This window comes from Sphingorhabdus sp. (assembly GCF_035329025.1).
In the GTDB taxonomy this organism is placed as follows: Bacteria; Pseudomonadota; Alphaproteobacteria; order Sphingomonadales; family Sphingomonadaceae; genus Sphingorhabdus_B.
The window spans coordinates 1-55,079 of record NZ_DAOLHN010000010.1 but is presented as its reverse complement, the minus strand read 5'-3'; the positions used below and the strand labels follow the sequence as shown (position 1 = coordinate 55,079).

The following is a 55,079-nucleotide window of genomic DNA, read 5'->3' as shown; positions in this document are numbered from 1 at the left end:
GGTACCTCGGGCGCGGTCTATCCTGCGGCGGGTTTTGTGCGTGACGCGAAGCAACAGGGGGCGAAGACCCTCGAACTCAATCTGGAGCCGTCACAGGGTAGCCATTTCTTCGATGATGCGCGTTATGGCCCGGCGACAGAAATTGTGCCCGACTGGGTTGAGGAACTTCTTGATTTATAACCTTAGTGCTGAGCCTGTCGAAGCAAGCCTTGAGGATAAGCGCCCTTCGACAGGCTCAGGGCCACGGTTAGACTTCACCACAACTCCGGCAGTCGGGATCCTTGGGGAGGTTCAAGGTGCGCATCGCCGGTTTCAACCCATCGAATATGTGCAGCTTGCTCCGCGTTTCGTCGCCGAAACCGGTGAGCGCGCGAATGGCTTCCATCGCGGCAAAGCTGCCCATCAGGCCACACATCGCGCCGAGCACGCCTTGTGTGGCGCAATCGTCGCAATCGTCGGGGTCATGTGCGTCACCGACGAAACAGCGATAGCAGGGGGCGTCCGCTTCCCAGCCGCGAAAGGTACCGATCTGGCCATGAAACTGCCCGATGGCGGCGCTTACCAGCGGAACGCGTGCGGCAAGGCAGAGGTCGTTGACGATCAGGCGGGTGGCGAAATTGTCGCTGCCGTCGATGACGACATCAACATTTTCCAATATCTGTGCAGAAGTTTGCGCTGTAATTCGTTCTTTTATAGCATGAAAATTCACATAAGGATTCAAACGGCGGACGGCTTCAGCAGCTGCATGAACCTTGTGCTGACCGACCTGAGCTTCGCTGTAGAGTACCTGCCTTTGCAGGTTCGACGTCGAAATTTCATCATCGTCGACTGCGCTGATTGTGCCAACGCCGGCGGCCGCCAGATACTGGATGGCCGGGCAACCGATGCCACCCGCTCCGATCAACAGGACATGACTATCGAGTAGTTTGCTCTGGCCGGGGCCGCCAATATCGCGAAGAACGATATGGCGGGCGTAGCGGTCGAGCTGGGCGTCGCTGAGCGTCATACCCCCGTGGAACCGAATCCACCTGCACCACGCACGGTATCGTCCAGCGCGTCGACCTCGCTCACTTTAGCCTGCGGAGCGGCAGCGACCACCAACTGGGCGATCCTGTCACCGCGTTCGAAGCTGACGTCTTCTTCACCCAGATTCGCAAGGATAACCTTCACCTCACCGCGATAGTCACAATCGATCGTGCCAGGCGTGTTGAGGCAGGTGATGCCGTGCTTGAGCGCGAGGCCCGAACGCGGCCGGACCTGAATTTCATAGCCGTGCGGAATGGCAAAAGCGAAACCTGTGGGCACGGCAGAGCGCTTGCCCGGTTTCAGGGTGATTGCCTCAGCCGCACAGATATCCATGCCAGCAGCACCTGCGCTGGCATAAGTCGGCAGGGGCAGGCCTGCGCCATTGTTGAGCCGCTTGACCCTGATTTCAACCTTGTCCGACGGCATTGGCGACCTTCTCCATCAATTTGCGGGCAATCACATCCTTGGGCGCATCGGCCAGGCTTTCAACGCCATCCTTGGTGACGATATGCACGGCATTGTTCGCGCCACCCATGACATCGCCCGAAACGTCATTGGCCACAATCCAGTCGCAACCCTTTTTGGCGAGTTTGGCTTGGGCGTGCTCGATGACCTTCTCGGTCTCGGCCGCAAAGCCGATCAACAGGGCAGGGCGCTGTGCATGCTTGCCAAGCGTCGCAAGAATATCCGGATTCTCGGCGAGTTCGAGCGGGGGGACGGCCTTGCCATCCTTCTTGATTTTCTGTCCGGCCTCGTCGGCGGCGCGCCAATCGGCAACGGCTGCCACCATGATCGCGACATCGGCGGGCAGGGCATTTTCGACCTCAGCGAGCATTTCGCGCGCGCTTTCCACATCGATGCGAATGACGCCCGGAGGTGTCGTCAGATGGACAGGGCCTGCGATCAGCGTGACGTCCGCACCCATTTCTGCCGCGGCCTGTGCAATTGCAAAACCCTGCCGACCCGAGGAACGGTTGGCGATATAGCGCACCGGATCTATCGGCTCATGCGTGGGGCCAGCGGTCACCAGAACATGCTTACCGAAAAGCGGGCGGTGCGCAGGCTCGGCAAAATCGGGCTGGGCGGCCATCACGGGCGTCGCGGTCGCCAAATGATGACTGATTTCGGCAAAGATACGCTCGATTTCGGGCAAGCGGCCCGGGCCGAATTCGCCGCAGGCCATTTCGCCCGCATCCGGATCCATCACATGCACGCCATCAGCGCGCAGGCCCGCAACGTTGCGCCGCGTCGCCGGATGTTGCCACATACGGACGTTCATTGCCGGAACAGCTAGCACCGGCTTGTCAGTCGCCAGCAGCAGGGTGGTAGCCAGATCGTCGGCAATGCCGGCATGCATCTTGGCGAGCAGGTCTGCGGTTGCGGGGCAGACAACAACAAGATCAGCCTGACGCGACAACTGGATATGCCCCATCTCGGCCTCATCCTTGAGGTCGAACAGGTCGGTATAAACCTTGTCCTCGGATAACGCCCCTAATGTCAGCGGTGTAACGAACTGCGAACCGCCCTTGGTCAGCACGCAGCGCACGGCATGCCCGGCCTTGCGGATCGTGCGCACTAGCTCGCACGCCTTATAGGCCGCGATGCCGCCGCCGACGATCAACAGGATGCGTTTTGCTGTCAAAGATCAAACACCTGTCAAAAGCACGTCGAGTGCATTCATTATCGAACCTTGCTCATCGGCAAGAAACGCGACCGGATTGGTGAGTCGCTCTTTTGGTATGGCGAAAATCTGTTGCGTCATCATCACAAAATTCTCGCCATTGATATCGAAAACCGGATTCAGTCGAGGCGTTACGGGCATGCCCGACACCGGGAAAAGCGGTACTACAACTCGTGTAGTTAACACTGCCAAAACATCGGCCTGACAATCAAGCAAATAGCCTTTGCCGCGCGCACCTGGGTAAACGTCAAAGCGGGCCATCAGAGTTGGCGATACTCGTCATAAGGCATGCCATTTTCTTCTACCCATTTGTTCCAAGCGTGCAGAGATTCCCGATTCTCTTCCAGCCACTTGGCTTCGCGGGCTTTTTTCACCTGATCCGAAAGACCGCCTTCACAAGCTTGTGAAAGATTGATGCCGAGCGCTTTGGCTTCCTCAACCAGATCTGTCGGCAAACTGACATTGGTCGGTTTTTTTTTGGGAGCCGAGAATCGCGATAGCTTATTCATGCGCAAAGCGTATGCGCATTGTTGGTGGTGGTCAATGTGGCAAGAGCTGAACACTAACTCTCAGGAACAAGATTTTGGGCTTGTTGCGGAGGCCCGAAGTAGTGACTCAATTTTCGATAAAATAGTGCGGCAAATATCCCGCAAACACTGCCAAAAAGCATTAGACTCTCGTCGCGGGACGGATCGTCTACGGCAAACGCGTAGAACAATCCGATGCCAGCCACTCCGCCAATCAGTGCATATGCCACCCAGTTACCAAAGATCGGAAATCGGATTGTCAGTTTTTGTACAACCCAGCCAACCAGCGAAATCGGTAACCAAGCGAAAACAATCGCTGTTCCGATTGAGAATATAAACGAAAACACAAGTACATATGCAGCCTGACCGAGCAATCCGCCGATGGAGTCACGACTGCCGTCACCCAGATCACCGGCAATCATGATGGCTACTGCCAAGAGGCTGCCAAACATGCCTGAAGCTATCGCCGTGAGGAACCCTCTCCCCAATGCGCCCAGGATTGTAACCTTGGGCGGTTTTTCTGCTATTTCATCCATGCCATTGCCATCGCTCCCAGCCCGAATGCTGCTGCGGCAATGACTATATAACGCCAATGTAAACCTGATCGACGCTTTTCCCATACCAGTGCAATTTCAGGCAATGGCGGTGGAGGCGGGGCGCCGCCCTTTTTGGGCAATTGATCATCGAGCCGCTTGATAAGGTCGGGGATCAGCGCGAGCGTTTTCATGCGGTCGCGCAGACCATCGGCCAGTGCAGCTTCAGGGCCGAGTTCGCCCCGAATCCATTCGCCCACATAAGGGGCGGCGACATCCCACATGTTGATGGCAGGGTTCAGGCTGGTGGCTACGCCTTCCACCATCACCATCGTTTTTTGCAGCAACAGCAAATGCGGCTGGGTCTGCATGTCGAAATCGCGGGTGATCGCGAACAGGCTGTCGAGCATCTGCCCAACCGACAATTCGCTCACCGGCTTGCCGCGCGTTGGCTCGCCCACGGCACGCAGCGCGGTCGCGAATTCGTCGACATTGTGATAGCTCGGCACATATTGCGCCTCGAAATGGATTTCGGCGACGCGTCGGTAATTGCCGGTGGTCAGACCGTAAAGGATTTCGGCAAGCCACAGCCGCGCCTGCCGGTTGATCCGGCCCATGATGCCAAAATCGATCGCGACGATGCTGCCATCGGGGCGCACGAAGAGATTTCCCTGATGCATATCTGCGTGGAAAAAGCCCTCGGAAATCGCTTGCCGCAGGAAGGTCAGCACCAGTTTTTCAGCCAGTTTGCCGGTATCGTGGCCGGCAGCCTTCAAAGCCTCAACATCCGAAATCTTGATGCCATCTACCCATTCGAGCGTCAGGACCCGGCCCGAGGTGCGATCCCAATCAATTGCCGGGATATGGTATCCCTCAACCGCCGCCATCGCTTCCTTGAGTTCGCTTGCCGAGGCAGCCTCTCGCCTCAGGTCCAACTCGCGCAAGGTCCAGCGTTTGAGATTGGCGATGACGAGTTGCGGTCGCAGGCGCGCTGCTTCGCCGCCCAGCGCCTCCAGATGCGCTGCCGCCCATTCATAGGTTTCGATGTCGCGCGCAAATTGTTCACGGATACCGGGGCGAAGCACCTTGACCGCGACGTCGCGTCCGTCGGTCGTGCGTGCACGGTGCACCTGTGCGATCGAGGCAGCACCTACCGGTTCTGGATCGACATATTCGAACAACTCGGCAGCGGGTTTGTTGAGGCTGTGATCGATCTCGTCGTAAATCCGTTCGAACTTTTCGGGCGGCAGCGAATCCTGCAACGTCAGCAAATTGTGCGCCGCTTCCTCTCCGACCAAATCGGGGCGGGTGGCGAGCGTTTGACCCAGCTTGATCGCGGCAGAGCCGATTTCACGGAAAGCCCCCGCATAGTCTGGAACCTTCGGCTGGATCGTCCCTAATCGCGCGATCCGGCACAGCCGCTTCACCTGCGGCGGGGTATTCCGGTCCTTCTCGATCCCGCGCAGCGCCCCATGGCGCGCCAATATGCGGCCCCATTTGAGCAGGCGGAGGATATGCGTGGTCGGGCGCGTCATGCTGCTTGCTCCCCCTCCCGCCTGCGGGAGGGGTTAGGGGAGGGAGCGAGCGCAGCGAGCCTTGAGCCGTTGCAGGCCCTCCCCCGGCCCCTCCCGCAGGCGGGAGGGGAGCAAGTCGTGCGCATATTCAAACCTTCCAGCCGCTGTGGATCGCCACCAGCCCGCCCAGGATCGGCTCGACCTTGGTCTGTACGAAGCCTGCGTCGCGGATCATAAGCTCAAACTGCGGCATCGGGGGGAATTTGCGGATCGATTCAGCGAGGTAGCGATAGCTGTCTTCATCACCCGCAATCATTTTGCCCATTTTGGGCAGCAGGTGATGCGAATAGACATCATAGACTTTCGACAGGCCCGGCCATTCGACCGTCGAGAATTCGAGGCAGAAAAAGCGCCCGCCATAGCGCAACACGCGATGCGCCTCGCGCAGGGCGGCGGGAATATCGGTGACGTTGCGGATGCCAAAGGCGATGGTGTAGGCGTCGAAATGCCTGTCGGGAAAGGTCAGTTTCTCGGCATTCTGCTCGCTCCACACCAGCGTGTCGATGCCGCGGTCTACTGCGCGCTCCATGCCGACGGCGAGCATATCCGGATTGATGTCGCTGACGGTAATATTGGCCCCGGCCTTTTCCATGCGAAAGGCAATGTCGCCGGTGCCGCCCGCCATATCGAGAATATCTTCGCCCGCGCGCGGCTTCACGCGGCGGACGAACTGGTCCTTCCAAAGCCGGTGCATCCCGCCCGACATGGCATCGTTCATGATGTCATATTTGCTGGCAACGCTCGAAAAGACGCCGCGCACGCGCTGGGTCTTTTCTTCGGGGCTAACCTGTTCATAGCCAAAGGAGACGGTTTTAGTCATGAAAGGCGCCCTAGCCGATAGTTGCGCCGCCCGCAAAGGGTGATAGGTGCAAAATACGATGCCTGAATTGCCCGAAGTTGAAACCACCGTTGCCGGCCTACGCGCTGTGCTTGATGGCGAAGTGATCGTCAGGGCCGAACCGCGCCGTGCCGATCTGCGTTGGCCGATTCCGGTCGACATTCGACAGAGGTTAACAGGCGCGCGGGTAACCGGACTTGGTCGGCGGGCCAAATATGGGCTTATCCACACCGATCGCGACGACACGCTGATTTTCCATCTGGGCATGTCGGGGCGTTGGCGGGTGGATCCAGACGAGATCGAGAAGCACGACCATTTCATTCTCGAGACCGGCGCGGGCAGGGTGGTCGCCTTGAATGACCACCGGCGCTTTGGCTCGCTCGATATTGTGCGGCGCGATGAACTGGACGGATTTCGCCATTTTGTCGCAATGGGGCCAGAGCCGCTGGACGATGCGTTTGATGCCAAGGTGCTTCTGGCCGCCCTGAAGGGGCGCAAGGCACCGATCAAGGCAATGCTGCTCAACCAGTCGATCGTGGCAGGGCTTGGCAATATCTATGTGTGCGAGGCGCTGCACATGGCCGGGATTTCGCCGATCACTGCCGCGACCGCAATCAGCAAGCAACGCGTGGAAAAGCTGGTGATTGCCATAAAGGACGTGCTGGCCGCCGCGATCAAGGCCGGAGGCTCAACCTTGCGCGACTTTGCAGCGCCTGATGGAGAGTTGGGTTATTTTGCGAAAGACTGGCTTGTCTACGGTCGCGAAGGCGAACCCTGTCATTGCGGAACGACCGTCCAGCGCCGCGTTGATTCGGGCAGATCGACCTTCTACTGCCCGAAATGCCAGCGTTAGTGCGGTAATTCGCGGTTGACGAATCTGTATAGCATGGCTAAGGGCGGCGCTTCATCGGGTCCGGTCGAGGAATTTCTCCGGTACTGGATGCCCGTAACTATCTGATTTTTTGAGGACTGAAATGGCCAATACGCCGCAAGCAAAAAAGCGTATCCGTCGCAACGCGCGTCGCAACGAAATTAACGGCAACCGCGTCAGCCGTATCCGCACCTTCGTGAAGAAGGTTGAAGCCGCTCTTGAAGCTGGCGACAAGACTGCTGCTGCTGCCGCACTTTCGGCTGCCCAGCCTGAACTGGCGCGCGGCGTTTCGAAAGGTGTGCTGCACAAGAATATGGCATCGCGCAAGTTCAGCCGCCTCACGAAGCGCGTTGCCGCGCTCGCCTGATTCGGCATTCTCGCGAGGGTGAAAGCCACCCTCGGGATTATAAATAAAGTTAACGGCCCGCCCTTCAAAGGCGGGCCTTCTTTTTGTCTGGCTGCTGCGTTGCAGCAAAGGGCGCATTTCCGGCGATTCGGCATATGTTGACAATGGGTTAAGTAGAAAAATGATTTAAAATCAGAGTGATAAAAAAAATTCTACGCAATTTCAGCGCTTGAATAGAGTCAATGCGAATTATTTCACTTTTTTTGCAGAGCGCCCCTTGATCGACTCAAAGCCGCATGGCTAAGAAGGACTTTCCAGCAGCGTGCGATTAACCTCGCGCCTGTCTCAATCGAGAATGACGCAATAGAGGCTTCTGTGCAACGACACAGGGGAACGGTGGGCCTGTGTCAGCCGATTGGGCGGGTGTGCGCAAACAAACAATGCCGTTGCTGGTGGGGTGAAAGGGGTGGCTAAGTGACGCTTAAGGTCGTGCGGTCGGAGCAAGATGCAATGGGGGGCTCCGTGTTTGAATCCGATTGGCAAAATGTAGCGTCGCGTTTGCGCCGCGATCTCGGGGCGCAGATTTACGGGCAATGGATCCGTTCAATCGTGCTTGGCGATTTCTGCGAACTTACCGGCACATTGGAACTGCTGACGCCCTCCGACTTTTCGGCGAGCTGGGTTTCGGATCATTATGCTGACCGCATCCGTCTGGCCTGGTCGAGCGTCAACCCCGCCGTGCGGCAATTGAAAATCCGCGCGAAGCCGGGCGCTGCCCGCGTTGAGATGCTGCAAGGCAACGGCTTGGCAGAGCGTCCGGCGGCGGTTCATGCGACTGAAGCCATGCCGGTTCGCAGCCAGCTCGACCCGCGTATGACCTTTGCGAATTTTGTCAAAGGGCAGACCAACGCGCTGGCGCTGAGCGCTGCCGAACGTGTCGCGGCATCCGAGCGTCCGCTGTTCAACCCGCTTTATTTGCAGGCTGCAACCGGTCAGGGCAAGACGCACCTGATGCATGCCATCGGCCATGCCTATGCAGAAGTGAACCCGAACGCGCAGATTCTCTATATGTCGGCGGAAAAATTCATGATGGAGTTCGTCTCCGCCATGCGCCGCAAGGAAGTGATGGAATTCAAGGCCCGCTTGCGTGCCGTCGACGTCCTTCTGATTGACGACATCCAGTTCATCATCGGCAAGGTATCGACACAGGAAGAGTTCCTGCACACGGTCGATGCCATCATCGGTGCCGGCAAGCGCCTTGTCGTTGCCGCCGATCGCGCCCCGCAGGCATTGGACGGCGTAGACCAGCGCATCCTTTCGCGCCTGTCGATGGGGCTTGTAGCCGACATCCAGCCCGCTGATCTTGAACTGCGTCGCTCAATCCTCAACCAGCGTCTAGCCAACATGCCTGAAACGCAGGTCGGCGAAGATGTCATCGAGTTTCTCGCGCGCACGATCAGCCGCAATGTCCGCGAACTCGAAGGCGGGTTGAACAAGCTGATCGCCTATTCGCAGCTCACCGGAAAGCCGATTACGCGCACATTGGCAGAAGAGCAGCTGAAAGACATTCTCAGCGCCTGCCGCCGCCGTATCACCATCGATGAGATCCAGCGCGCGGTTTGCGAATATTACCGCATCGACCGCAGCGAAATGTCGTCGAAGCGCCGCGCACGCGCTGTGGTTCGCCCGCGCCAGGTCGCGATGTATCTCGCCAAGGTGATGACACCGCGAAGCTATCCGGAAATCGGCCGCAAATTCGGTGGGCGCGACCATTCGACCGTGATCCATGCTGTCCGCCTGGTCGAAGACCTGCGCCGGATGGACAATGACATGGACAATGATGTCCGCGCGCTGCTTCGTCAGTTAGAGGCTTGAACTGGGTCGATAAGGCGCTTTCCTAAAGGAATGCAGCAGACTATCCCGATGCCAATATGGACTCGGGAGGTTCTTGATGGCGAAATACTGCATCCAGTGCGGCACAGCCCTGAATGAAAGCGCGCGCTTCTGCGGCCAATGTGGTGCGGTTGTGCCTGTCGCCGGAGTTGATTCGCCAGCGCCCGCCAGCGAGCCGCCAGTCGCAACACGGGCCTATACGGCAGTTGAGCAGTATGAACCCGCCACCGAGGGCGGTGCTGACGACAAAAAGGGACCTAACTGGTTGCTGATCGGCGGCGGTGCGGGGTTGATAGTGCTGCTCGCGCTCTATTATTTCCTTTTCCTGCACGATGACATGGCAGGCGACAACCTCGAAGATCGGATCCAACCTGCGGAGGTGTCTGAAGAGGTAGCGATCAGCAAAGAATTTTATGCCGTCACAGATGCGAATATTCGCGACAAGGCATCGACCGAAGGTAGCACCGTCCTTGGCAAGCTGCTGCGCGGAACGGCCGCCACCGGCAAGTTGATCGTTGGCGAGGATGGAACAAGTAACTGGCTGGAACTGGCCGATGGCAAGGGCTTTATAGCCGCCATCAACCTTTCCGAAATCCAGCCGCCCGAAATCGTCAAGCCACTGGGCGACAAAAGCTGGACGACGGACCAGGCAATCGAAATCTGGGCCCAGCCCGATACCGCCTCGACGCTGGTCGATCGCGTTGCCGCCGGAACGCCGCTGACGCTATTCGGGATCACCGCCAATGATTTCATCGAAGTGAAGCTGAAAAAAGGTGGTGTTGGCTATATTGCAGACGGTGCCCGCATCGCGGAACTGGCCAATGGAAAGCCGATCGCGCTTGCCTTCAATCCGAACAGTTGCAGCTTTGGGCCAGAAATTGATGCGCTGTTCAGCAAGATGGGTGATCGCATCAGGGCGAACTACAAGGCTTTGGAAAACAAGGAGTATCCAAGTGAAGAGGCGCGCGCCAAGGCTTTAGTGGCGGTGGAGGGAAGAAGCACGTTCGAAAAACTGCAGCGCAGTTTCGAAGGGCTAACGGTCACCGCGATTGCCCAGCATTATGAATCGCAGTCGGTCTACTTTGCAGACCCCGCATCACGGGTAATCGAGGTGTTGCGTTCAAAGGGGTACAAGGTCGGAAAAGATGGCAGCATCCCGAGCACGGATCTTTACGCCGGGGTTGGTGGCACGTCGGGCGAAGGGGCTCGCTATGGCAAGACAGATCTCAGCTGCGGTGTCTGACAGAGAAAACCCCGCCTGGTCAGAGGCGGGGTCCTGGGTGGCTGACCGTTAAGCCAGTCTATTTCTTTTTGCCGCCGTCTTCGGGCGCCACCGAGATGCGCACCGTTTCGCCGCTATTGCCAGGGAAGCCAGTGAACATGGCAGTAACGAGGTTGGGCACCAGATAGGGCAGGCGGTTGGAACGCGACTTTGCCTCGGCCTTGCCTTCGAACAGGCGCTCACCTGTGTCCGTGCGTTCGATCTTCATGTCGATGCCGCTCGTGTAGACAGTGTAGCTGCGCACATCATATCCGCGACCGAAGCCCGGTCCGTACAGGAACGGATCGTGCCAGCCATAAACATAGCGGGCGCCACGTGGAGTGCGGACCACATAGGGTCGGTAATAGCCCCGGCCGAAACCATAGCGGCCATAGCCCCAGAAGGGGTCGTAAAAGGGATCGTCATAGACGACCGTGCGCTCTTTGCCTTCGTCGACGCCATAGCCCAGCTTCACGGTAAAGTCGGCGGTCGAACCGGCAGCCGCCGGAATATAGCCGGCCTTGGTCATCTCCGCGGAAACCATCGCCGCATATTGGCCAAATTCGATCCCGCCTTCATTGACCGGGTCGGCAGCTTTGACCGTAAAGGTTTGTCCCTGCGGCGCGGGCATTTGCTGGAACCGCGAAACATCGGCCTTGAATGGCGTTGCACATGCCGCCAGCGTCAACAACAGTGCCGGGGCAAGAATGGAAACAGCTTTACGCATCGAACTTCACCTCCGTTGCCGCCAATATAGGCTGGCTTGCGGTGATATCTATCCGAAATGCGCTGAACTGTTGTTGAACGGCAGGGTGTTCACACCGCTGTCATGTAACAAATTGTCAGCGCAGCAAACCCAGCGCCTGATAGGTCCGGTCGAGCGTAGGCTGAGCAAGCGCTCGGGCTTTCTCGGCACCTTTTTGCAAAGCTGCGTCGATTGCCGCGCTGTCGCTGCGCAAAGCATTGAACCGTTCGGCAATAGGGGCGAGCTTGCTGACCAGCAATTCCCCCAGCGCCGGTTTGAAGGCGCCAAAGCCTTGGCCGCCAAATTGCTGCAGCACTGAATCGACATTGCTGCCTTCCAACGCAGCATAAATGCCGACCAGATTTTCGGCTTCAGCGCGACCGGCGAGGCCTTCCTTCGCGCTTGGAAGCGGTTCGGGGTCGGTTTTGGCCTTGCGCACCTTTTGCATGATCGTGTCTGCATCGTCGGTCAGGTTGATGCGGCTCATATCCGACGGATCGGACTTGCTCATCTTGGCGGTGCCATCGCGCAGCGACATGATTCGCGCTGCTTCGGGCGGGATGATCGGCTCGGGCAGGGTGAAGATGTCGTCCCCATCGCCAAAGTCATTGTTGAACTTCTGCGCAATGTCGCGGGCCAGCTCGAGATGCTGTTTCTGATCTTCGCCAACGGGCACATGGGTGGCCTGATACAGCAGGACGTCGGCGGCTTGCAGCACCGGATAGGTGAACAACGCAACCGACGCACCTTCACGGTTTTTGCCGGCCTTGTCCTTCCACTGGGTCATACGGTTCAGCCATCCCATCCGCGCAGTCCCGTTGAGCAACCATTGGAGTTGGCTGTGCGCCGGGACTTGCGTCTGGTTGAACAGGATAGACTTGTCGGTATCGATGCCGCAGGCAATGAGGGCAGCTGCCATCTCGCGGGTATTGGCCGTGAGTTCGGCCGGTACATGCGGCTGCGAAATGGCATGCAGGTCCGCAAGGAAGAACAGACATTCGCCCTCATCCTGCATCTTCACCCAGTTCCGAATTGCGCCCAGATAGTTTCCGAGGTGCAGGTTTCCGGTGGGCTGGATGCCCGATACTACGCGCATGATGACTTCCTTAATTTGCTGCTTGCTTGCGGGTGAGCATCGTGATCTTGCTGCGATCAATCGCGCCGGTCACCCAAGCGAGGCCGAAATAGACGATCGCACCTGCGCCGACCAGCGCCAAAATGCTTGATATGCGTGCTATTACGCCTGCTCCATAATAGGTGTCGCCATAAGGTGCCAGGAACCAGATTACTCCGCCCATTGCCGTAGCAGACAGCAATATCCGGCCAATGCGTACCAACAAATCGGGTTCAATCGTAAACTGCCCGCGCCGGTGCAGGATCGTGTAAAGCATCGCACAATTCGCCCAAGCGGCGAGGGCACCTGCCAACGCCAGGCCAGCGACACCCATTACAGGGATAAGCGCCAGGTTCAGCGCGATGTTGATCGTCAATGAAACCGCTGCCGTATATACCGGGGTCTTGGTATCCTTGCGGGCGAAAAAACCCGGCGTCAGTACTTTGACAAGCACATATGCGGGAAGGCCGACAACCAGCATCGCTACGACAGACGCTGTGCTGATGACGTCGTCCATCCCGAACTTGCCACCGAAGTAAAAGGCGCTGACCAGTGGCTGTGCCGCGCAGAACAATCCGACGGCGGCGGGGACCGTGAGAAGCAAACCAAGCTCAATCGCATTGCTTTGCACGCGCTGTGCTCCGCCCGCGTCATCCTTTGCGATGAAACGCGACAAGGCAGGAAGTATCGCTGTGCCGAGGGCAATGCCGATGATGCCCAGCGGCAACTGATTCAGTCGATCCGCCAGAGCAAGGAATACAAACGACCCTTCCTCAAGGCGCCCGAGAAAAAACAGGTCTATGAAGCGGCTAATCTGGTAGATTCCGGCCCCAAATACGGCAGGCAGGATAAGGACACCCAGTTCGCGTACATCGGGGGTGAAGCGGGGTCGTTGCAGCCTGAACCGGAAGCCGGCTTTGCGCGCCCAGTGCCAGAGCCACAGCATCTGTAAGACGCCAGCCAGTGAAACCGACCATGCCAGCAACAATGCCGTGTTTTCCGGATTTGCGCCGCCGTCGATAAAGATGGCAATCAGCATCGCCGCAATCATGCAGATGTTCAGCAAAACCGGCGCAAAAGCGGCCGCTGCAAATTTGCTGATCGAATTCAATATAGCCGCGAACAGCGTCATGATGCTAATCAGCCCCAGATAAGGGAAGGTGATCCGCGCCAACGTAATGGACGTGGCGTTAGTGCGTCCACCGTTTCCAAAATCGTCAATCAGCCAGATGACCCACGGCATTAGGGCAATCATCAATGCGGAAAAAACCAGCAGGATTGGAATGAAAACCGACAGCACCTCATTCGAAAAACGCTGCGCAGCCTGATTGCTGTCGTCGCCATCTTCCGCCGCCTTGCGGTTGAACAGCGGGACAAATGCTGCCGAAAAGGCCCCTTCAGCAAATAGTCGGCGGAAGATGTTTGGTAACTGAAATGCCAACTGCCAAGCATCGCCAACCGCACTTGCACCCAGCAAGCGCGACAGCATCATGTCTCGGGCAAAGCCGAATATGCGGCTTATCAGCGTCATTCCGCCGATAATGCCGGTCGATTTAAGCAGGTTCATCCGGCCCGCCCCGACGCTTCAGATTACTATAATCAGGCTTCGCCAGCGGGTTGGCCTTCGGCAGTTGCCTGAGCCTGCGCGAGTTGCTGGATATAGAGGCCGTTGAAATCGATTGGATCGAGAACCAGCGGCGGATAGCCGGCATCGCGGATTGCGTCGGCCACCACACGGCGGGCAAAGGGGAACATCAGGCGGGGTGCTTCGCCGAACAGGAATTGATGGGCATAACCTTCCTCGACATTGCGCAGACCGAAAAGTGTCGCATATTCCAGCTCGACATTGAAATGCACACCCTGATCGGCTTCGGCTTTCACGCCCAGCTTCAGGATCACCTCGTTCACTTCCTCGTTCACCGGATTGACTTCGATGTTCACCTGAACGTCGATCTGCGGCTGGCCGTCCCATCCGTAGCTGTGCGGTGCGTTGGGATTCTCGACAGACAGGTCCTTGATATACTGGCTGAGCATGCCGACCGCAGGTGACGTATCTTCGCCATTGGGCTTGAGGGTATCTGAAACGATGTTGCCTTCTTCGGCCATTTTTATGTGCTTTCCTTAGTGTATTTCGCGCCATCCCCATGGCCGCGCTTCGGCAGCGCGCCTAGCAGGGGGATGGGCAAAGGGCAATGGTTTAGCAGGGCAACAAGCTGGGCTTTGCCTCTCCCTGCAAAAGAATTGCGCCAAGCCATTTGAAACTGGTGGGGGAAATGCCTATGTTGACGACAAGGAAGCTGGGTTTCATGCCGTTCAACAAGGGTTAACCCGGATTTTGGATTTTCGGGCTAATGCATTGATGCCCGATATGGTAAGGCGTGTATTATGGTGACTGTCGAAATCGTTTTGCTGGCAATGGTTGCAGCCTTTTTGGGCCTGCGCCTCTATTCGGTGCTCGGCAAGCGCACCGGGCATGAGCAGGAGCCTGTCGCACGCCCCGCTATGGAGGAACGTCAACCCGCCGTTGTGCGCCAGCCTGTCGGCCAGCGCGAAACACTGGCCCCCGTTCCGACAATGGATAGCCCGCTGGCGGATAGTGCAGCGCAAAGTGGCCTGCGTTCGATCGCCAACGCCGACCGCACATTCGATCCCGCACTGTTTCTGGAAGGCGCAAAATCGGCCTATGGCATGATCCTCGAAGCCTATTGGAAAGGCGATAAGGATCAGCTCCGTTTTCTGTGCGATGACGATGTTTATGAAAGCTTCGCTGAAGAAATAGACGCCCGTCTGGCACGCAGCGAGACTTTGGAGAATCGATTGGTCCGCATTGATGAGGCTCGCATCGTCAATGCCAGCTATGATCACCCGATGGCGCGGATTTCGGTGCAGTTCGATGCCGACATTGCCGCATTGGTGAAGGATGCCAATGGTACTATCATTGGCGGTTCACTGACCGATGCCATTGAAACACATGATATCTGGACTTTCTTCCGTGACGTGAAATCGGGCGACCGCAACTGGAAGCTTGACGAAACCGACACGGTCTGATTCACCCCGGGGCATGAAAAGCCCCGTCTTTGCGCTCGCCCTGTCGACCCTTTTGCTTTCTGCCTGCTCGGGCGGGATCATCCCAAAGGGTGGCGCTTCTGCTCCGTCGACAACGCCCGCACCCGATGTGGCTGCAAAGCCGGTTCCCGCAACGCCCGTGCCGCCCGTAGCTGCGGCTGCAGCAACAGGCGAAATCCTGAACGCGGCCAGTGCGGGCCTCGTTCGCGGGCCAGCCATTGGCAGCCTCTCTGTCGATCCGCGCAAGACCAATCTGGCGCTTGCTTCTTTCCGCGCCTCCTGCCCGGGCCTGCTCAAGCGCACGGACAATTCGGGTCTGACGCAAGGCAGCGACTGGCAGGACGCTTGTGATGCCGTCAAAACATGGACTGGCGATGCGATCTCTTTCTTCGCGACCTACATGGATGCCGTGCAGGTGGGCGAGGGCAAGGCCTTTGTCACTGGCTATTTCGAGCCTGAAATTGCGGGTTCGCGCACCAAGCAGCCAGGCTATGACGTCGCTATCTACAAGCGCCCGCCCGACCTGATCGATGTCGATCTTGGCCAGTTTTCCGACGACCTCAAAGGCAAGTCGATCCGAGGCAAGGTGCAGGGGACGAAGTTCATCCCCTATGACGAACGCGCCGCTATTGTGAACGGTTCGCTGGCTGGACGCGGGCTCGAAATTGCATGGGCGGCGGATCCGATCGAATTCTTCTTCCTGCAGATTCAGGGCTCGGGCCGCTTGCGGCTTCCCGATGGCGGGGTGATGCGCATTGGGTATGAAAGCCAGAACGGGCGCGGTTATACCGGCATCGGTCGGCTGATGAAGGACCGCGGCCTGATCACCGACGGTTCGATGCAGGGCATCGTTAAATATCTGCGCGAAAACCCTGAAGAGGGGAAGAAGATCATGAACGAAAACAAAAGCTTCGTCTTCTTCCGCGAATTGACCGGCGCAGGCCCGCTGGGCGCGATGGGCTATCCGGTTGTGGGAGAGGCGAGCGTTGCGGTCGATCCCAAATATGTGCCGCTGGGGGCGCCAGTCTGGCTGTCACTCGACCGGGCCGAACCTAATGGCATTTGGGTGGCGCAGGATACCGGAGGCGCGATCAAGGGTGCCAACCGTTTCGACAGCTTCTGGGGTGCGGGCGATCGCGCCCGTGCGATTGCCGGTGGCATGTCGGCACGCGGCAGCGCCTTACTGTTCCTGCCCAAGGCAGCCGTCGCGCGCCTGATCCCGACCGTGGAATGACCCGCCGCCTCCATCCGGAGGAGCGGTCGCTTTGGAACCGTGTCGTGCAGACGGTGAAGCCGTTGCATCCGGTAAAGGTTGCATTGCATCCGCATCCGGTTGACGAACCACCAAAGGCAAAGCCAGCGGAACCTAAAGCGGCCAAGCCAAAGCCCAAAATGGGTGCCGTTCGCTCCGTAGCCACGCCGGCCAAACCGATAGACAGCAATCTTGATTCGCACTGGGATCGTCGCTTTCATAAAGGGGCTGTCATCCCCGACATCAGCATCGATCTGCACGGGCAGGGTCTGGCCGGTGCACATGCAAGGCTAGATCACACGCTCGAGCAAGCCATTCATCAGCGGTTGCGCGTGGTGCTGCTTGTCACCGGAAAAGCGCGCGCGCACGACCGTGCGAGCGGCGCGGGCCGGGGCGCGATTGCCGCTGTGGTGCGTGATTGGCTGGCGGCTTCGCGCCATTCGTCTCACATCGCCGCTGTCCGGCAGGCGCACCCACGCCATGGTGGCGATGGGGCGCTGTACATTGTGTTGAAGCGTTGATTGGTTGAGGCGTGACCGTAGCCCTGAGCCTGTCGAAGGGCGGCCATCGACTCAGCGCTACATCTGAAAAACGCCCTTCGACAAGCTCAGGGCTGCGGTGAATTCAACTCAACGCGCCAACAACCGCAGCGTTACCCGCCGATAAATCTCTGTCAGCGCATCAAGGTCTGCAATCGCAACCGCCTCGTCCAGCTTGTGCATGGTTGCATTACAGAGGCCGAATTCGACGACTGGGCATAGTTTAGACAAGAACCTTGCATCGGATGTGCCGCCGGTGGTCGAGGCTTCGGGCGCGATGCCGGCCACTTCCTCCACTATGGCGGCCAATGTTTCGCTGAGCTCGCCCGGCGGGGTCAGAAAGGCCTCGCCAGAGATCATCGCTTTCAGCGTGCCGCCGCCCGGTTCAACAATGCCGCGGATCAGTTCGACAAGGCTTTCGCCGCTGTGCAGGTCGTTGAAACGGATCGAAAGCCGCGCCAGTGCTTTGGCGGGGATGACATTGGTTGCCGGATTGCCGGTGTGCAGTTCGGTAATCTCGATATTGCTCGGCTGGAAAAATTCGGTGCCTTCGTCGAGCACCACTGCCTTGATCTGCGCGAGGATGGCCACAAGCCGCGGGATCGGATTGTCTGCCAGATGCGGATAGGCGACATGCCCCTGCGTGCCCTCGACGGTGATCCATATATTCACCGAGCCGCGCCGCCCGACCTTCATCATATCGCCCAGCTGGTTGACGCTGGTGGGTTCGCCGACAAGGCACAGGTCTGGCAGGGTACCACGCGCCTTCATATGATCGATCAGCGCGCGGGTACCGTGGATGGCGGGGCCTTCCTCATCGCCGGTTATGATCAGGCTGACCGTGCCGGCATCCTCGGGAATATCGTGCAAGGCCGCAACGAAGGCCGCGATGCTGCCCTTCATGTCGACCGCGCCGCGCCCGTAAAGCAGGTCGCCACGGATTTCCGGTTCAAACGGCTCGCTGGCCCAGCCATCACCCGGCGGAACGACATCCAGATGCCCGGCAAAGGCGAAATGCCGACCGCCTTTTCCACGAATAGCAAACAGGTTTTCCACAGGCCCGCCATGCGCCGGATTGGGGTCGTCAGCGCCTGCAATGAAGCGCTCGACGGTGAAACCCAGGGGCGCCAGCATCGCCTCCATCGTATCGAATACGCTGCCGCGCGCAGGCGAGATACTCTCGCAAGCCATTAAGCGTTGGGCATAAGTGAGAGCCAAACTCTCTGTCATAGTCTGTGTCATCCCCGGCTTGATCGGGGATCCATGGTCTGACAGCGAGGTTTGAACCGACGGTTCAGGCCATGGATTCCCGCTTTCGCGGGAATGACAAGCTGGGTAGGATTTGTCCAACATTAAGGAAGCCAACCTATGCCCAAGATCGATATCGAAGCCATCCCGCAATCGAACGCTACCGGTTACCCAGAACCATTTGACAAGGCGGTGGAGGGCCGTTGGTGGCGCAGGTTGGCACCGGCTGCGGGCCTGACTCAAATGGGGGCGAGCCATGTTGTGCTCAAACCCGGCGGCTGGTCATCGCAGCGCCATTGGCACGAGGCAGAGGATGAGATCGTCATCATGCTGTCGGGTGAGGCGGTGTTGATCGAGGATGAAGGTGAAACCATGATGCGCCCGGGCGATGTCGCCGCTTGGGCGGCGGGTGTGCGCAATGGACACCATATGATCAACCGCAGTGACAGCGATTGTGTATTCATCGCTATCGGGGTCGGCGACCGCTCAAAAGGCGGCGGCTATTCGGATATCGACATGATGTTCAGCGAAGAGCATTATTACCATAAGGATGGTAGTCTCTATCCAGCCAAAAGGCTTCCCTGAATACCGTAGCCCTGATCCTGTCGAAGGGCGTCCCAAGGTTTGCGTAGCGGCTAAAAAGCGCCCTTCGACAGGCTCAGGGCTAAGGCAATTTGGACTTGAACTGCTATTTTTTAGCCGGCTCGTTCTCGAACTTTTCGATCACCCATTCTTCATTCTGGGCCGACTGATACCATTCCTCCATCCAGGGATGGGCAAGCACCGCCTCGATATAGCTTTGCGCAAAGCCGGGCAGGGTGAAGCCGTAAGTAACAAAGCGCGTCACGATCGGCGCGTACATGATGTCGGCTGCGCTGTAGGTGCCGAACAAATAGGGCCCTTCCTTGCCAAAGCGTGCCCGTGCCTCGGCCCACAGACCCAATATGCGGAGCGCATCGTTGCGCGTCTCTTCGCTGATCGTCACGCCCTCATAGATTTTGCGCAGGTTCATCGGGCATTCGCGGCGCAGCGGCAGGAAGCCTGAATGCATTTCAGCGGCCATTGCCCGCGCCATGCCGCGTGCAACCTCATCCTTGGGCCAGAAACGTTCGCGCCCGACCTTGTCCGCGAGATATTCGATGATCGCGAGACTATCCCAGATGACCGCATCGCCGTCCCACAATATCGGAACCTTGCCAGACGATGGGGCAAGGTCTTCCTCACGCTTCCGCTCATCCCAGCCTGCATCGTAGAGCGGGACCGTCATCTCCTCAAAATGCAGCCCCGATTGCTTGCAAGCCAGCCAGCCACGCATCGACCAGCTTGAATAGGCCTTGTTCCCGATGATGAGTTTGAGCGTCATTTGGCCGTAATGGCGCGATAAATCATTGGTGTCGAGAGCTGTCACTCGACACATAACCTTGTCATTCCCGCGAAAGCGGGAATCCATGGTCTGACACCAAGGTTTAAACCGACGCCCCGGACAATGGATCCCCGATCAAGTCGGGGGTGACACGAACTCTATTAAACTAACTGGCAATCGCTTCCAGCACCGCCTCGCGCAAAGCATCAATCCCGCCCTTTTTTTCCGCAGAAGTCGCCGAAATGACAGGGAAGGCGGCGCTGTGCTTGCGCAGTTCCTCCAGCGTTGCGGCCTCGACTGCGGCGAGTTCGCTAGCCTTGATCTTGTCGGTCTTGGTCAACACGATTCGATAGCTGACCGCGGCGCCATCGAGCATCTTCATGATTTCGCGGTCGACTTCCTTGATACCGTGGCGACTGTCGATGAGGAGGAAGGCGCGTTTCAGCACCTGCCGCCCGCGCAGATAATCATTCACCAGATAGCGCCATTTTTGCACCGTCTTCAGCGGTGCCTTGGCGTAGCCATAGCCCGGCATGTCGCAGATGCGGAATATCGGCGGCTCGCCGACATCGAAAAAGTTGAGTTCCTGCGTGCGCCCGGGTGTGTTCGAAGCGCGCGCCAGCCCGTTGCGATTGACCAGCGCGTTGATCAGGCTCGACTTGCCGACATTGGAACGACCGGCAAAGGCGATTTCGGGTACCGTTGCATCGGGAAGGAATTCCAGGCTGGGGGCCGACTTCAGGAAGTTGACCGGGCCTGAGAAGATTTTCGTATCCATGCTTCTAATCCCGTCACCCCTGCGCAGGCAGGGGCCGCTGCAGGTTTCAATACCGTCAAATGCTTAGACCGCCAACGGCCCCGGCCTGCGCCGGGGCGACGCCGCGGTTAAGCCTTCGCCTTTTTCTTTTCGGCCTCTTCCTTCGCCATCTGCTCCTTCAGGATCGGATGCTTGGAATAAAGCCATTTTTGCTGGCCAATAGAGATGATGTTCGAAACCACCCAGTACAGCTGCAGACCCGCCGCGAAAGGCGCCATGATGAACATCAGGAACCAGGGCATGATCGCAAAGACCTGCTTCTGTACTTCGTCCATCGGCTGCGGATTCAGCTTCTGCATCAGCCACATGGTGATGCCGAGCAGGATAGGCAGGATGCCGATGGCTAGGAAGGTCGGCGGATCGAACGGTAGCAGGCCGAACAGGTTGACCGGGGTCAACGGATCGGGTGCCGACAAGTCCTTCAGCCACAGTGCAAAGGGCTGATGCCGCATCTCGACCGACAGCATCAAAATCTTGTAGAGCGCGAAGAAGATGGGAATTTGCAGCAGGATGGGAAGGCAACCCGCCAGCGGGTTGATCTTCTCTTCCTGATACAGCTTCATCATTTCCTGCTGCAGCTTGGGCTTGTCGTCCTTGTAGCGTTCCTGCAGCGCCTTCATCTTCGGCTGCACCGCCCGCATGCCCGCCATCGAAGCGAACTGCTTCTGCGCGACGGGATACATGAACAGGCGGACGATAATCGTCAGCGCGATGATCGCGACGCCGAAATTCTTGAACAGGTCAAAAAGCCACAACAGCAGCTTTTGGAACGGAATGGCGATGAACCAGAACCAGCCCCAGTCGATCGAATAATCGAGATAAGGGATGCCGAGCTTTTCGGTGTAGTTGGTCAGCTCTTCATATTCCTTGGCACCTGCGAAGAGCCGCGATGTCTGGGCTTTGGATTGGCCTGCTTCGACTGCCGTCAACTGCGCATTGCGAACATTGGCCCAATTATAGCCGCCTTCGGAGAGGAATTCGGCCTTTACGGGCACTTTCTGGTCGGGGATCAGGGCAGCCAGCCAATATTTGTCGGTCAGGCCATTCCAGCCGCCGGTGGTGGCAAAGCTCACCTTGCCATTCGGAGCCTCGGCGACCTGATCATAACCCCATTCATAATTGGGCTCGCCATTGAAAACGCCCATCGGGCCGATATGGATTTGCGTAAAGATCGAGCCACCCTTGGTCGCGTCCTTGGGTGCGCCCTTGCGGCTGATGATGCCAAAAGGCGCGATATTCGCGGTCGGCAGGCCGGCGGCGTTGGTGAAGCGCTGCTCGGCGGTTATCATATAATGCTCGTCAATCGACAGCTTGATGTCGAACCGCTGGCCTTCGGGGTTAGTCCAGCTGAGCGTTACCGGGGTTGATGGAGCGAGCTTCTTGCCATCAGCCGTCCACACGGTTTTGTCGGTCGGAAGTGTTGCGCCATTACCCGTCCAGCCGAAACGCGCAAAATAGGCGTTGGCTGTGCCTGAAGGCGCAAACAAGCGGACCGGCGGTGATTTCTTCGATAACTCCTGCCGGTGCGCGGTCAGTACCAGATCATCGATCCGCGCGCCTTCAAGGTTGATCGAGCCCTTCAGCTTGGGCGTTTCGACCAGCACGCGGGGGTTGGCCGCAAGGGCTGATGGCAGCGCCACAACCTTTTCGGGCAACGAAGTGACAGCAATATCGCCGCTACCGCTGTTCGCGCTCTCCACCTTTGCTGAAGTGCTTAAGCTCTTCTCTGCTGGCGGCGGTGTCGGGAAAAACATGTTCGCGACATAGGGCCAGCCAAAAAGGATTAGGCCAGTCAACAGCACAGCCAATATGATATTACGCCGGTCTTCCACTCAAATATTCCCTGTTATTTCAATGTCTGGATCATGTGTTGAACACATTAGGGCACCGGATCATATCCGTGCCCGCCCCAAGGATGGCAGCGCAATAGCCGTTTCAGCGCCAGCCAGCCACCCTTAATCGCGCCATGTTTCTGCAAAGCCTCTATCGCATAGGACGAACAGCTTGGTGCGTAACGGCAGGTCGGTGGCAGGATGCGCGAAGGGCCCAATTGCCAGCCGCGCGCGATGAGGATGAGGAGCTTGGCGATCATGAAGCGAGCTTTCTCAACGCCTTGGTCATTTCTTCACGCAGCATACCAAAATCGCGCTCTATGCCGCCTTCGCGCCCGATCAGGATATGATCGGCACCGGCCTTGCCCAAATCAGGAAGCAATTCTGCCGCCAACTCACGGAAACGGCGGCGCATGCGATTACGCACCACCGCGTTGCCGACTTTCTTGGTTATGGTGATCCCGAGCCGCTTGGCAGGGTCTTCGTCGCGCCGGTCATGCACCAGCAAAACGAAACCGGGAGTTGCATAGCGCTTCCCCCGGTTGGCAGCCAGAAACTCCGGCCTTTTCTTTATGACGGTGTAACCGCGCATCTCGCGGCTACCGCAAAGCGCCCGGCTTAGGCCGAGAGCTTCTTGCGACCGCGGGCGCGGCGTGCGTTCAGTATCGCACGGCCCTTGGCGGTCGACATGCGGAGACGGAATCCGTGACGGCGAGCGCGCACAAGATTGCTCGGCTGGAAGGTGCGCTTCATGGCTCAAATCCTCAATAAAATCAGCAATTGGAATAAAAACAGCCGCCGAATCTCTACGGCGACCGCCTTTGTTGAGCGGGCCTTTATGGTTTGGGCGGGTAAAAGTCAACATGACTCAAGGCTGTTTTTGGCCAAAATCATCGCGCCGGAAGATGCGCATCAGGTCGCGCTTTATTGGCGGGAAGGGCGGGCGTGTCTTGAACCGCTTCCGCCGCATCGCCCAATTGGCCCATTCGCCATATTCGGGATGGCGCTTGCTCACTCTTGCATATTGCCGTTTGGCCCAAAGCGAATTCTTGATCACAAGCGCGAGCCCGATTGGAAACAGAATCAATCCGCCCGGCCCCGGCAACCAACCTATCAGTGGCGCGAGGATCATCAGGAACCAGCCCAGAATGATCATCGCCCATTGGTAGGATCGGCTGTCAGAGAGCTTGCGCGTGGCCATAGGGCGGATGTGGGGCTGCACCGCCCTTAATGCAAGAATGCGTCGCCCCTGCGCAGGCGGGGGGCGCAAGAAGTTTACAGAACCAGTTGGGTAAAACTACATCGGCCCCTGCCTGCGCAGGGGCGACGTTTACTCTTTAACCCTCGCACATTTCCACCAGCTGATCTGCACAGGCACCCCAACCTTCTTCAAAACCCATTTCGACGTGGCGCCTGCAGTCGTCTTCGGTCCAGTGGCGGCAAAGCGCGATATAGCGCGTGCCATCGCCTACGGCCTCGACCGACCAGATCCCGATCATGAACGGGCCCGCCGGCATCAGATCGCCCACCACCGCATCGGTGAAAGCGAAACGGCGGCCTTCATCCCATGCAAGCACGGTGCCGGGATGCGGGTGTACTTCGCCATCGGGGCCATACATGGTGCACATCGACGCACCCCCCGCCCGCCGTTCGAGCTTGTCAAACTCCGCGCGCCAGGGTTTGGGGCACCACCAATCGTTGATGCGGTTGGTCATGATGTCCCACACCCTTGCCGGCGGTGCATCGATGAAACGCGTGACCGACAGTTCCCACCCATTTTCTGCTGTTGCTGTCATTATCCGTCTCTCCGCACCGCTGCTTCGATGGAGGCATGGTCGATCTTGTGCATCGTCATCATCGCTTCGAAAGCACGTTTCGCGACATCACCTCCTGCCGCCATCGCCTCGGTCAGCACGCGCGGCGTGATTTGCCAGTTCAGACCCCATTTATCCTTGCACCAACCACAGGCGCTCTCCGCGCCGCCATTGCCGACAATCGCATTCCAATAGCTGTCGGTTTCGTCCTGGCTGTCCGTCGCGATCTGGAAGGAGAAGGCTTCGCTGTGCGGGAAAATCGGGCCGCCATTGAGGCCGATGCAAGGGATGCCGCAAACGATGAACTCAACGGTCAAAACATCGCCAGCCTTGCCTCCCGGGAAGTCACCAGGCGCGCGATGGACTGCTGTGACTATACTGTCCGGAAAGGTAGCGGCATAGAAGTTGGCGGCCTCTTCGGCATCCTTGTCATACCAGAGGCATATCGTGTTTTTGGCCGTCATCACTTTCCTCCCACAAGTGAGAACATCGCACCTTGCGGGTCGATGCCCTGCACGATCCAATCCTCGCCGGGGACTTCCATCGGACCATTGATAACCTGTCCGCCACTGGCGGTGATTGCGGCGTGCGCGGTGGTGATCGAGGGAACACGGAAATAATGCGCCCAACCGGTGGGGGCGCCTGCAGGCACCTGCATAATCGCGCCAACCCCGCCGCGATCATGGTCGATGAACTGATATGTGCCCATCGGGCCCATGTCCATCGGTTCGGGCAGCGTCCAGCCGAAAAATTTGGTGTAAAAGGCCAGCGCATGCGCCTGATTACCTGCATATAACTCATTCCACGAACAGCGACCCTGCAGGCTGGTCGAGAAGGCGGTGCTCTCGCTGCCACCGGGTGGAGGCGTGGGCGTCATCACATAAAATGGCGCGCCGCAGCAGTCCGCCACCATGGCAATCCGCCCGGCCATCGGCACGTCGCGCGCGGGCATCAGGCATTTGCCACCCGCGGCTTCGATTGCCGCGACGCTGGCATCGGTATCGTCCACACCGATATAACCCAGCCAACTGGGGCGAGCGCCATGCTGAACCATTTCGGGTGATAATGTCAGGACGCCGCCAGTCATCCCACCATCGGCATTGGCGATGAAGCCATAGCCGTCGGCCTCTGGCGGACCTGCGCTCAGGCTCCAGCCTGGAACGACCGCCTCGTAAAAAGCTCTCGCTCCCGCAAAATCGTTGGTCATCAGCTCGTACCAGATCCAGCTGCCTTGCAATCTAGCCATGGTCTGTCCTTTCAGGCTTTGAGGTCGACGACAGGCACAAAGCCGCCGAAAATCATCCGTTTGCCGTCAAAGGGCATCGGGTTCTTTTCGGGGTCCATGCGCGGATCGGCCTTAGACGGGTCTTCCATCCATTCCGTCATTTTTGCGAATGCGGCATCGCGGGTGGCCTTGTCGGGCCATTCGATCCAGCTGAACAGCACCTCTTCGTCCGCATCGGCTTTCACTGCCATGCGGAAATCTGTGGTGTGGCCTTCCTGAACATCGTCGCCCCAACATTCGACCACGCGCAATGCGCCGAGATCCATGAAAACGCTGTCGCCCATTTTGGCATGTGCGATGAACTTGTCCTTGTTTGCCTTGGGGCAGGCGATCACGAAACCGTCGATGTAACTCATACTCTCTCTCCTCCATCTGCCCCCTTTTCGGGGTGCTTATTCGCTCGGCGGAACAGCTGCCGGATCCATCCAGAAGGGTTCCCAGATATGGCCGTCCGGGTCGGCGAGCGTGCGCTGGAACATGAAGCCATGGTCCTGCGGCGGATTGAGGTCTGCGGTTCCACCGGCGGCGGCTCCGGCATCGACCAACGCGTTCACGGCGTCCTTGCTGTCCAGCGTGATGGCGATCATCACTTCGCTCGAAGTAGCGGGCGGAATGGGCCGGTCGGTGAAGCTCTTCCATTTGTCGTGGGTTAGCAACATCACCATGATCGCCTCGCTCCAGACCATGCAGGCCGCGGTCTCGTCGGTGAAATGCGGATTGTTGGTGAAGCCCAGCGCGCTGTAAAACGCCATTGCCTTGGGCAAGTCTGCCACCGGCAGGTTGACGAAAATCATCTTGTTCATTCTAGGTCTCCTCTGTCGAACAGCATTTTTATGTAGCGTTTGAGGTGGAGCACGCTGTCGCGCGCTTCCTTGGGGCTGTTCTTGGCCTTGGCGATGATGAAGGCGCCCTGCAGCACCGCCTGGATATGATAGGACAGGCTTATAGCCGACACGCCGTCGCGGATGCCGTAGCGTGCGATGGCCGCTTCGATATCCACGGCCAGCCGTTCGCAATAGGCGCTGATGCTGGCATCGCTGGCGCGGCGCAGCGTGTCGCTGCTGGCAAAGCTTTCCTGCACCATCGTCCCGACAAAGCAGGTGAAGCCTTCCGGCGGGCCTTCGAGCATGAACATTCGGAAGTCGATATGGGCGAGCAGGCGTTCAAGCGGGTCTTCGATGCGTACCCAGGGGGGCAGAGTGAAAATCAGTTCATCGGCGCGCGCGGTCCATTGCTCGGCGGCGGCAACGCCCAGTTCCTCTTTGGACGCGAAATGGTGAAAGAATGCGCCTTTCGACACGCCCGCCGCCGCACAAATCTCGTCCACCGAAGTCGCGGCATAGCCCTGTTTGCGCACCAGCATATGCGCCGCGTCGATCAGTTTCGACCGGGCAGACGGGCGCGGGGCATTGGCATTGCGACTCGACATCTTCAAAACATACCAACCAGTCGGTATGTCGTCAAACTGCTGCGCGATGCCGCTGTGAATGGTCTGATTTTGAATGGTTTAAAGCTTGAGCGTCATGGTGACGTGCACGCCATCCCCATGCCATAGCCGCTCAACATGCGCGTCGGTCGTCTCGAAACCGACCTTCTCGTAAATCGCCATCGATGACGCGAGGCCATCGGTAGTCTCCAAAAAAACTTCGCGGTGGCCGCATGAACGCGCGTGATCTAGTGCGAGGTCGACTAGCTTGCGTCCTACACCTGTCCCGCGTGCTTTGGGCAGCAGCACGACCCAGCGCAACTGTCCAACCTCTCCGCGATCGACCAATGCCGAGCAGCCGACAGCCTTGCCGTCCATTTCTGCGAACCAGACGCGGCTTCGGCTGGGTTGGTCTAGTTGCGCCTCGGCCACGGTTTCGGCGACAAAGTCCCAGAATGGCGGGCCGAACCGATCGCCTTCGACAGCATAACCGAGACGATGCAGGTCGACGATTAACTGGTCGTCGCCCGGTCGCCGGTCATGCCGGAAAGTGATTGGTGAAGCCCCCATGCCTTGCGGCTTAAGGGGAAAATCTTCGGCTAATCAAGCGGCAGAAGTTCAGTCCAGCCTGACGTAACGCGCCAGATCGCGGCTGTTCAGGTACAGCGCATCGTCGTGCGGGGCGCTGTTGGTCATTGCATAGAATCGGCGCGCCTCGGTCTCGCTCAGCCCCATTTCACGATAGAAAGCGATATAATCCTGGTGCACCGGATCGTCGGCGGCGAAATCGTCTGCCTCATAGCCATCCTCATCGCGCCAGCTATGGACGGCGAATTCGGCGGTCGGCGCGGCGCGGCGCTGGGCACCGGCGAGGAACAGTTCGACCCCGCCCGAGCGGACTGAACCACCCTCAGGCACATAAGTCATGACGCCATGACGTCGTACCATCCGGGCGAGCGCGAGATTGGCTTCATCGTCGCCAGTGCCGGGACAGTCGACCATGTCGATCTGCCTGAGCGATGGGAATGCGCGGAGGAGTGCCGCGAACTGCTCCGGCGTTTCGCTTTCGATGCTGCCGATCAGCTCGGCGCGATCGGGTGCGACCATGTGGAAGGGGCCGAAACTGGCAAGCGGTGTTCGGCTGGGTGAGATGTCACCAAAGGGCTGGGCAACGAAACGCTCGGCGGTCGCGCCACCGTCATCGAGATCGACGACTTCCTCGATTTCGTAGATTTCGCTCGCGGTTTCCAGCGTCGCAGCATGGCTCGGCACCGCGATCAGGATGAGCGCGAGCAGGCCTGCAATGCCGATTGGATAGGGAGGACGTGTTGCCATGATGGCTGCGGCTTTGCACGTGCGTCGCTTGCGAATTTCTCATCGCTAAGGGTTAAAAGGAATTTAGGCATGATTTGCCTTCGCCCGATTTCATGCTAACCGGTGGTAGCGCGCGGTGGCCAAAATGGCGCAACTTTTGGACCTGTTTCTAAGGAGTTGCCGCGCCATGGTCGCGATTGTTTCTACTGTTGCCTATCTGGGTCTTGAGGCCCGCGCCGTTGAGGTGCAATGCCAGATTGCGCCCGGAATGGTGGGCTTTGCCGTAGTCGGATTGCCCGACAAGGCGGTCGCCGAAAGCCGTGAGCGCGTGCGGGCCGCGATCGCCGCCTTGGGTCTTTCGCTCCCCCCAAAGCGGATCACGATCAACCTCTCGCCAGCCGACCTGCCAAAGGAAGGGTCGCATTACGACCTGCCGATCGCGCTCGCGCTGCTCTCTGCCATGGGCCTCGTCGATACCGAGACGCTGGCGCAATATGTCGTTGTGGGGGAATTAGGACTCGATGGCCGTGTGGCGGCGTCTCCAGGTGTGCTGCTGGCTGCACTGCACGCTTCGGGAAGGCAGATGGGGCTGATCTGCCCGGTAATGCAGGGTGCGGAGGCTGCATGGGCGGGGCAGGTTGAGGTCATTGCTGCGCCTGACCTGTTGTCGCTGCTGAACCACCTCAAAGGGCAAGGCATTTTACGCCCACCCGAGCCGGGTATTGCCGAGGCGCCGGTGCGCGGGCCGGACCTGAAACAGGTGAAAGGGCAGGAGACGGCGAAACGCGCGCTGGAGATTGCGGCGGCTGGCGGCCATAATCTGCTGATGGTCGGGCCGCCGGGCGCAGGCAAGTCGTTGCTCGCGTCGTGCTTGCCCGGAATATTGCCCGAACTTACACCAGCCGAGGCGCTCGAGGTATCGATGATTGCCTCGGTTGCAGGTGCGCTAGAAGGCGGGCGCATTTCGCGCAAACGGCCTTTTCGCGCACCTCACCACAGTGCCTCGATGCCTGCGCTGGTTGGCGGCGGTTTGCGGGTGCGACCGGGGGAGGTCAGCCTTGCCCATTTGGGCATATTGTTCCTCGATGAACTACCAGAATTCCAGAGGGTTGTACTCGATAGTTTACGCCAACCCTTGGAAACAGGCGAGGTCAGCGTCGCGCGCGCAAACAGCCATGTGACTTTCCCGGCGCGGGTGCAATTGGTGGCGGCCATGAACCCCTGTCGGTGCGGGCATCTGGGCGATGCTGCGCTGGCCTGCAGCCGCGCCCCGCGCTGTGCAGCAGACTATCAGTCGAAGGTTTCGGGCCCGCTGCTCGACCGTATCGACCTGCATGTCGAGGTGGAAGCCGTCAGCGCCGCCGACCTTGTCCTTCCGCCCCCAGCCGAAGGCTCGGAGCAGGTCGCCGCACGCGTTTTGGCGGCACGGCAGGTGCAGACGGAACGGTTGGCGGATGTTCCCGCCCGCACCAACGCCGAACTGGATGGCGACCTCCTCGAAGCTCATGCAACACCCGACGATCCCGGCCAGCGTCTGCTTGCGCAAGCCAGCGAAGCGATGCGCCTATCGGCGCGCGGCTATACGCGGATATTGCGGGTCGCGCGGACGATAGCGGATCTGGCCGGATGCGAGACCGTGGGCCGCATTCATGTCGCCGAAGCGCTATCCTATCGCCGCCAACCTCCAAGGAATTGAACGCGCAATATCCCCCTCCCGCTTGCGGGAGGGGCTAAAGGAGGGCCTGACAAATGAGACGCCCTGAATATCGCACAAGAGACATCAACCGTTCGCGCGAATTGCGCCGAGAGGCATCACTGGCAGAACGGCTGCTTTGGTCGGCACTTTCGAGTGGCAAGTTATCGGGGCACCGATTTACCCGCCAATATCAGATTGGCCCCTATTTCTGCGACCTGGTGTGCCGTTCCGCAAAGTTGGTGATCGAAATAGACGGATATTCGCACGACATCCGGCAAAGTTATGATGCACGACGGGACAGTTTTTTACGCAATCAGGGTTACCGCGTTTTGCGGTTTTCGAATGACGATGTGATGCAAAATCTGGAAGGTGTGGTGGCAACGATCGCGCTTGCTCTCGGGCCCTCCCCCAGCCCCTCCCGCAAGCGGGAGGGGAGTTATTAGCGCATCCAGCAAGTCCCCCTCCCGCTTGCGGGAGGGGCTAGGGGAGGGCCTGTGATGGCCTAAGGCACAACCATCCGCCGCGCCGTGATCACCTTCACCGGTTTGGCAATCATCTGCCCCTTCATCGCACCTTCGCCTAATGTGGTCGATATCGGCGCGTCGAATATATGGCGGACAACCTCCATCCCCGCCGAAACGTGACCAAAGGCGGTGTAGCCGGCGCGCGCCTCGGGATCGGTCGACTTTGGATCGGCATCGAGGCTAGGCATATCCGAAAGCAGGATTGAAAAATCGCCCTTCGCGGTGCCCGGGGCCCAGCGCGCCATAGAGATCGAGCCTGCCTTGTGTAGAATTCCCGTCTGGTCGGTGGTTTCATGTGCGATAGGAGGAAGGTCGCGCTTCGGATCGCCACGCGTGCCGGCCTGAATGAGGCCGTTAGGTTGTTCACCCCAGGGCAGCTTCATCGCGCGGTAAAAGGTTATGCCGTCAAAGCGCCGTTGATCGACATAACGCACGAAATTGCGCGTCGCGACGGGTGCGCGCTTCGCGTCCAGTTCCAATTCGATCGGCCCCAATTCTGTGGTCAGCACGACTTTGACCAGATCAGGAATCGGGGCAGGGGGCGGCGGAGCCTTTTTCTGCTGTGTGGCTGCGGTCAGGGCGATGAGCAGCGGCAGGGCGGCGAGGAAGAATCGGCGGTTCATGCTACTACTCTGCCTCCACTTCCTCTCCGGGTGAAGCATTGACGAACTTTCGTGCGGTATCAAAATCATGCCCGGCCCGCAGGAATGCCGCAAATTGCTTTCGCTTCTGATCGTCCGACGCGGGTTTGCTGGCATAGGGACCGATCCGTTTGCGTTGGGCAAAGCGCTCGGCAGACTGCCATTTTTGTGCAGCACTTTCGGCATGCGCATCGCCTGCATCGGCTTCCGATATGCCCTTGGCGCGCAAATCTTCGTTCACCCGGCGTTGTCCCAGACCGCGCGCCGTCATCGTTCGCGCGCGGGCGGCGGCAAAGGCGGCATCGTCAATATAACCGAGACGCACGAAATCGGCGATCAACCCTTCAATGTCCGCTGCATTTTCGTTCTCCCAGCCACGCTCGCGCAGTTTGCGTTGCAAATAGTCGGACAGCTTCTTCCGGCTGGTGGCGTAGCGCCCGACATAGTGTAGCGCCAAGTCACGTAATTTCACTGGATTCAGTGGCTTAGGCGGTCTGTTTCGTTTTGGTTCATCTGCCACGCCGCATTGTTGCCACAGTCGGGTCGAAATTTGAACTCCAAAGGTCGTGTAAACGCGCTCGATTAGGGATCGCAAGATTAAGGGAAAGCACATGACAGGTCTAACACCCACGCCCTCCAGCGACACGCTGGAGCGCCGGTTTTCAGACTTTGCAACTTTGGGTGAGGCGCTGGATTATGCGGCGCTTGGGGCCCGCGGCCTTAATTTCCACGACATGCGTGGCGAATTGGCGCGCCCCTATCCGTTCAGCGAGATGCGCAAGGATGCGCTGGATGTCGCCTATCGCCTGATCAGCCATGGCGTGAAAAAGGAAGACCGGATCGCGCTGATTGCCGAAACCGGGCCCGAATTTGCAGCGCTGTTTTTCGGCTGTGTCTATGCTGGCGCATGGCCGGTGCCGTTGCCACTGCCGACCAGCTTCGGTGGCAAGGAAAGCTATATCGACCAGATCATGGTGCAGCTCAACAGTTGCGATCCTTCGTCCCTGTTCTTCCCGCCCGAACTCGTCGAAATGGCTGGTGAGGCTGCAAGGCGCTGCAATGTGGAGGGTATCGACTGGGCCGAGTTCAATGATCGCATCGCGCTCAAGACCGAGCTGCCGCATGCGACCACTGACGAGATCTGCTATCTGCAATATTCGAGCGGATCGACCCGGTTCCCGCATGGCGTAGCGGTGACGCACAAGGCGTTGCTCAACAACCTGTCAGCGCATAGCCATGGGATGGAGTTGAAGCCGCAGGATCGCTGCGTATCCTGGCTGCCCTGGTATCATGACATGGGGCTTGTCGGCTGCTTCCTCTCCGTCGTCGCCAACCAGGTGTCGACCGATTATATGAAGACCGAGGATTTTGCGCGCCGTCCGCTCGCATGGCTCGATATGATCAGCCGCGCAGATGGCACGGTGATCAGCTACTCGCCGACTTTTGGTTATGATATCTGTGCACGCCGTATTTCAAGCCAGAGCCAGGTTTCGGAGCGTTTCAAGCTCAGCCACTGGCGACTCGCGGGCAATGGTGCGGACATGATCCGTCCCGATGTGATGCAGGCCTTTGTCGATGCCTATGGCGACGCCGGCTTCAAGGCGAGCTCCTTCCTGCCCAGCTATGGTCTGGCTGAAGCAACGCTGGCCGTGTCGATCATGCCGCCCGGCGAAGGTATCGAGGTTGAGCTGGTTGAGGAAAGCGAACTGACCGGCGTGCCCGGATCGCCCGATCGCCCGACCCGCTATCGCGCCATCGTCAACTGCGGCAAGGCGGTGAAGGACATGACGATTGAGGTACGTGACGGTGATGGCAACGTCTTGCCCGATCGCGTGATTGGCAAGGTCTGGTGCACTGGCCCGTCGCTGATGGTTGGCTATTTCCGCGATCCGGAATCGACCGAGGCTTGCATGGCGGATGGCTGGCTCGACACGGGTGACATGGGTTATATGTCCAATGGATACATATATATAGTCGGCCGCGCCAAGGATATGATCATCATCAACGGCAAGAATTACTGGCCGCAGGATATCGAATGGGCGGTCGAACAATTGCCCGGGTTCAAGGCGGGTGACATCGCCGCCTTCTCGGTCAGCAATGGTGGCGAGGAACCCCCCGCCGTGCTCGTCCAGTGCCGCACTTCGGACGAAGCCGAGCGCGCCAAGCTCCGCGAGCAGATCAAGGACAAGGTGCGATCGGTCACGGGCATGAACTGCGTTGTAGAGTTGGTCCCGCCACGCACGCTGCCGCGCACCAGTTCGGGCAAGCTCAGTCGTGCCAAAGCTCGCAATCTCTATCTGTCGGGTGAAATTCAGCCATACGCAATTGCCGCCTGAGTGGGCGGTCGACTGCTATGAATTTGAACGGGACGCTTACGAATAAGTAAGTTTCTGCTGTTACGCCGCAGGTGTGAACAAACCAGATTCAAGAACTGACCTGCCCAGCGATATTTCCGCAAAGGCGCTTTTGGGTTTTGCCTCGCCCGGCGGGATGGAGGCTGTGCAGCTGGAGGAAATCCAGGCGCGCTCGATCCGTGATCGCAGCACGATGCATATGGCCACGAACATTTTCTGTACAATGTTGGTCGTCGCGATCAGCTTTGGCTCGGCACCCATATGGGCAATCGCGACATGGGTCGGTGCGCTGCTCGGATATAATATCCTGTGGTTCACCACCCTGCGCAACAAGGGACTTGCAGAGGGGCGTCGCGCCACACGCAGCGACTTTCTGGAAATGGGCCGCAACGCCGGGATAAGCGGCGTCATATGGGGATCGGCATTGCCTTTCCTGGGCAGCTTTGGCGCGATGCCGCAATGGCTGGGCATCTGGTCGGTGACTTTGGCCATGATGGTATATGCCTCAATGGTGATACCGAGCCTGCCGATTGCAGCGACCGCCTTCATCTCGATCGCAACTTTCGGCGGATTTGTCGGCTGGACCCTGCATGGTGAATATTATCTCGCACTAGCCAATGCCGCACTTGGCACGTTGATGATATTTGGTGTTTTGCGGAGCGCAAAAGCGCAGGTCCTGTTCGAACTGGCCAATAATGTGCTGCAAGAAAAATCGGAAACGGTCAGCCTGCTGCTCCGTGAATTTGAGGATAGCGGCGCCGATTGGCTGTGGCAGACCGATACAGGTCGCTGCGTGACGCACACCAGCCCGCGCTTTGCCTATGCTCTGGAAGCAGACCCCAAAGCGATTGAAGGCCAGCCGCTGCTCAAACTCATTGCAGGGGATTCGTGGGAAACCGGCCAATATCCAGAGGCGCTGCACGAACTTGCCGAGCGACTGAAGCGCCGCGAACCATTTTCCAACCTGATTGTCCCGGTGACAATCAACGGCGTCCGTCGCTGGTGGGAATTATCGGCATCGCCGCGCCAGTCGGAAAGCGGCGCTTTTTTGGGTTTCCGCGGGGTCGGCTCCGATGTGACCGAACAGCGCGAATCTGCGGAAAAAATCTCGCACCTTGCGCGATTTGATACGCTCACCGGGCTTCCCAACCGCCTGCAATTGACCGAAGCGCTTGGGCAGGCGCTGGCGGATGCGGATCAATGGCGCCGCCGCTGCGGCTTCATGATGATCGACCTTGATCGGTTCAAGGCGGTCAACGATACGCTCGGGCATCCCGTGGGAGACCGCCTGCTGGCTCAGGTCGCAAAGCGTCTGAAAATGATCATGTCGGCCAACGAGCTTTGCGGCCGTCTGGGCGGAGACGAATTTGCAGTCGTTCTGAAAGACGCCTCTGACGCCGGCTATGTGGCCACCGTTGCGAAGAACATCATCGATACCTTGTCCAAGCCCTATGAGGTTGACCAGAACACCTTGTTCATCGGCGCAAGCGTCGGCAGCGCGGTAGGCCCTATGGACGGGCGTACTGTAGAATTGCTGATGCGCAGTGCAGATCTCGCGCTCTATCGATCCAAAGAGGATGGTGGCAGCACCCATCACAGCTATCAGCACAAATTGCACGCCAATGCCGAAGAAAAACGCGTTCTCGAGTTCGAGTTGCGCAACGCCCTCAACGCCGACCAGTTCCACTTGGAATATCAACCGGTGGTCGAAGCCAATGGCGATCACGGCATCACCGGCTTCGAGGCTTTGCTGCGCTGGAACAACCCGAAATTCGGTCTTGTGTCGCCCGCCAAATTCATTCCGGTTGCCGAAGACGCCCGCTTGATAGTGCCGATCGGCAATTGGGTGCTGCGCCAGGCCTGTGCCGACGCGATGAAATGGCCCGACACTGTGAAGGTGGCGGTGAATGTTTCAGTTGATCAGTTGACCAGTCAGGGTTTTGTGGAATCGGTTGTGCAGGCATTGCACGACACCGGGCTCCCCGCATGGCGGCTTGAGCTTGAAGTGACAGAGAGCATTTTTGTACGCGACGGAGGACTTGCCGTGCAGGTGCTTGATCGCCTGCGCAAGCTGGGCCTCAAATTGTCACTCGACGACTTCGGCACCGGCTATTCCTCGCTCGGCTATCTCAGCAATATCCGTTTCGATACCATCAAGGTTGATCGCAGCTTTGTGACCGGCGCGGCCAAGGGCAAGGCAGAGTGCATTGCGATTATCCGCGCTGTCGTGGCGATGGCAGATGCGCTCGACATTGCGACCACGGCGGAAGGTGTCGAAAATGAAACCGAACTGGCGATGATCCAGCAATTCGGTTGCGACAAAATCCAGGGCTATTATTTCGGGCGGCCGATGGCATTCCTTGATGCCTGTGCCTTGTTCCGCACTGCGCGGGCTGCGCGAAGCGTCGCCTGATCAGCCAGCCGGTTTGGCCGCCTGCGCCTGCAACCAGTTGCGGACATCCTCAGCACTTTTGTCGGCGATTTCCTCCATCGGCAAATGGCCGATGCCCTTATAGATCTGCGTGCTGCTGTTCTTGTAGGTTGAAGCGAACCATAGGGCGCTGCTGACCGGAATCAGTTTGTCCTCATCGCCCCAAAGGATCAGCGCGGGTACCTCGCGTGTAGCTTCGCCAGCCGGTTTGCTGGAAGAGCGGTTGGAAATCTGCGCAAAACGCTTGGCAGTGGCTTCGCGATTTCCTGGATAACGCAGCAATTCCCAATATTCATCGATCTCGGCTGGTGTCGCAACCGACTGGTTGCTGACACTCTGCTTTAGCGAGCGTTCGATGACGCTGCGCGGCGTGATGACACTCATGATGGGCCGAAGGGCTGACATGCGCGCGATACGGAAACCGATGGGCAACGACTTGGGCTGGGAATTGGGCGCGCCGCTGGCATCGACCAATATGATGCCCTGCAGCTTATCGGGATGCGCCTTGGCATATTCATGCGTCACCCAGCCGCCCATGCTGTTTCCGCCCAAATAGAATTTGGAGAGGCCACGGTTTTTGGCCACCCGGTCGACAACGTCGACAAAGCCTGCTGCGCTATAATCGTCCTTTGGGTGCGGGCCGGTCAGGCCGTGGCCGGGCTGATCATAGCGAATGATGCGATATTCCTTACCCAGCCGGTCAACCCATTGCTGCCATGTGTGAAGCGAGGCGTTGGAGCCGTGGAGCAGGATCAGGGCAGGGGCGTCTTTCGGCCCCTCGTCACGCAGATGGACGGTCAGGCCGTCACCCAGATCGACAAATTCGGACTCGGCGTTGGCATATTTGGTGCGCAGCTCATCAGCCGGGATGTCGGGGGCATAGCCCCATGCAAAAAGAGCCGCGACCGCGACGAGCAGAGCTATGGCGGCCCATTTGAAGAATTTACGCATCCCTGTCCTCCCTGCGCTGTCACTATGTTCTACAGTATTTCGTGCACTTTTTCCTGCGGCCGGCACAAGCGTACACCCTTGGCGGTTTCGACAAAGGGCCGTTCGACCAATATTCCTTCTTTCACCATTTCATCAAGGATACGATCGCCATCTGCGCCGTCGATCAGCCCCAATTCCTCGGCGGGCGATCCGCGGGTGCGCAACGCTTCGCGTGGGGTGAGGCCGGCATCGCGGAACAGCTGCACCAGCTTGGCTCGCTCAAAGGGTGTCTTGCGATATTCGATGACTGTCAGGTCTACACCCGGAGTTTCCTGAAGGATTGCCAGTGTCTTGCGGGAGGTTCCGCAGTCCGGATTGTGCCAAATGGTTGCTTTCATAAAGGCTCCTTTGCAGCTCTTCTATGACCTTTCGAAAAAAGTTCAACGTTGTGTCGCTTTTGTAATTGCACATGATAACAATTCGCAATAAGGCAGTGATTGGGGGTTGAGATTCATTCTCAACAAAGGGACATGTTGAATGAAAATTGGTGTTACGGGAATTTCGGCTCTGGCCATTTCGATGGCATTGGCGGTTCCGGCTGTTGCAGGTGAATATATAGAAGGTGGCGATCAGTGCGAGGATTGCCGGACGATCATCGTCACCGGCGCCAGCACCGGCTATGTCGCGCAGAATATCGTCACCGCGACCAAGACCGACACGCCAATTCTCGACGTTCCTCAGACCATCCATGTCGTCACCCGCGAACAGCTCGATGATCAGGCGCAATATAGCCTGAGTGAAGTGCTGCGCTATGTTCCCGGCACCACAGTGGGGCAGGGCGAAGGCAATCGCGACCAGATCACTTTGCGTGGGCAGAATACTTCAGCCGACTTCTTCCTCGATGGCGTGCGCGACGACGTGCAATATTATCGCGGGCTTTATAATGTCGAGCGGGTCGAGGTTCTCAAGGGGCCCTATGCGTTGATCTTCGGGCGCGGTGGTGGTGGTGGCATCATCAATCGTGTGCAGAAGACTCCGATTGCCGACGAAACTTTCGGTGCTGCCCGCGCGAGCCTCAACAGTTTCGGTGGTTGGGACCTGTCAGCAGACCTCAACGCTCCGTTGGGCGACAAGGCAGCGGTTCGCCTCAACGCCACCTATGAGAAAATGGAAAGTGACCGGCGATTCGTCGATGGCGAACGCTATGCCTGGAACCCCTATCTGGCGGTCGACCTCAGCGAGGACTGGAAACTCGGCCTGTCCTATGAATATGTGAATGATGACCGCGTTCCCGATCGCGGTGTGCCTTCGATTGCCACAGCTGCCGGTCAGCCCAACACCCCGGTTCGCGGTTATGACCGGCTTTTCTTCGGCGTACCCGGTGTAAACCGCACCACATTGGAAGCGCATATCGCAAAGCTGCGGCTTGACGGCCAGTTGGCGGACAATCTGAAATTCACCAGCACCTTGCTCTATGGCGATTATGACAAACTCTATGTCAATGTGTACGCCAACAGTGCCGTGACGGCGGCGAATACGGTTGCACTTGATGCCTATTCGGATCCGACAAAACGCGAAAACCTGATCGGGCAGGCCAACCTCATCTGGGATATCGAAACTGGTGCACTGGAGCATAAGCTGCTGTTCGGTGTCGAATATGGCGACCAGAAAACGCGCAATAGGCGTTTCAACCGCACCTTCAGCCCCGGCACGACCTTTAACCTGAATATTCCGGCCTATCCGACCGTCGCCTTCACCACGCCGTCGCGCGATACGGTGTCCGACGTCGAGTTCTTCTCCGCCTATGTGCAGGATCAGATCGGCATCGGCGAGCATTTCGATATCGTCGTCGGCCTTCGCTACGATCATTTCGAGATTGACGGCATCGATTTCATCCCCGCCATTGATCGGCCCTTTGCGCGGAGCGATGACAAAATCAGCCCGCGCTTTGGCCTGATCTGGAAACCGCAGGAAAATGTCTCGATCTACTCGAGCTTCAGCCGCTCCTTCCTGCCGCGCTCGGGCGATCAGTTCATCTCGCTGACGACGACGCAGGAAAATCTCGCGCCGGAAAAATTCACCAATTACGAACTCGGTGCAAAATGGGATATCCTGCCCAACCTGAATGTGACCGCGGCCTTGTTCCAGCTTGATCGCAGCAATGCGACCACGCCCGATCCCGCCAATCCGCTGACCAGCATCAATGTGGGCAAGACGCGCACCAAGGGACTCGAACTGGCCTTGACTGGCCGGGTACGGTCCGACTGGCAGGTGAGTGCGGGCTACACATATCAGGACGGTACCTTGCGGGGCAATGAAAGCGTCCGGCTCGCGCAGCTACCCAAGCACCAGTTCAGCCTGTGGAACCGCTATGATGTCAGCGATGCCTTGGGGATTGGCTTGGGTGTGATCCACCAATCCAGCCAGTTCGCTGCAATCCGCACCAGCGCCACGACGACCAAGCTCCCCAGCTTCACCCGCGTCGATGCCGCATTGTTCTATGATGTCAGCGAAAAGGTGCAGCTGCAGGCGAATGTCGAAAACCTGTTCGACACCAACTATTTTGCCGACGCGCACAATAACAATAACATCACCCCCGGCGCGCCGATCAATGGGCGGGTGACGGTGCGGGTGAAGTTTTGAACAAATGCAGCGATTGTAAATCCGTCATGCTGAACTTGTTTCAGCATCCATTTATCAGCTTCTACCGAAAGTCTGAGAGGCGAAATGGACTCTGAAACAAGTTCAGGGTGACGGTGAGTCGACTTGTTCCTTGTTCAATCCAGTTCCGCCACAGCCTTGGCGTGTGCCTTACCATTCTCGACATAATACGCGACGCCCATGCGCATGCCGATAAGGGCGGGTTCAGGCAGCTCGCGCACCAGCTTGGCAGGGCGGCCGACCCACAACTCCTTGGGACCGATGGTCTTGCCTTCGGGTAGCAGCGCGCCGGCACCGAGCATGCCGTCTTCCTCAACCGCACAACCATTCATGATAATCGCGCCAAGGCCGATAAAGCCGCGGTTCTTGATCGTGCAGCCATGCACCATCGCCATATGGCCGATCAGCACATCGTCGCCGATGATAGTCGGGCATTCGGGCTCGTTCGGCTTTGGGCCGTCGCAATGCACGACGCTGCCATCCTGAATGTTGGTGCGCGCGCCGATCACGATACGGCTGACATCGGCGCGCAGCACGCAATTGTACCAGATGCTCGCCTCCGGCCCGATGGTGACATCGCCGATGATCCGGCACCCGGGTGCGATGAAGGCGCTTTCGTGGATCTGCGGCGTTTTGCCGTGGATTGAAATGATCGAAACATCAGGGCGGTGGGTCATTACAGGATCTTCCAAAACGATAGATAGGGTAGAACCGAGGCATAATCGTCGGTCCAGCGATCATCGGCGCGCGGCGGTTTTAGCTTGATCCAGCGGTCCGGATAGAAATAGGCTGGTCGTTTATCATACACCATGCCGGTCAATCGGGCGAGTTTGCCTGCATCGGCGCTCATCGCAATCCATTGAGAGGGGCGCATGCCTTGATTGATGATGGCCTCCGGTGGGCTGTCATGGCGCAATGCGGCAAACCATTTTCCCGATGCAGCCTCAGCCGCAATCACAGGGTTGAGGTCAAAATGCCGGTTGGAGATATGCACCAGCAACAGCCCGTCGGGTTTGAGCGCACGGCGATAGACCTCGAACGCCTCTTTGGTCAGCAGGTGGAGCGGAATTGAGTCTGACGAGAAGGCATCGATTGCCAGCATGTCAAACGTGCCTGCCGGTTGCTCTGCCAGCGTCAGCCGCGCATCACCCAGATGCATTTTGGTATCGGGCGCGCATTTTTCCAGAAAACTGAAAATCTTCCGATCGCGTGCAATCTCGATCATCAGCGGGTCGATTTCAAAATAATGCAGCGTCTGCCCGGGCTTCTTATAGCAGGCGAGGGTGCCGGTACCGAGGCCGACAACACCCAGCCTAGCCCCCGCACCATATATTTCTTCAGCGCGTTGCCACGCCAGCCCGACACCCGAAGTTGCGCCATAATAGCTGACGGGAAGTGTCGGCTTATCCCGCAACTGCATGCCGTGCATCGTGGTGCCATGGCTCAGCCAGCGCACACTGGCATCCTTGCTCTGGTTGATTGTATAGGTTCCAAAATAGCTGCGCATCCGGGCACCACTATTGCTCAGTTCGACATTATCCCAACCGCCATTGGCGAGCATGGCTGCTGTCACTACCAGTGCAAACGCAATCCTGCGACCGGTCACGACCAGACCTGCGATCAGAATGATGGCGATCAGCGCGGTCTTCAACTGCCCTGTTTCGGTCGACAGGTTCATGCCGATATACAAGCCGATCCCGAGTGCCACGAGCGCGATTGCCATCGTCGCGATTGTCCAGCCACTTTTCCCGAACGTCTCCTCCTCGCCCAGCGAGAACAGGCGCAATTGCGGCAACAGCAATGCGGCGGCGATCAGCAGGATGGGATGTTCCCACGTCCAGTTGAACAGCAAGGGTGCCACAATCGCGCAGAAAAAGCCGCCAATCACCCCGCCAATCGACATCATCAGATAGAATTCGGTAAGCCGCGACGCGTCGGGCCGGGTACGGTACATTTCGGCATGTAGTGCAACGGCAAGCACGAACAACAGGCTGACGCTGACGATCAGCCCGTTATAGGCGGCCTTGCCCCAGATCATGAACACCGATGCGCCGCCCACCACCAATATGGCTGGCGCTATGCGGCTGAATATGTCGGCGGGCAGGCGATAATCGGCAAAGGCGACCGAGAAGCTCAGCAGATACAGCCCCAGCGGGATCACCCAGATCAGCGGCATCGCCATCAGATCGGTGGTCAGGTGCGAAGTGGTCGACAGCATCAATCCAGACGGCACCGCCGCCAGTGCGATCCAGTAAAGTCGTTGCCGCCAGCTGATCGGCGGAGCGCTGACGGGTGCGGCTGCCTCGCTCGTGATGTTTCTGCCCGACCAGATCGCCCGCGCGCAAACGGCCACCAGCAGGAACAGAACGGCATAAAGCCCGCTCCACATCCATGTTTGTGCCCTGATCGGCAGGGTGGGCTCGACCAGCAACGGATAGGCGATAAGCCCGCCAAAACTGCCCAGATTGGAGGCTGCGTAGAGCGCATAGGGTTCGCCGCTATTCCCGGCCAGGCCGAACCAGCGCTGCATCAGCGGCGCCTGCGCCGCAACCGCAAAGAACAATGGCCCGATTGATGCGAGCAGCAGCCAAGGCACCCAGAATATCGGTGAACCGTCGACGGGGATGGCAAACCTTGCCAGGCTGATGGGAAGCCACAAGGCTGCCGCAATCAGTACCGCCAGATGCACCCCGGCTTGCCGCTTCGGTGCTTCGCGCGATAACCGGTGGGCGTAGGCATAGCCGGCAAGCAGCAGCGCCTGGTAAACCAGCATCGCACTGTTCCAAACCGCCGGCGCGCCGCCCAGCCGGGGCAGAGCCATGCGGGCGACCATCGGTTGGACAAGGAAGAGCAGGAAGCTGCCGGTGAAAATGGTGAGGACGAACAAGGCCCGTCCGCGCATCCCGCTTGCTTCGCTCATTCTACCCTATCCCCTTTGGTCCCAATCCTTGCGACCAATGCGATAAGTTACATGCCTTAGCAATGGGCTATCGGCGGGCACCTGCGGATGGTCGAAATCGAGAGCGGGATCATAGGTCATCCCGATCCGCTCCATCACCGCGCGGCTGCGCTGGTTGTCGGTGTTGGTGATCGCCCAGACGGCATCGTCGGGCAGATTGTCAAACGCCCATTGCACCGATGCGAGTGCCGCTTCGGTGACAAAGCCCTTGCCCCAGGCAAAAGGCGTCATCCGCCAGCCAGCTTCGGGCTTGCCGTCGATAGAGGTGCCCGGCCGCCCGCGGATGATCCCGCACCAGCCAATCAAGCGGCGGTCTTCCTTGCGCTCCATCGCCCAGAAACAATGGCCCTCATCCTCCTGCATCCGGTACATCCGCGCCACCAGCGCCGCGACCTCATCTCGGCTCATCAGCGGGCCAAGCGTTTCCATGACGACGGGGTCGGAACAGATGGTATGGAACGGATCAATATCTTCTTCACGCCACTGGCGCAGGATCAGGCGAGGGGTTTCGAGGCGGAATGCGGGCATAGCGTTCGAGTAGTAGGTTTTTGGTCAAAGGGCTATGTACTTGTCGCAAGTCACATATCAAATCAGCCGCTGCCGTTCCTCGTTACTCAACAGGGCGCAAAATTCGGTTTTGCCGAACCAGCGATAGCGATTGCGGGCTATATGGCCGTACATCCAATCGCGGAAGCCGGAAGGGATGAGGCTGGCAAGACGCAGCAGATGCCAAGGTCCGCCCAATATCTGGCACAATTTGAGGTAACCCGTCGACGCGGTATAGACGCGACCGTCCGCTATCAGCAGGTAGGACTCGTCCAGCTCCATCCCGAAATGGCGGTATAAGCCTTGTCCCAATTCCCCCTGCGCTGATGTCAGATTGACGCGTCGCTTGCGATCAAATCGCATCAGCCAGGCGGCGCCAGTCGAGCATAGAACGCATACGCCATCGAATACGAACAGTGCCTTGTTGTCATCGAAGGCCGGAATCTCGGGATCGTCCCGATAGGCGTAAGGAGTTTTAGGTTCAGCCATGTACAGGGTCCGCGATAACCGAGATATCAAGGCCTTTCAGCGCGGCGAGATATTCCTCTAGGCCAATCAGATCGAGGCACGGTGTCGCTCCGAAGCGATCTACTTCCCCCCTCGCCAGTTTTCGGGCCAGCAATATGGCGGGTGTGCAGGGAATGAAGGGTCCATGCCCCGACCGGGCGATCAGGAAAAAGCGCACCGTCTTTTGCCCGCCTGATTTGCTCTGGCCCGACAGATACATGTGAAAGCCGCTCCGGCTCGTGCCCATCCAGTCGAAGAGGAAGGCGACGTGCAACAGCCGCTCAGCATGCGGTGCGAGTGATCGGACCAGACCTAGCCGTACCGCCCAGCCGAGCAGCCATGTGCCGAAATGGAGGATCGCCAGTTCGTGCCCGGCTGCGAAACGCAGGTTTTGCAGTTGTGGATAGCGCGAAGGGAAGAGAGCAAGGTCGGGAATGTCGCAATTGCCAAACCAGCGACGGCCAAGCTCTGGATAGCGTTCGCCATGTGTATCCTGCCAGCCGAAAACACTGATTGGCTCTCCATCGCGTGTCGTTTCGAACGGCTTTCCAACATAGCTCAAAATGGCTGAAGTAGTGGCGAGACCGCGATTGGTCTGTTGCGCGGCGCTGATCCCGTAATCAATGCTGTCGAGGCGTTCGAAACCGGGCAGATGATGATCGATAACCGCCGCAGTCAGGCATGGGACCGAGCTTGCGCCGCTTACAACCAGCACGCTTTTCGCTTTTGCTGCGGCATCGAGTGAGCCGATTTGTGCGACAAAATCGCGTGCGTCTGCAAGGTCGAGATAATGGCAACCCTGCGCGATGCAGGCGCGGGCTACGCGATAGTCCTGTGTCTGGAACGGGCCGGTTGTGTGGACCACAATATCTGGCGCAATGGCTTCGAGTGCGGCGCCAACATCGGCATCAATATCGATGCGATGCGCCTCTGCCGGGTTGGCTGTTTCCAGACTGGCAATGAACCTTTCGGCCTTTTCGACCGAGCGCCCGCCAATCAATAGGCGGATGGCCGGATCGCTGGCCAGCGAACGCGCAATATAGCTGCCGAAATTGCCATAGCCGCCAATGATGAGAAGGCGTTTCATCATGTCGGCTTCATCACCATCAGGCCGAATATGACCACCAGCCCGCCAAAGGCCGGCCAGCCGAGCAAGAACCACCAGCGGAATAGTCGGTTAAAGGCGCGCTCATCAAAGGCGCGATCGATTGCTTGCCGGTCAAGCATGCGTTTCATAGCGATCTGTAGGTAAACGACAGGAAGCCAGCACAAACCGGCGAGGATGTAGAGTGCATAGGTCCCTACCAGCCAGTAATCGGTCCAAGTGAAGCCACCCTGCCAGATCAGCCATGCGCCTGTCAGCGGCTGTAGGATCACGGCGGGCAAGGTGAAGGTAAAATCTGCGATTACGGTGAAGCGCGCGGCATAGCGACGTTCGTCGATGTTCTTGGAACGCAGACCCATCAGCATGAAGAAAGCGATGCCAATCCCAGTACCAAACAGGATTGTGGCACTGATGATGTGGATCACTTTGACGATCGAATATAGGTCCACGCTACCCTCTGTTTACAGCTTTAGAACAGGAAGTTGTCGCAATTCCAATCGCAAATCGGGCCGTTGCAATAGTGCGATTTGCAACGGGGCTTATGGTCGCCAATCTTCGCGCTTCAGGCGATAGATGATGGTGGGGTTTTCTTCGGGCGGATATTCGGGATCGACATAGTCAAGTTCGCGCATCCGCTCCATGCCGAGCCTTTCCATCATCTGCCAGGATGCAACATTGGCGTCGCTTGTCTGGGCATAAAGCAGGTCGATATTGTGACGGGTGAAGGCGAGTTCGATTACTGCGCGCGTGGCCTCCAGTGCATAGCCTTTGCGCCAATAGCCCTCGGCGATGCTCCAGCCGACTTGCAGCGCGCCATTCAAAACCGGACCCGCCGCCGCGACTTCAATCGGCCCGATGCCGCACTGGCCGATCAGCAGGCCCTCGTCCTTGGTCTGCACATGCCAGAAACCATAGCCATCCTTGGCTATGCCCGCCGCCTTGCGCGCAAAGCCGGCCTCGACCTGATGCCGTTCCTGCACACCGCCCAGATGTTTGCGCACGGCGGCTGTATTCATCACCTCCATCCAGCGGTCGAGATCGCCAGGGGCTTCGGTGCGGAGGATGAGGCGGGTGGTTTCGGCAACTATCTCGGTCATGGTGTTTGTCAGGCGCTGGGGTCAAAATTATGGCACGCGGGGACGCGAGGCCGAAGAACGCGAACAGATCGCGTTGCGGCACCCATTTGTCCAGCCTAAACTGGTCGAGAGCACAAACGCCTTAGGGTTTTCGCGACAGCTCTGCGGCCAGAAAATCGAAAACGGTTCGCACACGCTTGCTCTTGTTCAATTCACGGTGCGTTACCAGCCACATCGGAACGATAATCGGTTCCATATCCGGAAGGATGCGGCGAACCAGTGGCTCAGCGTCTCCGATATCCTTTGTTATGCCCCCAATACCAACGCCTTGTTTTACCAACTGCCACTGCGCGATATGGCTGTTGCAAACGACCGGGAAATTTTTCTCGGTCAGAGTAAGACCCATCATATCGAGCATTTGGACCAACGGCCTATTGTCCGAAAATGCCAGAAAATCGGCATTGGTCAGATCGGCAAGCGTTTGGGGATTCCCGATCTTTGCCAGATATTCAGGTGTCGCGTAAAAATGGGCTTCATCGTCTCTAATCTTTTTGGCGATCAGGTCCGGCTGCGACGACGCAACATGCCTGATCGCAATGTCGGCTTCACGGCGCAACAGGTCTGACGTGGTATCGGAGGCTGCAATTTCTACGGTAATGCCCGGATATGCCTGGCGCAGTTTCGCGATGATCGGCGGCAGCACATAGGCGCTATAGGCTTTACTGGCGGCGATGCAGATCGACCCTTCAATCGATTGTGACTGACCCGATGCAGCACGAGACACGCGCGATGCGGCCTCGCCCATTCCGCGGACATGCTCGAGTAATTCGAGCCCGCTCGGGGTTAAAACCAGCCCCCTGCCGACACGCTCAAACAGCACCAGACTGAGTTCTTCTTCCAGCGCATCTACTTGGCGGCTGAGCGTAGGTTGCGTCATTCCCAAAGCGCGGGCAGCAGCTGAAAGCGAGCCTTCCTCTGCCGTTACGAGAAACGCACGCGCCCTGTTCCAATCAAATTTTACCGACCGCCAATCCATACATTTATGCATATATGAAATAGCAATTACCGCAATTGTTAATCGCAAATCGCATAGCTAATTCTCTGATCGAGCCATACGAACACACCCCAAAAAAACCAAGGAATTATAACCATTGTAAGCCCTTAGGTCGCAACCCTGGCTCATACGCCAATTCTCTCCCGCTTATTTTGGACATCCAAAAGTGCGGGCAGGAAGTTGGTAGTGGTCGTCGGCGAAGGTCCTGTTCCCCAAAGCGGGATATGGTCTTTACCGATCCGGGCGAGGATCGAATTTTGCAATCTACCCCCCAGTGACTCTGTGCGCAAAATTCGGTCCTCCCCGGGAACCCTACACATCAACAAATTGACCAACCGAAACCAGGCCCGCGGCCTGCCCGTTTTGTTGCCCAACGCATTTTCAGGAAACAAATTTTATGACCCATAAACCTGCCAAATCGCTTGTGACGGCAATGGCCTTCATTCTCCCGATGGCGCCGTTGCAGGCACAGGAACAGGATGGCGATCAGAGCGAAAACCACATCGCCGTAGGCGTCGGTTTCCTCGACCAATATGCTCCATTCAATTCGGCCAAATCGCAGGCCAATCTCCTTCCCATCATATCGATAAAGCAGGGTGCCTATTATTTTGAGGTCGCCGAGACAGGCTTTCAGTTCGAAAAGGAGACGGGCAGCATAAAGCCATCGGTGAACCTTTTTGTTTCGGCACGCAGTCCGAGCGGACGGGATCGTCAGAAACTGTCATTCGATGCCGGCGCGCGTTTCTCGCTTGAAAGCAAATTGGGTATCGTCAGTGCCGAAGTCCGCCACGATGTCACCGACAAGTTCAACGGATCGGAGGTCATTGCCCGGTACAGCTACCCGATTGCGACTGGCCGCTTCCTGATCACGCCGTCTGTGCAGGCGAGCTGGTTGGATGAGAAGGCCGCGAATTATATGTACGGCGTAACGACCGTGCAGCGCGCTCGCATGATCAGAAAAGGGCGGCGGACAATTCTGCCTGTTAGCGCAATCCTCGACGACGCCCTGAATCTTGGCGGCGATATCTCAATAGCGGTGCAACTCAATGATCGGCTGACGTTGATTGCTATGGCCGGGGCAACCGCGCTGGACAAATCCATCCATAGAAGTCGGGCAATCGAACAGAAATGGGAGGCGCAAAGCCTGTTGGGCCTGACATACAGATTCTGAGGACATTTGCTGCGCGCCGTGTTTGCGAAGGCGCAAGACATTGTAAACAAGGAGTATTGAAATGGCTCGCCGTTTCAACAGGCCCGCTTCGATATTCGCCCTGTTATATTTTGCGACCCTGCTGGGAACGGTTTTGGGGCTGGTGCAAGTTGTGCAGATCCCGCTGGGTGCCCTACCCGAGGACAGCCAGCGCCTGAGTGCGACCCCCATCTGGCATTTCATCCATGTACTGGGCGGCTCCGCATTCGGGCTTCTTGGGCCCATCCAGTTCAGCCGGGTGTTGATGGGCAAATATGGATTGCTGCACCGGGTTATCGGTCGGGTTTTTGTGGTTTCGGGGGCCATGATCTCTTTGAGCTCGCTGGGTCTGCTGTGGCATTTTCCCGACACATATTCGGTGGCTGTCAACATTGGGCGGTTATTGTTCGGGCTTGCCTTGGGCGTGGCGCTGACAATGGCGATGCTGGCAATCCGCAGGCGGGATTTTGCGCGGCACCGCAATTGGATGATCCGTGCCTATGCCGTCGGCATCGGGACCACCATCATCTCAATGATATTCTTCCCCATTTACGCGATCACGGGGGAGCCGCCCAAAGGGCTTGTCGCCGATATCCTGTTTTTGGGATCCTGGCTGGGTTGCATATTGTTTGCGGAAGGTCTGGTACGCCGGATCTGACCGTATAGGATGTACCGGCTTATCCGTTCAGCAACCGCGCCGCATGCGCCGCGTGGTAGGTCAGCACGCCAGAGCAACCTGCGCGCTTGAAGGCCGTCAGGGTTTCGAGGACAAGGGCATCGCGGTCGCCTGCTCCAGCGGCTGCGGCGGCCTCGATCATCGCATATTCGCCGGAGACCTGATACGCAAATACAGGCACTTCAAAGCTATCTTTCACACGACGGATGATATCGAGATAGGGCAGGCCCGGTTTCACCATCACGCTGTCCGCACCTTCTGCGATATCCATCGCGACCTCGCGCAGGGCCTCGTCGCTGTTCGCCGGATCCATCTGATAGCTTTTTTTGTCGCCCTTCAGCAGCCCGCGCGAGCCCACCGCATCGCGGAAGGGGCCGTAAAAGGCGCTGGCATATTTGGCGGCATAGCTCATGATCTGGACATTGACATGCCCGTCCATTTCGAGCGCCCGGCGGATCGAGCCGATGCGGCCGTCCATCATGTCGCTGGGCGCGATGATATCCGCCCCCGCACGCGCTTGGTTGACCGCCTGATCGACCAGCACGCCGACGGTATCATCGTTGAGGACATAGCCGGCCTCGTCAATCAGCCCGTCCTGCCCATGGCTGGTATAGGGGTCGAGCGCGACATCCGTCAGCACGCCAATGGCATCGCCATGCGTCTGCTTGATCGCGCGAATGGCGCGGCACATCAGATTGTCGGGATTGAGCGCTTCCGCACCGTCGTCACTGCGCCGGTCCGCCTGCGTGTTGGGGAAGAGCGCGATGCACGGAATGCCGAGGTCGATCGCTTCCTTTGTCCGAACCACGATCTGGTCCACCGACCAGCGCGACACGCCGGGCAGCGAGCTTATGGGTTCCTCCACCGCTTCACCCTCGGTAATGAACAGCGGCCAGATCAGGTCTGCGGGTGTCAGCACCGTCTCGCGCACCATCGCGCGGCTCCAGGGTGTGGCACGGCTGCGGCGCAGGCGGTTATTGGGATAGCTTGGATTGCTCATCGCCGCTGCTTAGCCGACGATGCCGTCCGGCTCAACGGATTAACCGGTAGTACGGCTCGGTCCGATTTTCGCTGCGGAAATCCTGTCGATTTCGCGCTCGGGCGTATCGTTGCGGCGCGATGCGGCGGGCAGGGGGGCGAGCGCGGCGCCTGGCTTTACCGCCTTCAATCGCGCCAGTTCGCCCTTGAAGCGCGAGAGATCGCCGCCCGAAAGCTGGGCGCGCTGGGTAAAGGTGATCGACATCGGGTTGACCGGGCGACCGTCGCGATAGAGTTCGTAATGGAGGTGCGGGCCGGTCGACAGGCCGGTCGAGCCGACATAGCCGATAATCTGCCCTTGGCGGACACGCTGCCCCGGAGAAGCGGCGATGCGGCTCATATGCGCATAGCCGGTGGCAATGCCGCCACCATGGTTGATTTGCACGAAATTGCCATAGCCACCCTTGCGCCCGGCATAAGCGACGACGCCATTGGTCGCGGCAAAAATGGGCGCGCCATAGCCGGCCTTGAAATCGAGCCCGCTGTGCATGCGCTTATAGCCGAGGATGGGGTGGCGGCGCATGCCAAAGCCCGAGCTGACCCCGCCATTGACCGGGCGGCTCAACTGTCCGCGCGATTCGCCCACACCAGAGGCTTCGAACCACTGGCTGCTGTCGCCATTATTCCATTTGAGCATCTGGATCCGCGGTTTGCCACCGCGATCGATACCGGCAAAGAGAAGGTCACCGACTAGCACTTCGCCGGTCGCGGCACGCTTGTAATCGACGACCAGGTCGAACTCGTCATCTGCGGCAATGCTGCTAAGCGAAGCGCGGCTGGCGATGACTTTGAGGAAATTTTGAACTGCCTCTGCCGGCGCGCCAGCAGCGCGGGCCGAGCGGTAGAGGCTTTGCCCGACAACGCCGCGAATGCGCAAAGGCGTGGTGTCGACCACGATCGGCTGGCGGTTAAGCGACAACGCGCCATCCTCCGTCCGGTAAACGGCGAGTTTCAGATCAAAGCGTGCGCGGAAATCCAGCTTTTCGAGCGGGCGCGCACTGTTTTTCGAGGTGCGTCGTCCAAGGACGATCTCAACCGGTGTTCCCGGTTCGATGTCGGTGAGGCGGGTTGCGCCGCTGACCAGACCAAGAACGCGATCGACATCGCCGCCGCCGACGCCGGCGCGCTGCAACACGCGGGCGAAACTGTCGCCGCGGCCGAGTGTGGCAGTGAGTTCGATGCGCGGACGTTCAGGGCTGGCGGCCAGCGCGCGGACGCTGTCATTGGCGGCCATCCGCCTGCCGGTATCGCTGCCATAAGCGATCGGCATGATCATCTGCGCCCGTGCTTCTTCAAGTTGTGAGCCCGAGGGCATAGGGGCTTGCGCCCCATAGACCGGGCCGAATTCGGGAACCAGCGACAGTGCGCCTACGGTCAATATTGTCAGGGTTCCAAGGCCACGAAACCAGCGCAGCGACCCGATATCGTCCCCCAGATCGGGAACCCAATCTATGCTCGCGAGTTTCTCGCGCCAATCGGGCAGGGGCAGGCTGCGCAAGGGTTGAACCATTGCGTCGGCAATTATCACCTCACCGCCGTTGCCGACAGCGGCAAAACCAGTTTCTTTCTTGCCGAACACTAAGACCCTTATACCCCCGTTAAGCTCCGGTCGGGCTTTCTTGCCGAACGGTTAGTAACGAGACAGGGTTAAAGTCAAATTAAGAACATAGGCAAGCGCGTTTACCTGCGGTGAAGGGTGTAAATTGAGCGGTCTAAACGACTCTGACCCATTTTCTGCCGCTCGCGCCACATTGCCAATCAGCGCACTATGCCGCTGACGGTGCGATAGAAGTTGCGTGCGCCCCAGTTGATCGGGCTGCCGACGGTCGATTTCAGATAGCATTTGGGCGGTCCGGCAACGCTTTGGCCGGGTCGCGTGAAGCCGTCACCGGTCCAGGTCCAGCCCTTGCACGTCGCGGTTTCGAGGCAGCGGTGCGAACAATAGGTGCCATCATCGTTGATCGTTTCAAACTCGGCATAATTGCCGCCGGGCAACTCGATGCCGCGCGCCTTGACGAAGCGGCGGTGGCCATCTGGCCCCCAATCCCAGCCATATTTCAGCAGATGTGCTTTCTCGTCATTTTGAGCGAGCGGGCGCACCCAATCGAGCTGGAACTGCTGGCCCGGCCCGGCGTGGCACGTCCAGCGGATAATATCGGCATCCGTCACCACATTACCGCCGCGAATGTCCCAGCAATTTTCAAAGTCCATCGTCTGGATGGTGGTGTAGGCGCCATCGGAACGGTTGACGATTTTGAAATGGCGTTGCTGCTGATGGATTTTCAGCTGATCGTCGCCCTGCCGTTCCAGCCCTTCGGAACTGCAAATCCACATATCAATGCGCGGCGGCCCAAAGAGCACACCTTCTGCCACTTGGGTGCAGCTGTAAAACTGGTTGTTGCGATAATCGAGTGCGGCTGGCCGGATCGAATTTCCCCATTGGCCGGGCAATATGGCGAAATGCTGATAGCTGATCGCCGCATTGCACGGGCGCATGCGCAGGAAGGATTCTTCCATCGACATGGTCGGCGTCACCACCTGTTCGACGCACAGGTCGCTATTCTTCGCCCGGATCATGTACACCCCCGGGCGCGTGCGGTCATAGACGCCGCCGAAAAGCTCCTTGCGCTGCTCATTCGTAATCGGCTCGCCACCGGTTTCTGCAGCGGTCGCCGAAGCGGTTGTGATAACCTGATCGGTTGGCGGCGGGATATAGGGGATCAGCTGACCCTGCTGTGTAGTGATCACCTGGTCCTGCAAGGCAAGGGCAGGGACGCCGATCAGGGTAATGGCCACAAGGCCGAGACCATAAGGTTTTTTCATCCTTGGATCCTTCCAGAAATTATTAGCGCGGACGGATAATCCCGCTTCGGACAAGATATCGGTAATTGGCCCCTCTAAAGAGCGGCGTTCCCGCGTTTGATTTCAGGTGACACATCGGCACGCGCTTGCCCTGCGCGCCCAAATAGGCCTCGTAATCGGGGCTGGTCCACATATAGGCCTTGCATTCCGGGCTCTCGAGGCAGCGGCGCATGCAATAACTGCCTGTGTCATTGCTTGTTTCGAACGCGGCGTAATCGATACCGCCCAAGGAAATGCCTTCGGCCTGGAACGGACGGCGATAGCCATCGGAATGCCACCACCATTTGGAATATTGGATACGGTCCCAGTGCAGTATGTCTCGTTCGAGCTGACGGATCTCGACGATATCGAAAAACTGTTCCGCGCCTTCTTCGCACGGCCATAAAATGACGTCTGTGCCCTCGCTGTTTCCGGCTCCGCGCATCGCCCAGCAGAAAGGCTTATAGTGCATTTCGGCTCTTAGCTCGCTGTTGATTTCCTTGATTTCCTTGTGATGGAAAATCCGGAAAGCCGATCGGGTGGGATGCCATGCGATTTCGATATGATCGCGCTCGTCGTCATTTGTGCATGGAAGAAGGTCCACACGCGAAGGTCCGAAAACCACGCCTCTTGCCGCTTTGGCGCATTCAACCAGATTGGTCCCTTCCAGCCTTCCAGCCGAATGGATGGTCGCATATTGGTTGGCATCGAACTGGACGATGGCAAACAACTGGCGCTGGTCGCTGGGGTTGCATGTCGCCAGCTTCAGATGCGGACGTTCCAAAAGACCACCGGGGGCCTGGCTCAGGCACATCTGGGCATTTGTCGGACGGATAAGATAATAAGCTGGCCGTAGCGAGCCGATGCCCACTTCAATCATTTGTTCCAGCGACAATGGGTGGCCTTCCGGTGGTGCCGGAAGCGGCTTTTGCCATTCGGGCAAGGTCTTTATCTGCGCCGTGGCGCTGTCAAGCGGAACACCTGTTCCCAAGGCCAGAAAGGCCAGTACCAACGCAAATATGCTTTTGTGAAATCCCATGCCATTCTCCCATCCGGGAAAATGGAAGCATGCTCAGCGATTTCGTGCGCTACCCATTCGGGTAGTTTCATCAGTGGGCAGTCAAAAAGCGGTCGATCGGGCTTTGCCAATTGAGCGGTGCTTCGCGCAGCAGCGCCGCCAATTCGGCCTGTCTTCCGACCCCGGTTTTGCCGAACACGCCCTTCATCAGGAAACGCGCGGCGTTGACCGAAACACCGCGGTCTCGGGCATATTCTTCCATCGTCTTGCCGTCCGCGACATAGGCGGCGATCTTCGCTTCCGACGGTGTCAGGTCGAACCAGTCGCGCAAACGGGTGATGATTTCGTCTGAAACATCCCGCCTGCCGCCACCGACCAGCAAAATCGTCGCTCCGCCATTGGCGACTGCAAATCCTGCGCCGACCTTTGGATCGACCCGCATGGCGACCAGGAAAACGGTTGTGCCATTGTCATTGATCGGGATGTTTTCGGTGCGCGCCTCGCCTTCGCCGCGTGCGAGCCGCGCCAGCCGTTCCTGCGCTTCGCGGTCGGCAAAGCGCACCTTGACGTTGGTGGTCACGAGCCCCTCGGTCTTTTCGATCCAGCGCTGCGCCGTCGCATTGGCATGCAGCAGTTCCAGATCCGGCCCCAATGACATGACAATCGAGGGTGAGGCATCCAGCGCAGCCTCTGCATTGGCGGCGCGCAGATCGGCCTCTCCGATACGGCGGCTGATCCGGCTGGCGCGCTGGATATGCGGGACAAGGCGGGTCACGGCTTCGCGCAGCCCGCTGGTGTCGCGTTGATCCGGCCCCGGCATGCAAAGGCCCAGATGATCCTGCCCGTGCCGGTCGAGCGAAGCGATGATCGACACTTCGATATCCCAGTTGGACAGGAAGCTTTTGTAGAATTCATCCTGCTTGAACCTGTCACGCGCAACGATTTCGTCGCTGTGCACAACCTGACCAACGGGAATGGCATGGCCCGCCATGCTCCAAGCCTGTCGTCCGGCAAACATTGTGATATATCCGGCGCGGGCAAAGTCGTTCACCCCTGCCGCCCCGATGAAACGGCCTGTGGCGGGCTGTAGCCTTTCCCACACCAACATCGCCACATCCCAGCGCGGCGGGCTGAAATGGCTAATGAGCGAGGTGAGCGCGACATCCCAGTGCGCAGGGGAGAGCGCTGCTTCATAAATGTCTGAAATTACCGCGTCATAGGCCGCGATCAGTTTCCGGCTCTCCATAACTTAAGGTCTAGCACCGCCCTACCCATTTGAATAGCGCCAAGTTGCGCAAATGCCGACACAAGGGCGCTCGAATCGGGGTGGCTCCGCGCTGCCCGACAGGAGGAAAACATATGCGCACCGTCGTTCACCAGTTCATTGTTGCAGCTTCCGCGATGGCGCTTGTCGCCTGCGGCGGGGGCGGGGAGGATCAGGCCGCCAATGCGACCCAGGCGGACGATT

At 58.5% G+C, this 55,079-nt stretch carries 61 protein-coding genes (1 of these 61 running past the window's edge); 16 read left to right on the top strand and 45 right to left on the bottom strand.

Features of this window, described 5'->3' with window-relative positions; translation table 11 throughout:
• On the top strand, nt 1-180 hold the 3' end of the coding sequence (locus PKC81_RS04365) for an NAD-dependent deacylase (protein WP_324333507.1). Its footprint begins 531 nt before the window's first position; only the last 180 of its 711 coding nucleotides appear in the window; its start codon lies off the left edge, out of view; its stop codon occupies nt 178-180.
• A 67-nt stretch (nt 181-247) separates the two neighbouring features.
• On the opposite strand, the gene PKC81_RS04360 is transcribed toward PKC81_RS04365, so the two are convergent.
• The 8 genes from PKC81_RS04360 to PKC81_RS04325 form a co-directional block, all read right to left on the bottom strand.
• On the bottom strand, nt 248-1,006 hold the full coding sequence (locus PKC81_RS04360; protein ID WP_324333481.1) for a HesA/MoeB/ThiF family protein: 759 nt from the start codon (nt 1,004-1,006) through the stop codon (nt 248-250).
• The gene (gene dut / locus PKC81_RS04355) at nt 1,003-1,452 is read right to left on the bottom strand and encodes a dUTP diphosphatase (RefSeq protein WP_324333479.1); all 450 of its coding nucleotides are present in this window, start codon (nt 1,450-1,452) and stop codon (nt 1,003-1,005) included. The genes PKC81_RS04360 and dut overlap by 4 nt, the downstream gene beginning before the upstream one ends.
• A complete protein-coding gene (gene coaBC / locus PKC81_RS04350; protein WP_324333477.1) occupies nt 1,433-2,668 on the bottom strand; it encodes a bifunctional phosphopantothenoylcysteine decarboxylase/phosphopantothenate--cysteine ligase CoaBC in 1,236 nt (411 codons plus the stop codon). The genes dut and coaBC overlap by 20 nt, the downstream gene beginning before the upstream one ends.
• 3 nt (nt 2,669-2,671) lie before the next feature.
• On the bottom strand, nt 2,672-2,968 hold the full coding sequence (locus tag PKC81_RS04345; protein ID WP_324333475.1) for a CcdB family protein: 297 nt from the start codon (nt 2,966-2,968) through the stop codon (nt 2,672-2,674).
• Nucleotides 2,968-3,216: a type II toxin-antitoxin system CcdA family antitoxin gene (locus tag PKC81_RS04340; RefSeq protein ID WP_324333473.1), complete on the bottom strand. Its 249-nt coding sequence runs from the start codon at nt 3,214-3,216 to the stop codon at nt 2,968-2,970. Before PKC81_RS04340 ends, PKC81_RS04345 begins: the two co-directional genes overlap by 1 nt.
• A 53-nt stretch (nt 3,217-3,269) precedes the next feature.
• A complete protein-coding gene (locus tag PKC81_RS04335) occupies nt 3,270-3,770 on the bottom strand; it encodes a hypothetical protein (RefSeq protein ID WP_324333471.1) in 501 nt (166 codons plus the stop codon).
• The gene (gene ubiB, locus PKC81_RS04330) at nt 3,758-5,302 is read right to left on the bottom strand and encodes a 2-polyprenylphenol 6-hydroxylase (RefSeq protein WP_324333467.1); all 1,545 of its coding nucleotides are present in this window, start codon (nt 5,300-5,302) and stop codon (nt 3,758-3,760) included. Before ubiB ends, PKC81_RS04335 begins: the two co-directional genes overlap by 13 nt.
• Before the next feature lie 127 nt (nt 5,303-5,429).
• Nucleotides 5,430-6,161, bottom strand: coding sequence for a class I SAM-dependent methyltransferase (locus tag PKC81_RS04325; RefSeq protein WP_324333465.1), 732 nt, complete (start codon nt 6,159-6,161; stop codon nt 5,430-5,432).
• Nucleotides 6,162-6,219: 58 nt separating this feature from the next.
• Between PKC81_RS04325 and mutM the strand changes: the two genes are divergently transcribed.
• From mutM to PKC81_RS04305, 4 genes are all read left to right on the top strand, one after another.
• The gene (gene mutM, locus PKC81_RS04320) at nt 6,220-7,032 is read left to right on the top strand and encodes a bifunctional DNA-formamidopyrimidine glycosylase/DNA-(apurinic or apyrimidinic site) lyase (RefSeq protein ID WP_324333463.1); all 813 of its coding nucleotides are present in this window, start codon (nt 6,220-6,222) and stop codon (nt 7,030-7,032) included.
• A gap of 121 nt (nt 7,033-7,153) precedes the next feature.
• Complete coding sequence (gene rpsT / locus PKC81_RS04315) at nt 7,154-7,417, top strand: 30S ribosomal protein S20 (RefSeq protein ID WP_324333462.1); 264 nt, start codon at nt 7,154-7,156, stop codon at nt 7,415-7,417.
• Nucleotides 7,418-7,906: 489 nt separating this feature from the next.
• Nucleotides 7,907-9,271 carry a chromosomal replication initiator protein DnaA gene (dnaA, locus tag PKC81_RS04310; RefSeq protein ID WP_324333505.1) on the top strand — a complete coding sequence of 455 codons (1,365 nt, stop codon included), beginning with the start codon at nt 7,907-7,909 and terminating at the stop codon, nt 9,269-9,271.
• A 76-nt stretch (nt 9,272-9,347) separates the two neighbouring features.
• Complete coding sequence (locus tag PKC81_RS04305; protein ID WP_324333460.1) at nt 9,348-10,532, top strand: zinc-ribbon domain-containing protein; 1,185 nt, start codon at nt 9,348-9,350, stop codon at nt 10,530-10,532.
• Between the two features lie 58 nt (nt 10,533-10,590).
• On the opposite strand, the gene PKC81_RS04300 is transcribed toward PKC81_RS04305, so the two are convergent.
• The 4 genes from PKC81_RS04300 to secB form a co-directional block, all read right to left on the bottom strand.
• Nucleotides 10,591-11,277, bottom strand: coding sequence for a DUF4136 domain-containing protein (locus PKC81_RS04300; protein ID WP_324333457.1), 687 nt, complete (start codon nt 11,275-11,277; stop codon nt 10,591-10,593).
• A gap of 115 nt (nt 11,278-11,392) precedes the next feature.
• Nucleotides 11,393-12,391 carry a tryptophan--tRNA ligase gene (trpS, locus tag PKC81_RS04295; protein ID WP_324333455.1) on the bottom strand — a complete coding sequence of 333 codons (999 nt, stop codon included), beginning with the start codon at nt 12,389-12,391 and terminating at the stop codon, nt 11,393-11,395.
• Nucleotides 12,392-12,401: 10 nt separating this feature from the next.
• Nucleotides 12,402-13,976: a murein biosynthesis integral membrane protein MurJ gene (gene murJ / locus PKC81_RS04290; protein ID WP_324333453.1), complete on the bottom strand. Its 1,575-nt coding sequence runs from the start codon at nt 13,974-13,976 to the stop codon at nt 12,402-12,404.
• Nucleotides 13,977-14,008: 32 nt separating this feature from the next.
• On the bottom strand, nt 14,009-14,515 hold the full coding sequence (gene secB / locus PKC81_RS04285; RefSeq protein WP_324333451.1) for a protein-export chaperone SecB: 507 nt from the start codon (nt 14,513-14,515) through the stop codon (nt 14,009-14,011).
• Nucleotides 14,516-14,794: 279 nt separating this feature from the next.
• On the opposite strand from secB, the gene PKC81_RS04280 reads away from it, so the two are divergent.
• The 3 genes from PKC81_RS04280 to PKC81_RS04270 are packed head-to-tail and all read left to right on the top strand — an operon-like array spanning nt 14,795 to nt 17,248.
• Nucleotides 14,795-15,457, top strand: coding sequence for a Tim44/TimA family putative adaptor protein (locus tag PKC81_RS04280; protein WP_324333449.1), 663 nt, complete (start codon nt 14,795-14,797; stop codon nt 15,455-15,457).
• A gap of 13 nt (nt 15,458-15,470) precedes the next feature.
• Nucleotides 15,471-16,709 (top strand): murein transglycosylase A, encoded by a 1,239-nt coding sequence (locus PKC81_RS04275; protein WP_324333447.1) that lies wholly within the window; start codon nt 15,471-15,473, stop codon nt 16,707-16,709.
• Nucleotides 16,706-17,248 (top strand): Smr/MutS family protein, encoded by a 543-nt coding sequence (locus tag PKC81_RS04270; protein WP_324333445.1) that lies wholly within the window; start codon nt 16,706-16,708, stop codon nt 17,246-17,248. Before PKC81_RS04275 ends, PKC81_RS04270 begins: the two co-directional genes overlap by 4 nt.
• A 108-nt stretch (nt 17,249-17,356) precedes the next feature.
• On the opposite strand, the gene dapE is transcribed toward PKC81_RS04270, so the two are convergent.
• A complete protein-coding gene (gene dapE / locus PKC81_RS04265; RefSeq protein WP_324333443.1) occupies nt 17,357-18,508 on the bottom strand; it encodes a succinyl-diaminopimelate desuccinylase in 1,152 nt (383 codons plus the stop codon).
• Between the two features lie 126 nt (nt 18,509-18,634).
• Here dapE and PKC81_RS04260 point away from each other — a divergent pair, with 126 nt between their 5' ends.
• Nucleotides 18,635-19,099 carry a cupin domain-containing protein gene (locus tag PKC81_RS04260; protein ID WP_324333441.1) on the top strand — a complete coding sequence of 155 codons (465 nt, stop codon included), beginning with the start codon at nt 18,635-18,637 and terminating at the stop codon, nt 19,097-19,099.
• 103 nt (nt 19,100-19,202) lie between these two features.
• Here PKC81_RS04260 and PKC81_RS04255 read toward each other — a convergent pair whose 3' ends face one another.
• The 15 genes from PKC81_RS04255 to PKC81_RS04185 form a co-directional block, all read right to left on the bottom strand.
• A complete protein-coding gene (locus PKC81_RS04255; protein ID WP_324333439.1) occupies nt 19,203-19,877 on the bottom strand; it encodes a glutathione S-transferase family protein in 675 nt (224 codons plus the stop codon).
• 166 nt (nt 19,878-20,043) lie between these two features.
• Nucleotides 20,044-20,655: a ribosome biogenesis GTP-binding protein YihA/YsxC gene (yihA, locus tag PKC81_RS04250; protein WP_324333438.1), complete on the bottom strand. Its 612-nt coding sequence runs from the start codon at nt 20,653-20,655 to the stop codon at nt 20,044-20,046.
• 107 nt (nt 20,656-20,762) lie between these two features.
• On the bottom strand, nt 20,763-22,526 hold the full coding sequence (gene yidC, locus PKC81_RS04245; protein WP_324333436.1) for a membrane protein insertase YidC: 1,764 nt from the start codon (nt 22,524-22,526) through the stop codon (nt 20,763-20,765).
• Between the two features lie 47 nt (nt 22,527-22,573).
• A complete protein-coding gene (yidD, locus tag PKC81_RS04240) occupies nt 22,574-22,786 on the bottom strand; it encodes a membrane protein insertion efficiency factor YidD (RefSeq protein WP_298600660.1) in 213 nt (70 codons plus the stop codon).
• Nucleotides 22,783-23,118: a ribonuclease P protein component gene (gene rnpA, locus PKC81_RS04235; RefSeq protein WP_324333434.1), complete on the bottom strand. Its 336-nt coding sequence runs from the start codon at nt 23,116-23,118 to the stop codon at nt 22,783-22,785. The genes yidD and rnpA overlap by 4 nt, the downstream gene beginning before the upstream one ends.
• Before the next feature lie 26 nt (nt 23,119-23,144).
• Nucleotides 23,145-23,279, bottom strand: a complete 135-nt coding sequence (gene rpmH / locus PKC81_RS04230) for a 50S ribosomal protein L34 (RefSeq protein ID WP_298600653.1) — start codon at nt 23,277-23,279, stop codon at nt 23,145-23,147.
• Between the two features lie 115 nt (nt 23,280-23,394).
• Nucleotides 23,395-23,727 carry a hypothetical protein gene (locus PKC81_RS04225; protein ID WP_324333431.1) on the bottom strand — a complete coding sequence of 111 codons (333 nt, stop codon included), beginning with the start codon at nt 23,725-23,727 and terminating at the stop codon, nt 23,395-23,397.
• Nucleotides 23,728-23,863: 136 nt separating this feature from the next.
• Nucleotides 23,864-24,322: an SRPBCC domain-containing protein gene (locus PKC81_RS04220; protein ID WP_324333429.1), complete on the bottom strand. Its 459-nt coding sequence runs from the start codon at nt 24,320-24,322 to the stop codon at nt 23,864-23,866.
• A complete protein-coding gene (locus PKC81_RS04215) occupies nt 24,322-24,804 on the bottom strand; it encodes a VOC family protein (RefSeq protein WP_324333427.1) in 483 nt (160 codons plus the stop codon). The genes PKC81_RS04220 and PKC81_RS04215 overlap by 1 nt, the downstream gene beginning before the upstream one ends.
• A complete protein-coding gene (locus PKC81_RS04210; RefSeq protein ID WP_324333425.1) occupies nt 24,804-25,586 on the bottom strand; it encodes a VOC family protein in 783 nt (260 codons plus the stop codon). The genes PKC81_RS04215 and PKC81_RS04210 overlap by 1 nt, the downstream gene beginning before the upstream one ends.
• 11 nt (nt 25,587-25,597) lie before the next feature.
• The gene (locus PKC81_RS04205; RefSeq protein WP_324333423.1) at nt 25,598-25,981 is read right to left on the bottom strand and encodes a DUF1428 domain-containing protein; all 384 of its coding nucleotides are present in this window, start codon (nt 25,979-25,981) and stop codon (nt 25,598-25,600) included.
• Nucleotides 25,982-26,017: 36 nt separating this feature from the next.
• Complete coding sequence (locus tag PKC81_RS04200; protein ID WP_324333421.1) at nt 26,018-26,428, bottom strand: VOC family protein; 411 nt, start codon at nt 26,426-26,428, stop codon at nt 26,018-26,020.
• Nucleotides 26,425-27,054 carry a TetR/AcrR family transcriptional regulator gene (locus tag PKC81_RS04195; protein WP_324333420.1) on the bottom strand — a complete coding sequence of 210 codons (630 nt, stop codon included), beginning with the start codon at nt 27,052-27,054 and terminating at the stop codon, nt 26,425-26,427. The genes PKC81_RS04200 and PKC81_RS04195 overlap by 4 nt, the downstream gene beginning before the upstream one ends.
• A 78-nt stretch (nt 27,055-27,132) precedes the next feature.
• Complete coding sequence (locus PKC81_RS04190; RefSeq protein ID WP_324333418.1) at nt 27,133-27,621, bottom strand: GNAT family N-acetyltransferase; 489 nt, start codon at nt 27,619-27,621, stop codon at nt 27,133-27,135.
• 48 nt (nt 27,622-27,669) lie between these two features.
• Nucleotides 27,670-28,386, bottom strand: a complete 717-nt coding sequence (locus PKC81_RS04185; protein ID WP_324333416.1) for a hypothetical protein — start codon at nt 28,384-28,386, stop codon at nt 27,670-27,672.
• A gap of 166 nt (nt 28,387-28,552) precedes the next feature.
• On the opposite strand from PKC81_RS04185, the gene PKC81_RS04180 reads away from it, so the two are divergent.
• Nucleotides 28,553-30,061, top strand: a complete 1,509-nt coding sequence (locus tag PKC81_RS04180; RefSeq protein WP_324333504.1) for a YifB family Mg chelatase-like AAA ATPase — start codon at nt 28,553-28,555, stop codon at nt 30,059-30,061.
• A gap of 53 nt (nt 30,062-30,114) precedes the next feature.
• Nucleotides 30,115-30,504: a DUF559 domain-containing protein gene (locus tag PKC81_RS04175; RefSeq protein WP_324333414.1), complete on the top strand. Its 390-nt coding sequence runs from the start codon at nt 30,115-30,117 to the stop codon at nt 30,502-30,504.
• 59 nt (nt 30,505-30,563) lie between these two features.
• Here PKC81_RS04175 and PKC81_RS04170 read toward each other — a convergent pair whose 3' ends face one another.
• Entirely contained in the window at nt 30,564-31,208 is a 645-nt protein-coding gene (locus PKC81_RS04170) for a peptidylprolyl isomerase (protein WP_324333412.1), read from the bottom strand.
• Nucleotides 31,209-31,212: 4 nt separating this feature from the next.
• A complete protein-coding gene (locus PKC81_RS04165) occupies nt 31,213-31,698 on the bottom strand; it encodes a RecX family transcriptional regulator (RefSeq protein WP_324333410.1) in 486 nt (161 codons plus the stop codon).
• Between the two features lie 139 nt (nt 31,699-31,837).
• Here PKC81_RS04165 and PKC81_RS04160 point away from each other — a divergent pair, with 139 nt between their 5' ends.
• Complete coding sequence (locus PKC81_RS04160; RefSeq protein WP_324333408.1) at nt 31,838-33,562, top strand: fatty acyl-AMP ligase; 1,725 nt, start codon at nt 31,838-31,840, stop codon at nt 33,560-33,562.
• A 73-nt stretch (nt 33,563-33,635) separates the two neighbouring features.
• Nucleotides 33,636-35,993, top strand: coding sequence for an EAL domain-containing protein (locus PKC81_RS04155; RefSeq protein ID WP_324333406.1), 2,358 nt, complete (start codon nt 33,636-33,638; stop codon nt 35,991-35,993).
• On the opposite strand, the gene PKC81_RS04150 is transcribed toward PKC81_RS04155, so the two are convergent.
• Nucleotides 35,994-36,962 carry an alpha/beta hydrolase gene (locus PKC81_RS04150; protein WP_324333404.1) on the bottom strand — a complete coding sequence of 323 codons (969 nt, stop codon included), beginning with the start codon at nt 36,960-36,962 and terminating at the stop codon, nt 35,994-35,996. It lies immediately after the preceding gene.
• A 29-nt stretch (nt 36,963-36,991) separates the two neighbouring features.
• Nucleotides 36,992-37,339, bottom strand: coding sequence for an arsenate reductase family protein (locus PKC81_RS04145; RefSeq protein ID WP_324333402.1), 348 nt, complete (start codon nt 37,337-37,339; stop codon nt 36,992-36,994).
• Nucleotides 37,340-37,478: 139 nt separating this feature from the next.
• On the opposite strand from PKC81_RS04145, the gene PKC81_RS04140 reads away from it, so the two are divergent.
• Nucleotides 37,479-39,584 carry a TonB-dependent siderophore receptor gene (locus tag PKC81_RS04140; protein WP_324333400.1) on the top strand — a complete coding sequence of 702 codons (2,106 nt, stop codon included), beginning with the start codon at nt 37,479-37,481 and terminating at the stop codon, nt 39,582-39,584.
• Nucleotides 39,585-39,718: 134 nt separating this feature from the next.
• Here PKC81_RS04140 and PKC81_RS04135 read toward each other — a convergent pair whose 3' ends face one another.
• The 8 genes from PKC81_RS04135 to PKC81_RS04100 all read right to left on the bottom strand — a co-directional run bounded on the left by PKC81_RS04135 (nt 39,719) and on the right by PKC81_RS04100 (nt 46,831).
• Nucleotides 39,719-40,279, bottom strand: a complete 561-nt coding sequence (locus PKC81_RS04135) for a gamma carbonic anhydrase family protein (RefSeq protein ID WP_324333399.1) — start codon at nt 40,277-40,279, stop codon at nt 39,719-39,721.
• Nucleotides 40,279-42,522, bottom strand: a complete 2,244-nt coding sequence (locus PKC81_RS04130; protein ID WP_324333397.1) for a fused MFS/spermidine synthase — start codon at nt 42,520-42,522, stop codon at nt 40,279-40,281. The genes PKC81_RS04135 and PKC81_RS04130 overlap by 1 nt, the downstream gene beginning before the upstream one ends.
• Before the next feature lie 6 nt (nt 42,523-42,528).
• Nucleotides 42,529-43,089, bottom strand: a complete 561-nt coding sequence (locus PKC81_RS04125; RefSeq protein ID WP_324333396.1) for a GNAT family N-acetyltransferase — start codon at nt 43,087-43,089, stop codon at nt 42,529-42,531.
• A gap of 57 nt (nt 43,090-43,146) precedes the next feature.
• Nucleotides 43,147-43,596, bottom strand: coding sequence for a DCC1-like thiol-disulfide oxidoreductase family protein (locus PKC81_RS04120; RefSeq protein ID WP_324333394.1), 450 nt, complete (start codon nt 43,594-43,596; stop codon nt 43,147-43,149).
• Nucleotides 43,589-44,704 (bottom strand): saccharopine dehydrogenase NADP-binding domain-containing protein, encoded by a 1,116-nt coding sequence (locus PKC81_RS04115; protein WP_324333392.1) that lies wholly within the window; start codon nt 44,702-44,704, stop codon nt 43,589-43,591. The genes PKC81_RS04120 and PKC81_RS04115 overlap by 8 nt, the downstream gene beginning before the upstream one ends.
• Entirely contained in the window at nt 44,701-45,168 is a 468-nt protein-coding gene (locus PKC81_RS04110; RefSeq protein WP_324333389.1) for a DUF2269 domain-containing protein, read from the bottom strand. The genes PKC81_RS04115 and PKC81_RS04110 overlap by 4 nt, the downstream gene beginning before the upstream one ends.
• 90 nt (nt 45,169-45,258) lie before the next feature.
• The gene (locus PKC81_RS04105; protein WP_324333387.1) at nt 45,259-45,816 is read right to left on the bottom strand and encodes a GNAT family N-acetyltransferase; all 558 of its coding nucleotides are present in this window, start codon (nt 45,814-45,816) and stop codon (nt 45,259-45,261) included.
• 121 nt (nt 45,817-45,937) lie between these two features.
• Nucleotides 45,938-46,831: a LysR family transcriptional regulator gene (locus PKC81_RS04100; RefSeq protein WP_324333385.1), complete on the bottom strand. Its 894-nt coding sequence runs from the start codon at nt 46,829-46,831 to the stop codon at nt 45,938-45,940.
• 415 nt (nt 46,832-47,246) lie between these two features.
• Here PKC81_RS04100 and PKC81_RS04095 point away from each other — a divergent pair, with 415 nt between their 5' ends.
• Both PKC81_RS04095 and PKC81_RS04090 read left to right on the top strand, forming a co-directional pair.
• On the top strand, nt 47,247-48,020 hold the full coding sequence (locus tag PKC81_RS04095) for a MipA/OmpV family protein (protein ID WP_324333383.1): 774 nt from the start codon (nt 47,247-47,249) through the stop codon (nt 48,018-48,020).
• Nucleotides 48,021-48,081: 61 nt separating this feature from the next.
• Nucleotides 48,082-48,696, top strand: a complete 615-nt coding sequence (locus PKC81_RS04090) for a DUF2306 domain-containing protein (protein WP_324333381.1) — start codon at nt 48,082-48,084, stop codon at nt 48,694-48,696.
• 19 nt (nt 48,697-48,715) lie between these two features.
• Here the strand turns inward: PKC81_RS04090 and hemB are convergent, their stop codons facing one another.
• From hemB to PKC81_RS04065, 5 genes are all read right to left on the bottom strand, one after another.
• Nucleotides 48,716-49,714: a porphobilinogen synthase gene (gene hemB / locus PKC81_RS04085; protein ID WP_324333379.1), complete on the bottom strand. Its 999-nt coding sequence runs from the start codon at nt 49,712-49,714 to the stop codon at nt 48,716-48,718.
• 39 nt (nt 49,715-49,753) lie between these two features.
• Nucleotides 49,754-51,331 carry a M23 family metallopeptidase gene (locus tag PKC81_RS04080; RefSeq protein ID WP_324333377.1) on the bottom strand — a complete coding sequence of 526 codons (1,578 nt, stop codon included), beginning with the start codon at nt 51,329-51,331 and terminating at the stop codon, nt 49,754-49,756.
• 179 nt (nt 51,332-51,510) lie between these two features.
• Nucleotides 51,511-52,575, bottom strand: a complete 1,065-nt coding sequence (locus PKC81_RS04075; protein ID WP_324333375.1) for a PAN domain-containing protein — start codon at nt 52,573-52,575, stop codon at nt 51,511-51,513.
• Nucleotides 52,576-52,597: 22 nt separating this feature from the next.
• Nucleotides 52,598-53,632 (bottom strand): PAN domain-containing protein, encoded by a 1,035-nt coding sequence (locus PKC81_RS04070; RefSeq protein ID WP_324333373.1) that lies wholly within the window; start codon nt 53,630-53,632, stop codon nt 52,598-52,600.
• 70 nt (nt 53,633-53,702) lie between these two features.
• Nucleotides 53,703-54,857, bottom strand: coding sequence for a helix-turn-helix transcriptional regulator (locus PKC81_RS04065; RefSeq protein WP_324333371.1), 1,155 nt, complete (start codon nt 54,855-54,857; stop codon nt 53,703-53,705).
• Between the last annotated feature and the right edge of the window lie 222 nt (nt 54,858-55,079).

Bases quoted from the DNA above. Each gene is read 5' to 3' on its own strand.
- PKC81_RS04360 (WP_324333481.1), bottom strand. From the start codon at position 1,006: ATGACGCTCAGCGACGCCCAGCTCGACCGCTACGCCCGCCATATCGTT.
- PKC81_RS04335 (WP_324333471.1), bottom strand. From the start codon at position 3,770: ATGGATGAAATAGCAGAAAAACCGCCCAAGGTTACAATCCTGGGCGCA.
- PKC81_RS04205 (WP_324333423.1), bottom strand. From the start codon at position 25,981: ATGAGTTACATCGACGGTTTCGTGATCGCCTGCCCCAAGGCAAACAAG.
- secB (WP_324333451.1), bottom strand. From the start codon at position 14,515: ATGGCCGAAGAAGGCAACATCGTTTCAGATACCCTCAAGCCCAATGGC.
- PKC81_RS04345 (WP_324333475.1), bottom strand. From the start codon at position 2,968: ATGGCCCGCTTTGACGTTTACCCAGGTGCGCGCGGCAAAGGCTATTTG.
- trpS (WP_324333455.1), bottom strand. From the start codon at position 12,391: ATGCGCGTAGTATCGGGCATCCAGCCCACCGGAAACCTGCACCTCGGA.
- PKC81_RS04305 (WP_324333460.1), top strand. From the start codon at position 9,348: ATGGCGAAATACTGCATCCAGTGCGGCACAGCCCTGAATGAAAGCGCG.
- PKC81_RS04185 (WP_324333416.1), bottom strand. From the start codon at position 28,386: ATGGCAACACGTCCTCCCTATCCAATCGGCATTGCAGGCCTGCTCGCG.
- rpsT (WP_324333462.1), top strand. From the start codon at position 7,154: ATGGCCAATACGCCGCAAGCAAAAAAGCGTATCCGTCGCAACGCGCGT.
- PKC81_RS04300 (WP_324333457.1), bottom strand. From the start codon at position 11,277: ATGCGTAAAGCTGTTTCCATTCTTGCCCCGGCACTGTTGTTGACGCTG.
- dapE (WP_324333443.1), bottom strand. From the start codon at position 18,508: ATGACACAGACTATGACAGAGAGTTTGGCTCTCACTTATGCCCAACGC.
- yihA (WP_324333438.1), bottom strand. From the start codon at position 20,655: ATGGATACGAAAATCTTCTCAGGCCCGGTCAACTTCCTGAAGTCGGCC.
- PKC81_RS04270 (WP_324333445.1), top strand. From the start codon at position 16,706: ATGACCCGCCGCCTCCATCCGGAGGAGCGGTCGCTTTGGAACCGTGTC.
- dnaA (WP_324333505.1), top strand. From the start codon at position 7,907: ATGGGGGGCTCCGTGTTTGAATCCGATTGGCAAAATGTAGCGTCGCGT.
- PKC81_RS04225 (WP_324333431.1), bottom strand. From the start codon at position 23,727: ATGGCCACGCGCAAGCTCTCTGACAGCCGATCCTACCAATGGGCGATG.
- PKC81_RS04095 (WP_324333383.1), top strand. From the start codon at position 47,247: ATGACCCATAAACCTGCCAAATCGCTTGTGACGGCAATGGCCTTCATT.
- PKC81_RS04190 (WP_324333418.1), bottom strand. From the start codon at position 27,621: ATGGGGGCTTCACCAATCACTTTCCGGCATGACCGGCGACCGGGCGAC.
- PKC81_RS04255 (WP_324333439.1), bottom strand. From the start codon at position 19,877: ATGACGCTCAAACTCATCATCGGGAACAAGGCCTATTCAAGCTGGTCG.
- PKC81_RS04220 (WP_324333429.1), bottom strand. From the start codon at position 24,322: ATGACAGCAACAGCAGAAAATGGGTGGGAACTGTCGGTCACGCGTTTC.
- PKC81_RS04280 (WP_324333449.1), top strand. From the start codon at position 14,795: ATGGTGACTGTCGAAATCGTTTTGCTGGCAATGGTTGCAGCCTTTTTG.
- PKC81_RS04105 (WP_324333387.1), bottom strand. From the start codon at position 45,816: ATGACCGAGATAGTTGCCGAAACCACCCGCCTCATCCTCCGCACCGAA.
- rnpA (WP_324333434.1), bottom strand. From the start codon at position 23,118: ATGCGCGGTTACACCGTCATAAAGAAAAGGCCGGAGTTTCTGGCTGCC.
- PKC81_RS04125 (WP_324333396.1), bottom strand. From the start codon at position 43,089: ATGCCCGCATTCCGCCTCGAAACCCCTCGCCTGATCCTGCGCCAGTGG.
- PKC81_RS04325 (WP_324333465.1), bottom strand. From the start codon at position 6,161: ATGACTAAAACCGTCTCCTTTGGCTATGAACAGGTTAGCCCCGAAGAA.
- PKC81_RS04170 (WP_324333412.1), bottom strand. From the start codon at position 31,208: ATGAACCGCCGATTCTTCCTCGCCGCCCTGCCGCTGCTCATCGCCCTG.
- hemB (WP_324333379.1), bottom strand. From the start codon at position 49,714: ATGAGCAATCCAAGCTATCCCAATAACCGCCTGCGCCGCAGCCGTGCC.
- PKC81_RS04070 (WP_324333373.1), bottom strand. From the start codon at position 53,632: ATGGGATTTCACAAAAGCATATTTGCGTTGGTACTGGCCTTTCTGGCC.
- ubiB (WP_324333467.1), bottom strand. From the start codon at position 5,302: ATGACGCGCCCGACCACGCATATCCTCCGCCTGCTCAAATGGGGCCGC.
- PKC81_RS04065 (WP_324333371.1), bottom strand. From the start codon at position 54,857: ATGGAGAGCCGGAAACTGATCGCGGCCTATGACGCGGTAATTTCAGAC.
- PKC81_RS04130 (WP_324333397.1), bottom strand. From the start codon at position 42,522: ATGAGCGAAGCAAGCGGGATGCGCGGACGGGCCTTGTTCGTCCTCACC.
- dut (WP_324333479.1), bottom strand. From the start codon at position 1,452: ATGCCGTCGGACAAGGTTGAAATCAGGGTCAAGCGGCTCAACAATGGC.
- PKC81_RS04200 (WP_324333421.1), bottom strand. From the start codon at position 26,428: ATGAACAAGATGATTTTCGTCAACCTGCCGGTGGCAGACTTGCCCAAG.
- PKC81_RS04100 (WP_324333385.1), bottom strand. From the start codon at position 46,831: ATGGATTGGCGGTCGGTAAAATTTGATTGGAACAGGGCGCGTGCGTTT.
- PKC81_RS04140 (WP_324333400.1), top strand. From the start codon at position 37,479: ATGAAAATTGGTGTTACGGGAATTTCGGCTCTGGCCATTTCGATGGCA.
- yidD (WP_298600660.1), bottom strand. From the start codon at position 22,786: ATGATCGCCAAGCTCCTCATCCTCATCGCGCGCGGCTGGCAATTGGGC.
- PKC81_RS04340 (WP_324333473.1), bottom strand. From the start codon at position 3,216: ATGAATAAGCTATCGCGATTCTCGGCTCCCAAAAAAAAACCGACCAAT.
- PKC81_RS04195 (WP_324333420.1), bottom strand. From the start codon at position 27,054: ATGTCGAGTCGCAATGCCAATGCCCCGCGCCCGTCTGCCCGGTCGAAA.
- PKC81_RS04120 (WP_324333394.1), bottom strand. From the start codon at position 43,596: ATGGCTGAACCTAAAACTCCTTACGCCTATCGGGACGATCCCGAGATT.
- PKC81_RS04275 (WP_324333447.1), top strand. From the start codon at position 15,471: ATGAAAAGCCCCGTCTTTGCGCTCGCCCTGTCGACCCTTTTGCTTTCT.
- rpmH (WP_298600653.1), bottom strand. From the start codon at position 23,279: ATGAAGCGCACCTTCCAGCCGAGCAATCTTGTGCGCGCTCGCCGTCAC.
- PKC81_RS04145 (WP_324333402.1), bottom strand. From the start codon at position 37,339: ATGAAAGCAACCATTTGGCACAATCCGGACTGCGGAACCTCCCGCAAG.
- PKC81_RS04180 (WP_324333504.1), top strand. From the start codon at position 28,553: ATGGTCGCGATTGTTTCTACTGTTGCCTATCTGGGTCTTGAGGCCCGC.
- PKC81_RS04260 (WP_324333441.1), top strand. From the start codon at position 18,635: ATGCCCAAGATCGATATCGAAGCCATCCCGCAATCGAACGCTACCGGT.
- PKC81_RS04135 (WP_324333399.1), bottom strand. From the start codon at position 40,279: ATGACCCACCGCCCTGATGTTTCGATCATTTCAATCCACGGCAAAACG.
- PKC81_RS04160 (WP_324333408.1), top strand. From the start codon at position 31,838: ATGACAGGTCTAACACCCACGCCCTCCAGCGACACGCTGGAGCGCCGG.
- PKC81_RS04215 (WP_324333427.1), bottom strand. From the start codon at position 24,804: ATGACGGCCAAAAACACGATATGCCTCTGGTATGACAAGGATGCCGAA.
- PKC81_RS04210 (WP_324333425.1), bottom strand. From the start codon at position 25,586: ATGGCTAGATTGCAAGGCAGCTGGATCTGGTACGAGCTGATGACCAAC.
- PKC81_RS04115 (WP_324333392.1), bottom strand. From the start codon at position 44,704: ATGATGAAACGCCTTCTCATCATTGGCGGCTATGGCAATTTCGGCAGC.
- PKC81_RS04175 (WP_324333414.1), top strand. From the start codon at position 30,115: ATGAGACGCCCTGAATATCGCACAAGAGACATCAACCGTTCGCGCGAA.
- PKC81_RS04150 (WP_324333404.1), bottom strand. From the start codon at position 36,962: ATGCGTAAATTCTTCAAATGGGCCGCCATAGCTCTGCTCGTCGCGGTC.
- murJ (WP_324333453.1), bottom strand. From the start codon at position 13,976: ATGAACCTGCTTAAATCGACCGGCATTATCGGCGGAATGACGCTGATA.
- PKC81_RS04090 (WP_324333381.1), top strand. From the start codon at position 48,082: ATGGCTCGCCGTTTCAACAGGCCCGCTTCGATATTCGCCCTGTTATAT.
- PKC81_RS04075 (WP_324333375.1), bottom strand. From the start codon at position 52,575: ATGAAAAAACCTTATGGTCTCGGCCTTGTGGCCATTACCCTGATCGGC.
- mutM (WP_324333463.1), top strand. From the start codon at position 6,220: ATGCCTGAATTGCCCGAAGTTGAAACCACCGTTGCCGGCCTACGCGCT.